The 57,351-nt window shown below is 61.7% G+C and carries 53 protein-coding genes and 1 tRNA gene (2 of these 54 running past the window's edge); 30 read left to right on the top strand and 24 right to left on the bottom strand.

Annotated elements, in window-relative coordinates:
* A protein-coding gene (locus VH599_16920) for a hypothetical protein (protein HEY7350003.1) crosses the window boundary here: on the bottom strand, positions 1–198 show its 5' portion. 237 nt of this gene lie to the left of the window's left edge; the window shows 198 of its 435 coding nt (coding positions 1–198); the start codon lies at positions 196–198; the stop codon falls past the left edge of the window.
* 53 nt (positions 199–251) lie between these two features.
* Here VH599_16920 and VH599_16915 point away from each other — a divergent pair, with 53 nt between their 5' ends.
* Positions 252–1,325 carry a methyltransferase domain-containing protein gene (locus VH599_16915; protein HEY7350002.1) on the top strand — a complete coding sequence of 358 codons (1,074 nt, stop codon included), beginning with the start codon at positions 252–254 and terminating at the stop codon, positions 1,323–1,325.
* A 73-nt stretch (positions 1,326–1,398) separates the two neighbouring features.
* Complete coding sequence (locus VH599_16910) at positions 1,399–2,268, top strand: cytochrome c oxidase assembly protein (GenBank protein HEY7350001.1); 870 nt, start codon at positions 1,399–1,401, stop codon at positions 2,266–2,268.
* A gap of 220 nt (positions 2,269–2,488) precedes the next feature.
* Here VH599_16910 and VH599_16905 read toward each other — a convergent pair whose 3' ends face one another.
* Positions 2,489–3,253: a LiaF domain-containing protein gene (locus VH599_16905; GenBank protein HEY7350000.1), complete on the bottom strand. Its 765-nt coding sequence runs from the start codon at positions 3,251–3,253 to the stop codon at positions 2,489–2,491.
* Positions 3,254–3,275: 22 nt separating this feature from the next.
* Complete coding sequence (locus VH599_16900) at positions 3,276–3,971, bottom strand: LiaF domain-containing protein (protein ID HEY7349999.1); 696 nt, start codon at positions 3,969–3,971, stop codon at positions 3,276–3,278.
* A 293-nt stretch (positions 3,972–4,264) separates the two neighbouring features.
* On the opposite strand from VH599_16900, the gene VH599_16895 reads away from it, so the two are divergent.
* The 6 genes from VH599_16895 to VH599_16870 all read left to right on the top strand — a co-directional run bounded on the left by VH599_16895 (position 4,265) and on the right by VH599_16870 (position 10,089).
* Positions 4,265–5,227, top strand: coding sequence for a DMT family transporter (locus tag VH599_16895; GenBank protein ID HEY7349998.1), 963 nt, complete (start codon positions 4,265–4,267; stop codon positions 5,225–5,227).
* 14 nt (positions 5,228–5,241) lie between these two features.
* On the top strand, positions 5,242–6,189 hold the full coding sequence (gene rbsK, locus VH599_16890) for a ribokinase (GenBank protein HEY7349997.1): 948 nt from the start codon (positions 5,242–5,244) through the stop codon (positions 6,187–6,189).
* A gap of 87 nt (positions 6,190–6,276) precedes the next feature.
* Positions 6,277–7,164: a transposase gene (locus VH599_16885; GenBank protein ID HEY7349996.1), complete on the top strand. Its 888-nt coding sequence runs from the start codon at positions 6,277–6,279 to the stop codon at positions 7,162–7,164.
* A gap of 61 nt (positions 7,165–7,225) precedes the next feature.
* Positions 7,226–7,432 carry a hypothetical protein gene (locus VH599_16880; protein HEY7349995.1) on the top strand — a complete coding sequence of 69 codons (207 nt, stop codon included), beginning with the start codon at positions 7,226–7,228 and terminating at the stop codon, positions 7,430–7,432.
* A 59-nt stretch (positions 7,433–7,491) separates the two neighbouring features.
* Positions 7,492–8,277 (top strand): hypothetical protein, encoded by a 786-nt coding sequence (locus VH599_16875; GenBank protein HEY7349994.1) that lies wholly within the window; start codon positions 7,492–7,494, stop codon positions 8,275–8,277.
* Positions 8,278–8,451: 174 nt separating this feature from the next.
* Positions 8,452–10,089 (top strand): serine/threonine-protein kinase, encoded by a 1,638-nt coding sequence (locus tag VH599_16870; protein ID HEY7349993.1) that lies wholly within the window; start codon positions 8,452–8,454, stop codon positions 10,087–10,089.
* Between the two features lie 170 nt (positions 10,090–10,259).
* Here VH599_16870 and VH599_16865 read toward each other — a convergent pair whose 3' ends face one another.
* Positions 10,260–12,308 carry an ABC transporter ATP-binding protein gene (locus tag VH599_16865; protein HEY7349992.1) on the bottom strand — a complete coding sequence of 683 codons (2,049 nt, stop codon included), beginning with the start codon at positions 12,306–12,308 and terminating at the stop codon, positions 10,260–10,262.
* 368 nt (positions 12,309–12,676) lie between these two features.
* On the opposite strand from VH599_16865, the gene VH599_16860 reads away from it, so the two are divergent.
* Positions 12,677–15,694 carry a transglycosylase domain-containing protein gene (locus VH599_16860; GenBank protein ID HEY7349991.1) on the top strand — a complete coding sequence of 1,006 codons (3,018 nt, stop codon included), beginning with the start codon at positions 12,677–12,679 and terminating at the stop codon, positions 15,692–15,694.
* 202 nt (positions 15,695–15,896) lie between these two features.
* Here VH599_16860 and greA read toward each other — a convergent pair whose 3' ends face one another.
* Positions 15,897–16,667: a transcription elongation factor GreA gene (gene greA, locus VH599_16855; GenBank protein HEY7349990.1), complete on the bottom strand. Its 771-nt coding sequence runs from the start codon at positions 16,665–16,667 to the stop codon at positions 15,897–15,899.
* A 50-nt stretch (positions 16,668–16,717) separates the two neighbouring features.
* Between greA and VH599_16850 the strand changes: the two genes are divergently transcribed.
* The 4 genes from VH599_16850 to VH599_16835 all read left to right on the top strand — a co-directional run bounded on the left by VH599_16850 (position 16,718) and on the right by VH599_16835 (position 19,740).
* Positions 16,718–17,008: a hypothetical protein gene (locus VH599_16850; protein HEY7349989.1), complete on the top strand. Its 291-nt coding sequence runs from the start codon at positions 16,718–16,720 to the stop codon at positions 17,006–17,008.
* A 108-nt stretch (positions 17,009–17,116) separates the two neighbouring features.
* The gene (locus tag VH599_16845) at positions 17,117–17,521 is read left to right on the top strand and encodes a hypothetical protein (GenBank protein ID HEY7349988.1); all 405 of its coding nucleotides are present in this window, start codon (positions 17,117–17,119) and stop codon (positions 17,519–17,521) included.
* A gap of 137 nt (positions 17,522–17,658) precedes the next feature.
* Positions 17,659–18,369, top strand: a complete 711-nt coding sequence (locus VH599_16840; protein ID HEY7349987.1) for a hypothetical protein — start codon at positions 17,659–17,661, stop codon at positions 18,367–18,369.
* A gap of 324 nt (positions 18,370–18,693) precedes the next feature.
* On the top strand, positions 18,694–19,740 hold the full coding sequence (locus VH599_16835) for a hypothetical protein (protein ID HEY7349986.1): 1,047 nt from the start codon (positions 18,694–18,696) through the stop codon (positions 19,738–19,740).
* Here the strand turns inward: VH599_16835 and VH599_16830 are convergent.
* The 5 genes from VH599_16830 to VH599_16810 all read right to left on the bottom strand — a co-directional run bounded on the left by VH599_16830 (position 19,737) and on the right by VH599_16810 (position 24,584).
* Positions 19,737–20,579, bottom strand: a complete 843-nt coding sequence (locus VH599_16830) for a DUF92 domain-containing protein (GenBank protein ID HEY7349985.1) — start codon at positions 20,577–20,579, stop codon at positions 19,737–19,739. The genes VH599_16835 and VH599_16830 overlap by 4 nt on opposite strands.
* Before the next feature lie 388 nt (positions 20,580–20,967).
* Positions 20,968–22,326 carry a glycine--tRNA ligase gene (locus VH599_16825; GenBank protein HEY7349984.1) on the bottom strand — a complete coding sequence of 453 codons (1,359 nt, stop codon included), beginning with the start codon at positions 22,324–22,326 and terminating at the stop codon, positions 20,968–20,970.
* A 425-nt stretch (positions 22,327–22,751) separates the two neighbouring features.
* The gene (locus VH599_16820) at positions 22,752–23,042 is read right to left on the bottom strand and encodes a GYD domain-containing protein (GenBank protein ID HEY7349983.1); all 291 of its coding nucleotides are present in this window, start codon (positions 23,040–23,042) and stop codon (positions 22,752–22,754) included.
* 217 nt (positions 23,043–23,259) lie between these two features.
* Positions 23,260–23,781 carry a hypothetical protein gene (locus VH599_16815; protein ID HEY7349982.1) on the bottom strand — a complete coding sequence of 174 codons (522 nt, stop codon included), beginning with the start codon at positions 23,779–23,781 and terminating at the stop codon, positions 23,260–23,262.
* A gap of 470 nt (positions 23,782–24,251) precedes the next feature.
* The gene (locus tag VH599_16810) at positions 24,252–24,584 is read right to left on the bottom strand and encodes a type II toxin-antitoxin system prevent-host-death family antitoxin (protein ID HEY7349981.1); all 333 of its coding nucleotides are present in this window, start codon (positions 24,582–24,584) and stop codon (positions 24,252–24,254) included.
* Positions 24,585–24,738: 154 nt separating this feature from the next.
* Here VH599_16810 and VH599_16805 point away from each other — a divergent pair, with 154 nt between their 5' ends.
* From VH599_16805 to VH599_16755, 11 genes are all read left to right on the top strand, one after another.
* A complete protein-coding gene (locus VH599_16805) occupies positions 24,739–26,010 on the top strand; it encodes a hypothetical protein (GenBank protein ID HEY7349980.1) in 1,272 nt (423 codons plus the stop codon).
* Between the two features lie 163 nt (positions 26,011–26,173).
* The gene (locus tag VH599_16800) at positions 26,174–26,587 is read left to right on the top strand and encodes a hypothetical protein (protein HEY7349979.1); all 414 of its coding nucleotides are present in this window, start codon (positions 26,174–26,176) and stop codon (positions 26,585–26,587) included.
* Positions 26,584–27,012 (top strand): HNH endonuclease, encoded by a 429-nt coding sequence (locus VH599_16795; GenBank protein HEY7349978.1) that lies wholly within the window; start codon positions 26,584–26,586, stop codon positions 27,010–27,012. Before VH599_16800 ends, VH599_16795 begins: the two co-directional genes overlap by 4 nt.
* A gap of 95 nt (positions 27,013–27,107) precedes the next feature.
* A complete protein-coding gene (locus VH599_16790; protein HEY7349977.1) occupies positions 27,108–30,110 on the top strand; it encodes a RecQ family ATP-dependent DNA helicase in 3,003 nt (1,000 codons plus the stop codon).
* Between the two features lie 109 nt (positions 30,111–30,219).
* Positions 30,220–31,314: a hypothetical protein gene (locus VH599_16785; protein ID HEY7349976.1), complete on the top strand. Its 1,095-nt coding sequence runs from the start codon at positions 30,220–30,222 to the stop codon at positions 31,312–31,314.
* 16 nt (positions 31,315–31,330) lie between these two features.
* Positions 31,331–31,930, top strand: a complete 600-nt coding sequence (locus VH599_16780; GenBank protein ID HEY7349975.1) for a DUF6585 family protein — start codon at positions 31,331–31,333, stop codon at positions 31,928–31,930.
* A 124-nt stretch (positions 31,931–32,054) separates the two neighbouring features.
* Entirely contained in the window at positions 32,055–32,387 is a 333-nt protein-coding gene (locus VH599_16775; GenBank protein HEY7349974.1) for a hypothetical protein, read from the top strand.
* Between the two features lie 184 nt (positions 32,388–32,571).
* Positions 32,572–33,303, top strand: a complete 732-nt coding sequence (locus VH599_16770; protein ID HEY7349973.1) for a fused MFS/spermidine synthase — start codon at positions 32,572–32,574, stop codon at positions 33,301–33,303.
* Between the two features lie 26 nt (positions 33,304–33,329).
* A complete protein-coding gene (locus VH599_16765) occupies positions 33,330–33,989 on the top strand; it encodes a CPBP family intramembrane glutamic endopeptidase (GenBank protein ID HEY7349972.1) in 660 nt (219 codons plus the stop codon).
* Positions 33,990–34,318: 329 nt separating this feature from the next.
* Entirely contained in the window at positions 34,319–34,747 is a 429-nt protein-coding gene (locus tag VH599_16760) for a nuclear transport factor 2 family protein (GenBank protein HEY7349971.1), read from the top strand.
* A gap of 395 nt (positions 34,748–35,142) precedes the next feature.
* On the top strand, positions 35,143–35,700 hold the full coding sequence (locus VH599_16755; protein ID HEY7349970.1) for a response regulator transcription factor: 558 nt from the start codon (positions 35,143–35,145) through the stop codon (positions 35,698–35,700).
* Positions 35,701–35,821: 121 nt separating this feature from the next.
* On the opposite strand, the gene VH599_16750 is transcribed toward VH599_16755, so the two are convergent.
* Both VH599_16750 and VH599_16745 read right to left on the bottom strand, forming a co-directional pair.
* Positions 35,822–36,805 (bottom strand): hypothetical protein, encoded by a 984-nt coding sequence (locus VH599_16750; GenBank protein HEY7349969.1) that lies wholly within the window; start codon positions 36,803–36,805, stop codon positions 35,822–35,824.
* 201 nt (positions 36,806–37,006) lie between these two features.
* A complete protein-coding gene (locus VH599_16745) occupies positions 37,007–37,486 on the bottom strand; it encodes an Lrp/AsnC family transcriptional regulator (protein ID HEY7349968.1) in 480 nt (159 codons plus the stop codon).
* Between the two features lie 95 nt (positions 37,487–37,581).
* Here VH599_16745 and yedA point away from each other — a divergent pair, with 95 nt between their 5' ends.
* Positions 37,582–38,586: a drug/metabolite exporter YedA gene (gene yedA, locus VH599_16740; GenBank protein ID HEY7349967.1), complete on the top strand. Its 1,005-nt coding sequence runs from the start codon at positions 37,582–37,584 to the stop codon at positions 38,584–38,586.
* A 3-nt stretch (positions 38,587–38,589) separates the two neighbouring features.
* Here the strand turns inward: yedA and VH599_16735 are convergent, their stop codons facing one another.
* The 3 genes from VH599_16735 to VH599_16725 form a co-directional block, all read right to left on the bottom strand.
* Entirely contained in the window at positions 38,590–39,261 is a 672-nt protein-coding gene (locus VH599_16735) for a response regulator transcription factor (protein ID HEY7349966.1), read from the bottom strand.
* On the bottom strand, positions 39,227–40,786 hold the full coding sequence (locus VH599_16730) for a sensor histidine kinase (protein ID HEY7349965.1): 1,560 nt from the start codon (positions 40,784–40,786) through the stop codon (positions 39,227–39,229). Before VH599_16730 ends, VH599_16735 begins: the two co-directional genes overlap by 35 nt.
* A 146-nt stretch (positions 40,787–40,932) precedes the next feature.
* Complete coding sequence (locus VH599_16725; protein ID HEY7349964.1) at positions 40,933–42,222, bottom strand: NAD(P)/FAD-dependent oxidoreductase; 1,290 nt, start codon at positions 42,220–42,222, stop codon at positions 40,933–40,935.
* Positions 42,223–42,448: 226 nt separating this feature from the next.
* On the opposite strand from VH599_16725, the gene VH599_16720 reads away from it, so the two are divergent.
* A complete protein-coding gene (locus tag VH599_16720; GenBank protein ID HEY7349963.1) occupies positions 42,449–43,411 on the top strand; it encodes a hypothetical protein in 963 nt (320 codons plus the stop codon).
* Between the two features lie 231 nt (positions 43,412–43,642).
* Complete coding sequence (locus VH599_16715) at positions 43,643–45,661, top strand: ATP-binding protein (GenBank protein ID HEY7349962.1); 2,019 nt, start codon at positions 43,643–43,645, stop codon at positions 45,659–45,661.
* Positions 45,662–45,706: 45 nt separating this feature from the next.
* Here VH599_16715 and VH599_16710 read toward each other — a convergent pair whose 3' ends face one another.
* Positions 45,707–46,075 (bottom strand): response regulator, encoded by a 369-nt coding sequence (locus VH599_16710; GenBank protein HEY7349961.1) that lies wholly within the window; start codon positions 46,073–46,075, stop codon positions 45,707–45,709.
* Between the two features lie 165 nt (positions 46,076–46,240).
* The gene (locus tag VH599_16705; protein ID HEY7349960.1) at positions 46,241–47,398 is read right to left on the bottom strand and encodes a glycosyltransferase; all 1,158 of its coding nucleotides are present in this window, start codon (positions 47,396–47,398) and stop codon (positions 46,241–46,243) included.
* Between the two features lie 284 nt (positions 47,399–47,682).
* On the opposite strand from VH599_16705, the gene VH599_16700 reads away from it, so the two are divergent.
* Positions 47,683–48,153: a hypothetical protein gene (locus tag VH599_16700; GenBank protein ID HEY7349959.1), complete on the top strand. Its 471-nt coding sequence runs from the start codon at positions 47,683–47,685 to the stop codon at positions 48,151–48,153.
* A 115-nt stretch (positions 48,154–48,268) separates the two neighbouring features.
* Here the strand turns inward: VH599_16700 and lepB are convergent, their stop codons facing one another.
* The 7 genes from lepB to VH599_16665 form a co-directional block, all read right to left on the bottom strand.
* Positions 48,269–48,988, bottom strand: coding sequence for a signal peptidase I (gene lepB / locus VH599_16695; protein ID HEY7349958.1), 720 nt, complete (start codon positions 48,986–48,988; stop codon positions 48,269–48,271).
* A 13-nt stretch (positions 48,989–49,001) separates the two neighbouring features.
* A complete protein-coding gene (locus VH599_16690) occupies positions 49,002–49,814 on the bottom strand; it encodes an alpha/beta hydrolase (protein HEY7349957.1) in 813 nt (270 codons plus the stop codon).
* A 31-nt stretch (positions 49,815–49,845) separates the two neighbouring features.
* Positions 49,846–50,538, bottom strand: coding sequence for a class F sortase (locus VH599_16685; GenBank protein HEY7349956.1), 693 nt, complete (start codon positions 50,536–50,538; stop codon positions 49,846–49,848).
* Between the two features lie 161 nt (positions 50,539–50,699).
* Positions 50,700–51,569 carry a DUF4352 domain-containing protein gene (locus VH599_16680; GenBank protein HEY7349955.1) on the bottom strand — a complete coding sequence of 290 codons (870 nt, stop codon included), beginning with the start codon at positions 51,567–51,569 and terminating at the stop codon, positions 50,700–50,702.
* A gap of 176 nt (positions 51,570–51,745) precedes the next feature.
* A tRNA-Gly gene (locus tag VH599_16675) sits at positions 51,746–51,820 on the bottom strand.
* A gap of 77 nt (positions 51,821–51,897) precedes the next feature.
* The gene (locus VH599_16670) at positions 51,898–52,812 is read right to left on the bottom strand and encodes an endonuclease/exonuclease/phosphatase family protein (GenBank protein HEY7349954.1); all 915 of its coding nucleotides are present in this window, start codon (positions 52,810–52,812) and stop codon (positions 51,898–51,900) included.
* A gap of 196 nt (positions 52,813–53,008) precedes the next feature.
* The gene (locus VH599_16665) at positions 53,009–53,281 is read right to left on the bottom strand and encodes a hypothetical protein (GenBank protein HEY7349953.1); all 273 of its coding nucleotides are present in this window, start codon (positions 53,279–53,281) and stop codon (positions 53,009–53,011) included.
* A gap of 220 nt (positions 53,282–53,501) precedes the next feature.
* Between VH599_16665 and VH599_16660 the strand changes: the two genes are divergently transcribed.
* Both VH599_16660 and VH599_16655 read left to right on the top strand, forming a co-directional pair.
* Positions 53,502–54,299 (top strand): hypothetical protein, encoded by a 798-nt coding sequence (locus VH599_16660; protein HEY7349952.1) that lies wholly within the window; start codon positions 53,502–53,504, stop codon positions 54,297–54,299.
* 318 nt (positions 54,300–54,617) lie between these two features.
* Positions 54,618–57,351 carry the 5' portion of a PAS domain S-box protein gene (locus VH599_16655; protein HEY7349951.1) on the top strand. Its footprint extends 632 nt past the window's final position, so the window shows 2,734 of its 3,366 coding nt (coding positions 1–2,734); its start codon is at positions 54,618–54,620; its stop codon lies beyond the right edge, outside the window.

Genomic DNA, 57,351 nt, shown 5'->3' with positions numbered 1-57,351 from the left:
ACCGGCAGGCCAACGTTGAGCCGCCTGGAAGGCGGCGCTACAGGTACAGACGCCGCGCCGACACGGGTGGGTGGGGGAACCCGCGCAGGCGGGTTTGGCGGCGTAGCCTCCAGGCGCGGGCGCGGTTTCAACCGCCTGTGGCGGCGGCTTGCGAGACACCTTCGCCTGGGCTATAGTAATGATCAGCCCTGTTCCCATAAGCGGCTCCATGCGCCAGTGAATACCCGAACCATCCACAGCAAGGGGGAGTGATGACAACCAGAAAGTGGCTTGACCGGGCGAAGCTCGACGCCTTCAGTGAAAAGGTGTTCAACGACCTGAGCGGCACGTATGTCGCTGCTATGTGCATCCTTGGCGACCGGTTGAGGTTGTTTCAGCATCTCGCCGAGGCCAGCCCGACCACCAGCACCGAACTGGCCGAGCGCGCCAACATCAACGAACGCTACGCGCGAGAATGGCTGAGCGCGCTGGCCTGCGCGGGCTATGTGGACTACGACCCGGCCAGCCGCCGCTTTAGCCTGTCGCCCGAACACGCGGCGGTTCTGGCTGACGAGGGCGGCGCGTTCTGCGTTGGCGGCGATTTCGAGCAGCTTCCCGCCTTGTGGAGCGCGCTGGACCCGCTGACGCTGGCCTTTCGTCAGGGCGGCGGCGTCCCGCAGGCAGCCTACCACGAAAGCCTCTATCATGGCATGGACCGCACCGCCGTTGTCACCTACCAGCACGCCTTGATTCAGAAATGGATACCTGCTCTGCCAGAGCTTCAGGCCGCGCTTGAACGTGGCATCGAGGTCGCCGATGTGGGCTGCGGCGGCGGGCGCGCCCTGATTCGCTTGGCGCAGGCGTTCCCCAACGCGCGTTACACCGGCTACGATGTCTATCCCCCCAGCATCGCGCTGGCCCGGCAGAACGCCGAGGCAGCCGGCGTGGCAGATCGAGCGCATTTTGAGACCCTGGATGTTTCCAGAGGCTTGCCTGGACAGTACGATCTCATCACCACCTTTCTGGTCATTCACGACGCGGCAGACCCACGCAGCCTCTTGCGCGCCATCCGCGCAGCCCTCAAACCGGACGGAACCTACCTCTGCGCAGAGATCAAAGCCCAGGACAGGCTGGAGGACAACGCCGGGCCGCTCGGCGCGTTTCTCTACAGCACCAGCGTGCTATATTGTATGACCGTCTCGCTGGCCGAAGGGGGAGAAGGGCTGGGCACCGCAGGCATGCCAGCATCCAAAGTCCGCGAACTCTGCACAGAAGCCGGTTTCAGCAGCGTTCGGCTGCTGCCCATCGAACACCCTTTCAGAAATCTGTTTGAGGCAAAGCCCTGAGCAGCGCAGCAGCGAAAAGCAATTTCTTGCTATAGTCTAGAAGAACATCCTGGAAGCGCGATCAAGGACAGCTATGGACACGTCACTCTTACTCCAATGGCATTGGGACGCTGGCGTCTTACTCTTTCTGGCTGCGCTCTGCGCAGGCTATTTCGCAGGCATTGGCCCGCTGCGCCAGAAGTATCGTTTGGGCGAGCCAGCCACGCGCGGCCAGATACTGCTCTTTCTCAGCGCCATCGCCTTGCTCTTCCTGACCCTGGTATCGCCGCTGGATACACTGGGCAATCAGTACCTCTTCAGCGCCCATATCACGCAAGTCCTGATCCTGACCACATTCTGCCCGCCGCTGCTGCTGCTGAGCCTGCCCGATTGGCTGCTGAATCCGCTCTTTCGCTCAGGGCCGCTGCGCCGGATGACGCGGGGAACCTTCTTTCTCTTCCTTGCCAGCTTTCTCTTTAACGTCAACTTCCTGATCTGGCTGATTCCGGCGCTGTATAACCCCGCCGTCCAGCACGCGCCGCTGCATAACCTGCAAAGCCTCATCTTCCTGTTCACCGGCATCATCAACTGGTGGCCCTTGATTACGCCCGCGCGCGATGCCCGCCACTGGTCCCACCCCGTTCAGTTGCTCTATCTCTTTCTGGACGGCATTCCGATGGGGTTCGTCTGCATCATCCTCTTCTTCATCAACCAGCCCGCCTACGCCGTGTACCAGAACGCGCCGCGCCTCTGGGGCATTTCCGCCCTGGCCGATTTTCAGCTAGGGGCCATCATTCTCTACGCGCCCGGCCTGCTGCTCGACATCGTGGTTCTCAGCCTCATCTTCTTCAGATGGCTGGCGCGGCAAGAAGAAGAGGCGCGCCAGCGCGAAGAGGCCGAAGATGCCGCCCAGGCCAGAGAAGAAGAACTGGCGTCAGGCCAGCACGTCACAAAGCCCGCCTAGCGGGCGCTTTGCGTGTACCGCCGCCGTCCCTGGCGGCCAAACGCTGCAATGCCCTGAACGCTGCGCTTCCGAGCAGCGCGCCTGCCTGTACCGCCGCCGGGACGGCGGCCCACCGCTGGGACAGGACGCGCGTTGCCCTGAAGAGGCGAACGCTCGCTCAGGCGCGGCGTTTGGCCGCCGAGACGGCGGCGCTACAAGCCGCATGCAGTCGGATTTGCTCCTACCAATCGCGCGCCCGCCGCTCCTGGCGGCGCGCTTCGAGTCGGGCGTGGCGCTCGGCCTGGCGAATGCTGCGCATGGCAGCACGATCATAAGCGGTTTGGCGGTTAGGCGCGCTCAGCAAGCCAGCGCCGGTAATCACCGGCCCATCAACCTGAACCACCTCGACACCGCCCATCATCGCAAAGACCTGAATATCGAGCTGCGGCGTGGACGTTCCTGGCATTTTGAGCGCCTGGCTCTCTTCATGGCTGAACGAGATGATGCCCCCGCTGCTTTCGCCCAGGGCATTGACCCCGCCCATGATCACAAACGAGCGCACCGACACATCCACCGAGCGCGGCACATAGAGCTTGGCCCCACCCATCAGGAAGTATAGCTTGATGGTCCCCTGACGCGGCAGCGCGGCCAGGCTCAGATCAACTTCCATGCCGCCCATCACTGCAACGCCCATCGTTTGCTCGTTCAGCCTCCAGGGGCGGCTGATGCGCTGAAAGCCGCCCATGAAGGCGACCCACCAGCCCGTCCGGCGCGGCGTCGCGGCAACTGGCGGCACAGCCGTCTGAGGCGACAGCGCATCCAGCGCAGTGATCGGCGAAGATGGCAATTCCTGGACAATGGCCTGGCATTCCTCTGGCGTCTGCGCCTGCAAGAGCGCGTTGAGGGCATACTCAAAGCGATCAAACGCGAGATCGCCCCGCTCGTAGCGCGCCCGCACCTGACGAATCGCCTCTTGCTGGGGTGTCAAAGCTGGTGGTTGTTGCATCGTTTCCGTCCTCTTCAAGAACCTACTGCGGCTGAGGCAGCGCCGGAGGGGCCGCCTGGCCGGGCGTCATTTCAAGCGTGATGACCGGGGCATCCACCTGTTTGACATTCAATTCGCCGATCAGCATAAAGGCGCGAATCTCCAGGTGGGGCGCGGAAGCCGCTCCTGCTCCCGGCGCGGGAAACTCTTCTTCATTCAGATAGGCGAAGATGCCCTCGCGCGATTCGCCCAGGGCTTTGACATCGCCGATCAGCGTAAACGCCCGCACCGAAACCCGCACCGAGCTTGGCACATACAGCGTGGCCTCGCCAACCAGCGCGTACACGTCCAGAACGCTGTGCGGTGGCATCGTGGCAAGGCTCATATCCAGGCCAAGTTCGCCGATCCCCATCACGGCTGTGGTACGCTGGCCCATGCGCCAGGGGCGTTTCATCCGCTTGAATTCGCCGATGATGCCGATCAGCCATCGCCTGCCGGGCAGCTTTGGCGCGGTCGGCGCGAGAGCCGCTGGCGACGCGGAGATCAGCGCGTCCAGCGGGTTCACCGGCTCAGTGGGCAACTCTTGAATAATGGTCCGACACTCCTCCGGGGTCCGGGCTGCTAAGAGCGCGTTCAGCGCGTACTCAAAGCGATCAAAGGGAATGTCTCCCCGCTCATAGCGGGTGCGCGCCTCGCGGATAGCCTCTTGTTGGGGTGTCAGTGCCGGGTGCTGCTGCATCTGCCGCCTCCTTGTGCTGCTCTTTTTGCTGCGCTAGTAGTGTATCATAGGATTGCTGGTGATTAAACTGCTGTGTTCTTGACACCAGATGCCCATCCCAGGTACGCTCTCCTATCATACGGTCCAGCCAGATTTTTGTTGGAAAGAAGAAAAAAGCCCCTAACCGCTAAACCGCTCTTGATCGGTTAGTGTGTTTTGTCTTATGTATCTAACCAGTAATATCGAGTAATCCGGTTAGAATAAAAAGATGATCTATCCCCTATTTTATTGAAGAGAGAGGAAACCCGCTCAGTATGGCTCAGACCCGAAGCGCCGTCTCTGGCGGCGTCCAACGCATCGCTACCACCCGCGCTGGCGCCTGGGCTATGCTGCTGGTAGGCAACGCCATCTTTGCTGGCTCCTATGTGGCTGGCAAAGTTGCCTTGCGCGACCTCTCGCCCATCATGCTCAACTCCCTGCGCTTCAGCATCGCCGCGCTCTTTCTGCTGCCCATCCTCATTGTCGGGCGGCGTCGGCTGCGCTTTCCGCTGCGCATGCTCCCGCGCTTTGCCATGCTGGTCCTGATGGGCTTTGTCATCAACAAGCTCTTTGAATATGTCGGCCTGGACCTCACGACGGCCAGCGACACGGCGCTGCTGATCTCCACCGAATCCATCTTCACCGCGCTGCTCTCCTGGCTCATTCTGCGCGAGCGATTCAGCCGCGCCACCGTCGTGGCGCTGGCGTGTGGCTCCTTTGGCGTCTATCTGATTATCGAGCAAGGCTTCGCGCCGCATCTAGATACCGCCAGCAGCGCGGGCCTGCGCATTCTAGGCGATCTGCTGATCATCTTCTCGCTGGTCTTTGAGTCCGGCTACACTGTCGCGGGCAAGGCGCTGCTGGACCGCTATCCGCCGCTGCTCATCACCGCCACATCGGTCATCGGCAGCCTGGTCTTCTGGCTGCCCGCCGGAGGCGAGGAGGTCATTCGCCTGGGCTGGCCCCGGCTTTCCCTGGAGGGTTGGCTGGGCGTGCTGTATCTGGCGCTGGCTGTCACGGTGTTAGGCTACTTTCTCTGGTTCCAGGCGCTCAGCCAGGTTGAGGCGTCCAGCGCCGCGCCGTTCCTGTTTATTCAGCCATTTCTTGGCGCGCTCAGCGCCATCCTGCTCCTGGGCGAGCAGCTTACCTGGGCGACCATCGCGGGCGGCGCGCTCATTCTCAGCAGCGTGTATATCGTCTCACGCCGCAAACCCATCGTCGAACCGTTTGAAACCTGAGCGGAGGTGTCCTCATGCCTAATATTTCCTCCGGGCGCGTCACCGTCATTGGCAGCTTCATGACCGATCTCGTTGTGCGCGCGCCCCGACGCCCCCTGGCGGGGGAATCGCTGGTGGGGACCGATTTTGGCATCTTTGTGGGCGGCAAAGGCAACAACCAGGCGATTGCCGCTGCCCGCTGCGGCGCAGAAGTCGCCATTATTGGCCGCGTGGGCGACGACCTTTTTGCCCAGCCGGTGATTGACACGCTGGCGGCGAATGGCATCGCCAACGCCTACGTCACCCGCGACTCCGAAGCAGGCACCGGCACAGCCATGATCGTCGTGGACCCCAGCGGCCAGAACAGCATCATCGTCACGCCGCGCGCCAACCTGCGCCTGACGCCCTGGGATCTCGAAGCCGCCAGCGAGTCGTTTCAGGGCGCGGCTATTGTGCTGGCCCAGCTTGAAGTACCGATCCCAACGGTCCTGGCGGGCGCGCGGCTGGCCCACGACGCGGGGGCGCGCTTCCTCTTCAATCCCGCGCCCGCGCCAACCGAGCCGCTGCCAGAAGAACTGCTGCGGCTGACCAGCATCATCGCGCCAAACGAAGTGGAGGCCGAGCAGTTGACCGGCATCCCTACCGGCGACCAGGAGGGCGCGCTGCGGGCAGCCCAGGCGCTGCTGGAACGCGGCCCCCAGGATGTCATCCTCACACTGGGCGAGCGCGGCGCGCTGTGGGTGAATCACAGCCACACTGAACTGATCCCCGCCATCCCTGTGCAGCAGGTGGACGCCACCGCCGCAGGCGACGCCTTTTGTGGCGCGCTCGCGGCGGCGCTGGCGCTGAGCCAGCCGATGTATATCGCGGTACGCTGGGCCAGCGCGGCAGGGGCACTGGCCGTCACCAAAATGGGCGCGTCCCCGTCGCTGCCGACCCGCGCGGAGGTGGAGGGGCTGCTGGCCGGAGAGGGTGGGGAATGAGATAGAATCTGCGTATACGGCTTATGGGGCGCGATGTCGAGCCACCTGTAGCCCCACTTGTAGCGCCGCCTTCCTGGCGGCTCAACGTTGGCCTGCTGGTCCGGTGGTCTGGAGGGCACACGCTCGCCCTGCCGCAGCGGTGGCCGCCAGGATGGCGGCGCTACAAGTGAGGGCGCGCTGGCGCCCTGGAGGGTGCACGCTCGCCCTGCCGCAGCGGTGGCCGCCAGGATGGCGGCGCTACAAGTGGGCGTGCGCGCTGGCGCAGCGGTGGCCGCCAGGATGGCGGCGCTACAAGTGGCAAGTGGGCGCTACAAGTTGGGAAGGAAGAAAGAGATGGGCAACGAGGCAGAGGTTGGGGAAGAATCCGCTCACCCGCGTGATCGCGGGTATCTCCCTCATTGGGAGCGGCTGGGCGCTCTGTACTTTGTCACCTTTCGGCTGGCAGATGCCCTCCCACAGCAGGTTCTGGCGTCCTATAAAGCTGAGCGCCAGGCGCTGCTGGCACAGGCGCAGGCAGGCGGACGAATACTGTCCATACAGGAACGGGAGCGGCTAGATCGGCTTTTTTCGGCGCGCATCCAACAGTACCTGGATAATGGTGTGGGAGCCTGCTATCTGGCAACCCCAGCTATTGCTGAGATGATGGCTCAGGCATTACGCCACTTCAATGGCACGCGGTATCATCTCTTTGCCTGGTGTGTTATGCCCAATCATGTGCATGCGGTGGTAGAGCCACTATCTTCTTATACATTGGCTTCCATTCTGCATTCGTGGAAGTCTTTTACTGCCAACCAGGCACATAGGCTCTTAGGCGTCGGAGGGGCATTCTGGCAGCGAGAATATTACGATCATCTGATCCGAGATGAGCAGGCGCTCTGGCGCTTTATTGATTATGTCGTTCAGAATCCGATAAAGGCCAATTTGCTAAATTGGCGCTGGGTAGAGGTTTCCCTTCCGCTGGAGCCAGCTCTTTAGTGACGCTTTCCTGCCGGAAGTCACTTGTAGCGCCGCCATCTTGGCGGCAGGGGGCTGCGGGGTGTGTACCTGTAGCGCCGCCATCCTGGCGGCTCAACGTTGGCCTGCCGGTCCGGTGGCCTGGTGGGCGAACGCTCGCCCTGCCGCAGCGGTGGCCGCCAAGATGGCGGCGCTACAAGTGGGCATGCGCGCTGGCGCAGCGGTGGCCGCCAGGATGGCGGCGCTACAAGTGGGCGTGCGCGCTGGCGCAGCGGTACACGCAAGTTAACCGCCGAGGCGGGGCTTGTGGATGGCTATCGGCTTGGCTATACTATAGCGGGAGGAAGCATGAGCCAACCGCAGCATCCAACTGAGAGCTATGCCAGTATCATGAGCGGGGTAGTTGAGTGGTTGGTTGATGTGTATCAGAACCGGCTGAATCAGGCGAAGAACGAACTGGCCTCCGCTGAAACCATCCTGGGCGGCATCGGCTATGAAGAGAAGGCCGAGGGTCTGCTGACGGATGGCCTGGAGCATCCTACGCCACAGCGCAGCCTGGCCCGCCTGGCAAGCTGGTTTGGCGAGATCGAGCGCGAACTGGAAGAGCGGCGCACTCGCATCCTGAATCAGCAGTGGGAGAGCATGGCGGGCGAATACGCCCTGGTGTCTGTGCAGAACCTCACTGAAGCGCGCCAGTACCTGGGGCTGGCGCAAGCTGCCCTCGCCAATCTGCTGGTGAGCCTTGCCACCAACAAGCTCAACGCCTGGGAGAAGCAGACCAGGCTCTACGCTGTGCGCCTCTATCTGGAGCGCGTCGAAACCGCCATGATCTGGGCCATCGAAAGCGCCACGAACGGCTTGCGTCAGAATCAGATTGACGGCGGCATCAGCCCGCAGCCGCCCGCGCCGCCCACCCCACCGCGCATCAGCACAGGCGCGCGGGCTTATCGCCCAGCGGAGCCAGCGCCACAACGTCAGGACCAGCCGCTCTCCTCATCCCCATCTGAACCTGCTCAGCCAGCGCCGCAAGGTCAGAGCCAATCGCCTGAATCCCCTGATTCTAATTCCCCTGAATCCGGGGGAAACGGCTTGCTGCGCCGTTTAGGCTGGCGCAAACATCCCCCTTCCCGCTAATGTCCCCCCACAAGACTCATCTCTGAAGGCACATTCTTTGCATACTCCACGTAGGCACGCAAAGAAGGGAGCGTCACTCTGCTATAGACGCCTGGTAGGGTGGTACGCTCCGCGCTTCCTGAGACGTATTCTCTTAGACCGACCCCCTCTTCTTTCCGAATGAGATAAGCTTCTATGCAGCCAGCCGATCTCTTCGCTGATCTTGACTTCAATCCAGGAAAACTCCTGGATCACCGCTACCAAATTGTTGCCAGCCTGGGGTACGGCGGCATGGGGCAGGTCTATAAAGCCTTTCATGTCCTGCTGGATGCCCCCGTTGCCCTCAAAAAATTGACGACAGCGGCGCACAGCACCCCCGCAGAACGCGAGCAGGCGATCAGGCGCTTCTGCCGCGAGGCGCGCTTGCTGACCGGCTTGCGCCATCCCAGCATTCCACGAGTGCTGGACTATTTCGCCGAGGAAACCGCTTTCTATCTGGTGATGGATTATATCGAGGGCGTCACCCTGGCCGAACGCCTGGAACTGGGGAGCGATCCAGGGAGGCGCGCGCCGCTGCCGCTGCCAGAAGCACTGGATTACGCCAGCCAGCTCTGTAATGTCCTGGTCTATCTTCACAGCCAGCAGCCAGCAGTAGTCTTTGGAGATCTCAAACCTTCCAATGTCATCTTGACGCCGGATGGCCGCGCCGTCATGGTTGATTTCGGGGTTGCCCGCGCCTCCACCAGTCGCAGCGATTCGCCGTTCTGGGAACGCGGGCTGGCCGGCAGTGGACCCGCCGATGCAGAAAGCGATACCCAACCGCTCGGCACAGCGGGCTATGCCGCGCCAGAACAATATGAGTATGGCTGGCGCGCCGACCCGCGCAGCGATATTTTTGCGCTGGGCGTGCTGCTGCACGAGATGGTGACGGGCCACGCGCCGCCGCCGTTTCCCTTCGGCTTTCAGCCGGTGCGCGCCTTGAATCCGGCGCTTCCTGGCGCGCTGGAGGAACTGATCGAGCGCGCCCTGCGGTTCCATCCCGAAGAACGCTTTCAATCCGCCAGGCAGATGTATCAGGCGCTGCGCCTGATCGCCCACGAGGCGATCTTCGAGCAATTCCAAACAGACGAAATGCTCATCCTGCCGGGATTCGAAACGGCCCAGCCTATCATTCCGGCTCCGGCCAGCCGCCCGCGCGCCCATCCGGGGCATCTGAGGCGCGCGCTGCTCGCTTCGGCTGGAGCCGCCGGGGCGATGATGGTTCTCACGCTTTGTTTACTGTACTTCGGGCTGGGCAGCGGAAACCAGAATCTGGCCCAGGGTCTGGTGAATCATCCGCTGGCCGCCGCGCCAGCGGCAACCGATACGCCAACACCCACGCCCTCGCCAACGGCGGTCCAGCATGGCGGCGGCGCGGCGCGCAGGCCGGGCAAGAAGCCGACCCCTCATCCATCGCCTACGCCCACGCCGTCACCACAGCCGACGGCGACGCCGACCCCAACGGGCACGCCAACCCCGTCGCCGACACCGACAGGCACGCCGTCGCCAACAGCGACGCCGACAGGCACGCCGACAGCGACACCTTCGCCAACACCGACCGGAACCCCAACGCCTGACCCGTCGCCAACCCCGTCGCCGGGGCCGTCGCCGTCGCCGACACCTACCCTGCGTCCCACCGCCAGCCCAACAGCGCCCACGCCCTCCCCTGCCCTCGCCAGCACGGAGGCTGGCGGTACAGGCAGGCCAGCGTTGAGCCGCCTGGAAGGCGGCGCTACAAGCGGCAGCCTCCTGCCTGTACCGCCGCCGTCCCTGGCGGCTCAACGCTGCGTCTGAGCGAACGCTCGCCTTCCAGGGCAGCATTCGCCCAGGCGCCACACCCTGCCCCGCCCGCGCCAGCACGGAGGCTGGCGGTACAGGCAAGAGGCCGCCGCCTGGAGGGCAGCGTTGAGCCGCCTGGAAGGCGGCGCTACAAGTGGTCGTCCGCGCCGGTTGTGTGAGGCGGTCTAAGCGCCGAGCAGGTCCGCCGGGGTTGTATCGAGGAGGATAGGCTCCAGGCCATCCACTGCTGTGCTGAACTGCTCACGATAGAGGCGGGCGTAGAGGCCGTTTTGCGCCAACAGTTCGGCGTGCGTACCGCGCTCCACAATACGCCCGCGATCCACCACCAGAATGATGTCTGCCGCCAGAATAGTCGAGAGCCGGTGCGCAATCGCCAACGTCGTGCGCCCCTGCATCAACGGCTCCAGCGCCGCCTGAATCAGCCGCTCCGAATGCGTATCCAGCGCGCTGGTGGCCTCATCCAGAATGAGGATGCGCGGATTCTTTAAGATGACGCGCGCCAGCGCCAGCCGCTGCTTCTCGCCGCCAGAGAGCTTATAGCCGCGCTCGCCCACCACGGTATCATAGCCCTCCGGCAGTTCCATGATGCGCTCGTGAATGGCCGCCGCCTGCGCGGCAGCGATCATCTCTGCGTCCGTGGCGTCCGGTTTGCCATAGCTCAGGTTCTCGCGGATGGTGGAGTGGAAGAGATAGGTTTCCTGGGTCACGACGCCAATCGTTTCCCCCAGCGAGGCCAGCGTCACATCGCGCACGTCATGCCCGTCAATCTGCACCGCGCCCATATCCACATCGTAGAGGCGCGGCACGAGATAGGTAATCGTCGTCTTGCCCGCGCCGCTGGGGCCAACCAGCGCCGCCAACTGCCCCGGCTGAATCTCGAAGTTCACCTCTTCCAGCGTGGGCCGTCCTGGCTCGCGCTCCTGGTCAAGCTCCGCTGGCGGCGCGGCATCCATCAGACGATCCTTCGCCCTCGCCCGCTGCTTGTTCGCTGGATTCTGCCCATTCTGCTGGTCGTTGGCGGCGTTGTTGGCCTGCTCGTCCTCGGTCTGCTTGCGATACTGAAAGGTCACGCTGCGGAAGGCCAGGCGTCCCTGCACCGCCTCCGGCTTGAGGGCCAGCGCGCCCGGTTTGTCGGTAATCTCCAGCGGCAAATCGAGGTACTCAAAGATGCGATCAAACAGCGCCAGCGCGCCCTGAATATCTACCTGCATACTCAAAAGCTGTCCAATGGGGAAGAAGAGACGGCTTTGCAGCGTGGTAAACGCGACAATATCGCCTATCGTGATGGTATGCAGGATACTGTTGCTGCCCGCGCCGCCAAAGGTGATATAGCCCGCCAGCCAGTAGACCAGCGCCGGGCTGATCGAGAAGAACGTGCCGATAAACATCATGAACCAGCGCCCGACCATCTGCTGGCGCACCACCAGATCGGTCAGCCGCTGGTTCTCTCTGGCAAAACGCTCGGATTCGTGCCGCTGCCGTCCAAAGGTCTTGGTCAGCAGCACCCCGCTGACAGAAAGCGTCTCCTCCATCATGGCCGTCAGATCGGCCAGGCTGCGCTGCGTCTCTTTCGACAGCCCTCGGCGCACGTTGCCCACGCGATAGGTCAGCCACAGGAACAGCGGCGTCAGCCCCAGCGAGAGCAGCGTCAGCGGCCAGGAGATAATTGCCATAGCGACAATGGTGGACAGCACGGTCGTGACGTTCGAGACAATCGAACTCGCGGTGCTGGTGACGACGTTCTGGACGCCGCCGACATCGTTAGAGAGCCGCGATTGAATCTCGCCGGTGCGCGTATCGGTGAAGAAGCGCAGCGCCATATGTTGCAGGTGGGTATAGAGCTGGTTGCGAAAATCGCGCATCACCCGCTGGCCGATACTATTGTTGAGATAGGTTTGCCCCACGCCGATCAGCCCGCTCACCAGCGGCGTGGCAATCATCAGCAGCACATAAAAGGTCAGGCGTCCAAAGTCGCGGTGGGCAAAGGCATCATCAATAATCAGCTTGAGCAGATAGGGGTTGACCAGCCCCAGGGTGCCCGTCAGCAAAATGGCGCACAGCACCACCGCTACCCGCCATTTATACGGCGTAAACGCCGCCGCCACGCGCCGCACGGTGCGCATATCGGTTTTGCGATTCTTGAGATCGTCCTCATCAAGCGCCGCCGACCAGCGCCCGCCCATGCGGCCAGCCGCGCCACGCGGATTCATCATGCAGTATCCTTCTATCCTCGCGCTCAGGCCAGGAGTCTTTGCTCAAATAGTTAAGAGTGTTAATTATTTACTTATTATAACCGATAGACTCTGGCATTTCCCCTGGACATTCGGCCAGGTTCAGTTGACTGTGGCCCTTCCGTCTGGTAGTACCTTGGTCCTATGGCGTCGCTTTGGTTGGGAAAGCTCATCCGGCCCTTCAGAGCGTCTCGCCGCGCTCACAGGCTGGCCTGGGAGCCGCGTTGTCGCTCCGGCAAGGGGCTGTGATACAAGCGTCGCTCGCTTGCGAAGCCAGGCTGTTCCAGGTAATATGAGTCTGATTCCCCTGATATCGCGTGTATTTGAGAAAGATGGAGGACCAACGTTTTATGGGCGACGATTGGCAGGACCGCAGACCAAGGGACAGGCGCCTGTCCAGCGATGCCCGTCAACCGCAGAACCCTCAGTCGTCTCAACAATGGGACAACCCACCCCGGCAGGACTGGCGGTCTCAGGCGGCGGGCGGCGCGCCATCCAGGGGGCCAGAAAACAGGCGGCCATCCGGCCCCCGCCAGACAGGCAACCTCGCGCCGCACAATGGCAGCGGGATGCTCAGCCGGGCGCGCAATGGCGGCGCGAGCGGCCCGTTGGGGCCGCAGCCAGGGCGCGCGAGCGACTCCCTGCGCCCGCCCAGCCGGGGCTTCACGCCGCCAGGGCAAAGCGCCGCGCCCAGGCGCAGCGGGACGCTGAGCGATTATGACGCGCCCGAAGCAGGCGCGCCCCAGCGTCCATCGGGGCGGCCCTCATCCGGCAGGTGGGGCGATCCGCTCAATGAGCCAACCACGCCCGGAGCCGGTGGCAGGCGCAGACCCAGCGGCCCCACGGAGCGCGGGCGCAACGGCGGGGGGCTGCTCAGCTTTGCGCGCGCTGCTTCCAGCACCATGCGCGCCATCATTACTGGCAAACATCGCGCCAGCCAGAGCATGCGATCAGCGCAGCCGGTGATGGACGGGGCGCCGCCGTTCTCGCCCGAAACCGACGAAGAACACCCAAAGCCCAGACCCTATCGGCGCTCCAGAACGCGCCTGGTCATTCATAAACGCTGGGAGCGGCGCACCCAGCACAGCCAGCGCATGCTCATCGCCAGCATCGCCAGCGGCTTTATGGTAGCGATCATGGTGGGCGTGGGAATCTTTGGCACGACCAGCGTCTCCGCCTTCTATCAGGATACGAAGAGCAATCTCGACAAATTGGCGAACCCCAATGGCTTCCCACAGACCACTCGCTTTTATGATCGCAACGGCGTCCTGCTCTGGGAGATGCTGGGCGCTAATGATAATAACGCCGCTTACAGCACCTATGTGCCTTACGCGCTTTTCCCCGATTACCTGATTAACGCCACTGTAGATACCGAAGATAAGACCTTCTGGACCAACAGCGGTATTGATGTGACCAGTATTATCCGCGCTGGTATCGCCAACGTCACCAACCAGGAGATCACCCAGGGCGGCAGTACCATTACCCAGCAGTTAATGAAACAGGCGTTCTTTGTCGATCAGAGAACAGGCGTAGCAGCCGAAAATCTCCAGCGTAAAGCGCAAGAGGCGCTCATGTCCTATGCCGTGACACAGCAATATAGCAAACAAAAGATTCTTGAGTTTTATCTCAATCTCATTCCCTATGGCTATCTCAGCCGGGGCATCGAGGCCGCCGCTGAAAACTACTTCGGCCTGCTGCCCAAGCAAGACCCCCAAACACACCAGTTGGTCATGGGCGTGCAGCAGCTCACTCTGCCGCAGGCCGCGCTGCTGGCGGGGCTGCCCCAGGGGCCAAGCCTCTACAGCCCCTGCGGGAGCGATGACGGGGTAAACGACCGCCGAGCCGCCGCGCTCCAGCGCATGCACGATGTTGTCCTCACCAGCATGCTTGCCATTGGCGACATCACCCAGCAGCAGTTCGATGACGCCGACGCGGCGGCGCACAAACCAGATTTCTTCGTCTGCCGCGATGAAGGCACGAAGCTCGCGCCCCATTTCGTTGATTACGTCAGGGACGAGATTGCCATGATGCTGACCACCGATGGTACCCTTGCAACGGGCATAAACCTTCTGGCGCACGCGGGCTGGAATATCTATACGACTATTGATGTCAAGCTGGAAAACCAGGTCGAGAGCATTGTCAAGAAGTACCTGTTCCAGCCGCATCTGAACCATTACACCTTTGAGCAACCGCCAGCAGGACAGACCGCCCCGCCGCTTAGCTATCCACAAAGCAAAGGCGGCCACAACATCAATGACTCGGCTGTGGTCGTGATGGACCCAAATACCGGCGATATTCTGGCGATGGACGGCAGCGGTGACTATCACAAGGCCAGCAACATCAGGCAAGGCGGCCAATATAACGCGGCCACCTCTCGCATCCAGTCAGGATCGTCCTTCAAGCCTATCGTCTTCGCGGCGGCCTTTGAGGAGGGCTGGTTCCCGTCGCTGGTGATACAAGATCAATTCACCTGCTTCCCGGTCCCGGTGGACCCCAATAAACAAGACCCCAAAGCGCGCGCGGCCTGTGGCAAATGGTACGCGCCGGTGAACTATGGTGGCGGATTCGCTACCGGCGCCAGCATCGGTGAAAAGAATGCCCCGCCCAAGCCTGGCATTCGCGTCCGCGAAGCCCTGGGCAACTCGCTGAACATCACGGCGGTTCAGGCGCTTTACTTCGCCGGTCTCCCTAATGTGATTAACCTGGCCGAGCGCATGGGCATCACCTCCCAGACCTTCAGCCCTGAGCAACAGGGACCATCAATTGCGCTGGGGTCGGCTGCGGTGCGGTTGTTGGATATGACAGACGCCTATTCGGTCTTTGCCAACGGCGGCTTTCATGTGGCGCCGCGCTCTGTGCTGCTCATCACCGATTCGCAGGGCAACGTCATCCCCAACGGCGACTTCCACACCGTCACCAGGACGCAGGTTCTCAGCCCACAGACGGCTTTCCTGATTACCAGCATCCTCGCGGATAACAACTCGCGCATCTTCGAGTTTGGCAATAACAACGCCCTGACCTTCCACAATGCGCCCTACGTGGCGGCCAAGACGGGTACGACGGAAAACTTCAAGGATAACCTGACGATGGGCTATTCGCCCTATCTGACGGTAGGCGTCTGGTCGGGCAACGCCAATGGCAACCCGATGTCGCCAAATACCATCGGTATCACCGGCGCAGCGCCCATCTGGCACGATGTCATGACGGCGGCCAACAAGCTCTTCAAGTATCCTAACTCGTACTGGCACAAGCCTGCCGGAGTGGGTCTGTTCTATGTCAACGCGGATACCGGGCTGGCCCCCTATCAGGGGACACAGGGCAATTACCTCGATTGGTTTAACGACGCCGCGCTTCCCGATCTGTCCTGAGACCACTTGCCGCGCCGCGCCACACCCCACCGTTAGCCGCCAGGGACGGCGGCGGTACGAGCGCGGCGCGGCCCGCGCCACACCCCACCGTAGCCGCCGGGACGGCGGCGGTACGAGCGGCTTACCGCCAGGGACGGCGGCGGTACATGCAGGGGGGCGCGGCCATTGATTGGCCGCGCCCCCTGGCGTGTTGTGCGCAGTGTTAGCGAATGGAACGAATGGTATAGGTGACAATCGAGCCGCCCGGCGTCGTCACGTCCACGCTCTCGCCCTCGCCCTTGCCCAGCAGCGCCTTTCCCACCGGCGACTGGTCGGAAATCTTGCCGTTGGCAATGTCCGATTCATAGGTACCCACCATCAAAAAGGTGCGTTTCGTACCCCGTTCCGTCTCGACCTCGATGGTGCTGCCAATACGCACAGTGCGCGGGCCGCCGTCTGCGTGAACCTCGCTGGGGTCCAGGATCTCAGCGTGTGTCAGCAGGTAATCCAGCTCCCTGATCTCGCGTTCAACCAGCGCCTGCTCATGCTTCGCTTCTTCATAGGCGCTGCTCTCGCTCACATCACCGGCTTCTTTGGCTTCGTGGATATAATCTGCGACCTGGGGTCGCTTCACGGTGCGCAGGTAGTGGAGCCGGGCTTCCTTTTCGGCCTTCCCCTCTGGTGTCAGGATGATCTTCTCTTCGCGCATGCGGCCCTGTCCACCAATGCCCATATATAACAATCCCCCTTCCTTACAGAACAGACCAGAAAACGTGTAGAAAACGCGACGCGAACGGCGCTCGCACCACGCGGGCAGAGGCTTGATCTTCGCTCGCGCACAGACCACAACGCCTGGCCCTGGCAGAATAGCATGCCCGCCCCGGTTGCTATGGTTTACCAGCCGGGCCGGGCCTTCGGGTTGCCATCTATCAACAGCAGCGTGCGCTGCCTGGAGTTCGCTTGTCCTGCTGACATTATATGGTACCCTGTCCATGCCGTCAAGAGGCAACCATTGTGCGGTTCTGCTAAAAAGCGGGGGCCACCTTGCAGCGCCGCCGTCCCGGCGGCAGGGGGCTGCGGGGCGGTGTACCTGTAGCGCCGCCGTTCCGGCAGCCAGCGTTGGCCTGCTGGCGCCGTGGCCCGGAGGGCGAACGCTCGCCCTGGCGCAGCGTTGAGCCGCCGGGACGGCGGCGCTACCAGTGGCTAGCCGCCAGGAAGGCGGCGCTACAGGTGGCAACCCCCGATAATTGGTGGAACCCCATTGTGCCTGGCCGACTGGCTTCGCCGTCGCCAGGCAGACTCTTTTGGCATAAGAATTGCTCTCCTGGTTGGTAGAGGAAGCAGCGGGCCTTGCGGTATCGAAAGCAGCGCCAGCGCGGTATGGGCTGGTTGCCAGCACGCATGCAGCCCATCCATGCCAACACACAAAGGAGGTTATCCTCGATGGCTCTCGCAGCTTATTTTCCCCTGGCAACCATTTTTGCCTTTTCGATGGATATTGGCACGCACTCCGGGCCACGATTCGTCACCCTGAGCATTACCCTGTTCGACCAGACGCTGTCCTATGATGGGCTTCAGCTTTTGCTCATCCTGGGCATCTCCATTATCGCCGCCGTTGTGGTGGAAAAGCTGGCGGGCAGAGTCACGCCGGGCGGCATCTTTGGCGCGTTTATCATTGGGCTGATTGGCATCTGGATATTTCTCAGCTTCATTCCCCTGGTTTGGGAAGGTGACTACAAGATTGATGGGATTCCGCTCATCACTGCGGTGATTGGGGCGATCCTGTCTATCCTGGTGGTCCATTTGCTGACAGGCAGCTTCAGAAGGAGGTCTCCTGCCAGGGCATAGGAACACCGCCAGATCGCGCGCGCCAGCGTCTCCTCACCTTGCTCTTGCGTGCTGCGCGTTGTACTATACTGCAATGTGATCGCCGTGTTCTGCCTGGGGCCAGGCAAATTGTCGAGAGAGGAAATTGCAAGAGCGCCATGTCTGATCTACCACCGGATGACCAGCCTCAATCCCCACGCGCGCGGCGGGCGCGCCCAAAATCCAGGTCCGCTGCCGCCCGCCGGGCGAATAGACTCTCCAGCTCGCTGCCCACCGCCGAAAGCGCGGGCAAAGAGCCGCTCTCGCAGGCCAGCGAGCTGACTACCGATCTGAGCGAACCGGAGGTGATCGAAGCAGAGGAAGGCGCGCCGATCCTGCGGGTACGCGGCCTGACCATTCTCTCTCGCCAGATTCTGATCTGGGCGACTATTATCGGTGTTGCCCTCCTGGCCGTCTCTATTGGTCCCAGCCTGATCCTGACAGCATTTGGGGTCAAGCAGCAAGACCTGGATAGTAATCCAGGTCTGGAACAGGGGTTAGGCTGTCTCTTCCTCCTCCTCCCGCTCGTGCTGCCCTTCGTGGGTGGCTGGCGCGCCACTCAGCGTCAGGGCAACTGGAAGGCAGGCGGCATGACTGGTTTTTGGAGCGGCATCATTGCGTATGTGCTATTACTTATCATTAACTTCATCTATGGCGCTGTTACCGGCCAGTTAGCCCAATTTGCCAGCATTGACCTGGGGAGCTTCTTAGGGGAAGTCGGGTATCAGTTGATCCTGAGCTTCTCGTTGGGGGCTGTGGGCGGCTGGTTCAGCAGTTGGCAGCGCCGCCGCGAGCAGTTGAAGCGAGAGGCGCTTACCACCTCTTCGTAACAGCGCGTCACTCTTGCGCGCGCCGCGCCCCGTTGACACAAGCCGGGGCGCGGCGCGCCCGACGCCAGCAGAACAACCATCGCCCGATCCTGGCTGCCCTCGCTGGCCGCGAGGGCAGCAGCCCTGGAAAATCAACGCGCAAAACATATCCCAGGATGGCCTCGCGTTCGTTATTACTGCTGAGAAAGCGAGCCTATCAAACCCGCTTGAAGGGGGGCGTTGTATCTGGAGCGCCGCCTGGAAGACGGCCAGCCGTTGAGCCGCCTGGAAGGCGGCGCTACAAGTGGTAGTTGCAGAAACCCTGGAGGATGATGGCGCAAAACGATGTATCGAAACAATGATGGGACGCGCGCGAGCCGGTTATTGAGCGCGCCGCAGCGCGCATCTGGACGAATGGCCCGGCTGTCAGGGCAGAGGCGCGCTGCTTTGTTGGCAGCCCTGGCGAGCCTGACACTGGGTGTTCTGCTGGCCGCGCCAGGAGGGCAGCCCGCCCAGGCCGCGCCTGCCAGAGCCAGTCTGCTCAGTTGCAACGGCCCCTGTATCGGCATTACCAATCCCCTGTATACATCACAGGGCCAGGTAATAGCTGAAGGCCCTGTCGGCGCGCATCTGGCGGTTGAAGGCGTCAACTGGCCCCCCAGCAGCAAGATCACCATCTGGCCCGCCCCCGATGCCAATACCTGCGCCCAACAGCAAGCGCAGCCGCCCAGCTATGCCGGAACGTTGAGTGTGAACGGGAACGGGAACGCCGCCGATACCTATGATTGGCCGAAGGCGGCGAATAAGGTCAACCAGACCTATATCCTCTGCGCGGTGGACGGGACCACCACTGTCAGCCCCGATGTGCAATCCAATGGCATCAACACGTACACGGTGCTGGCCGCCAATCCGCCCTCGCTGACCGTCGTACCCGGCGAAATCACCCAGGGTCAGCCCAGCGCCCTGACCATCAGCGGCCAGAACTGGTTTGCGCCACAGCAGCCCATCATTGTGAATATCTGCTCCGACGCCCCCTGCACAGAAGGCGCGGTTGCCAGCCAGACAACCACTTCCACGCCAGATGGCACATTCCGCATGAGCCTGACGCTGAAGGCCGACACAGCGCCCGGCTCCTATTTTGTCGAGGCCCGCACAGCGAATGGCGCGTTGAGCGCGCCGCCAGCGGGGTCTGACGCGCAGTTGACCATCAGCGAACCCACACCAACACCCACGCCCACACCCAGCCCGACACCGACGCCCACACCGACGCCGCCCTCAAGCAATGGCAATGGCAGCGCGCCCCTGTTGATCGTCCTGCTGGGGACGCTCTCGCTGCTCTTTCTGATCGGGGGGATCATTTCGATTGCGATTTATACGCGCAGCAGCGGCTAAGCGCGCCGGGTGATGGCTCTGGCGACCAGCACAGCCACCGCAGCGCCAGCCGCCGTACTGACACCGTTGACAGCATCGTTATCCAGCCAGCGAACGCCGCGCAGATAGATTGTCGCCTGGCCGCAGCTATGCGCGCGCCGTTCCGTCTCTTGCTGGCAGCGCGGACACCAGTACATCACCTGCACCGTTGCGCCAAGCAGGCTATCGGTGAGCGTCCCAGCCATCCCGCCGAGCAGACCCAGCAGGGTCAGCCGCCCGCGCAGCGCCGCGCCCTTGCCAGCGCCCAATGCCTCGGCGACCAGGCCCACGCTGGCGGCTCCGGCCAGCGCCGCGCCTGTCCCCAGCAAGGTCACACCACCGGAGGTTCCCGGCGCAACCGGCTGGCCGGTGGTAATCAGCCGGGGCGGCTCTTTGCTGAGCGTCCCTACCTCAGTCGCCCAGGTATCGGAGTTTGCCGTCGCCAGCGCGCCAACAAAAACCGCGAGCCATGACGCGGGCGCCGGGCCAGGGGAACGCTGCCGAAGACCATAGGCCAGCGCGGCGGCGCTCGCCACGCCCGCATTTGCCAGCGCCTGGCTTAGATCGCGCCGAGCGCCCTTGCTAAACTTATCCGCCGCCACCGCGCTCTTTTCGCGCTCTCTGAAATGGGAGAGGAAGGTCGAGGAGAGAAAGAAATAGATCAGGGTCAGACCCCAGGACAGGCCGCCAAAGCCAAAGATCGTCGTGCCGGTCAGCATCGCGCCCACCGCGCCGCTGCGCGTCAGCGCAGCCCGCCGCTCGGCCACCAGCCCAATCGCGCTGCTGAAGAGCAGCCCGAACACCAGACGCTTGCGTTTCATACTCAATCCTGTTGCATGCGAGAGGCAGCCACTTGTAGCGCCGCCCCCCTTCGGGAAGGGCCGCTTGACCGCCCCTTTGGGGAGCGGCCCTTGCGGGAACTGGGCCTGCGGCCTGGGCTGCTTGCCTCGGCTGTTGCCCCGTCCTCTCGCTCCCGTTGGTCGCTCGCGCAGCCCAGTTCCCGCATTCTCCCTCGCTGCGCTCGGTCGCGGGCCGCTGCTGGGCGCGGCCATGCTCGCTCGGCTGCGCCTCGCTCGCGCGTCCCTTCCTGGCGGCCAACGATTCGCCAGGGCGAGCGTTCGCCCCCCAGGCCAACGTACCGGCAGGCCAACGTTGAGCCGCCTGGAAGGCGGCGCTACAAGTCAACCGCTCACATCACGCTAGCATCCTTTAATAGTCTATCGCCAGCCCGTCGTTGATGAGATGGACCAGATCAGCGATAGCCACGCGCTGCTGCTGCATGCTGTCGCGGTCGCGCAGCGTCACCGTCTGGTCATCCAGGGTCTGGAAATCAACGGTCACGCAGAACGGTGTGCCGATCTCATCCTGACGGCGATAGCGGCGGCCAATCGCGCCCACCTCATCGTACTGCGCCACGAAATGGGGCTTGAGCGTCCGATGAATCTGGCGCGCCACTTCCACCAGCGGCGGCTTGTTCTTCAGCAGCGGGAAGACGGCCACCTTGACCGGCGCGATCACCGGATGCAGGTGCAGCACCGTGCGAATCTCGTCGCCGTCCGGCTCCTCCTCGTAAGCGTCCAGCAGCAGGTAAAGGAAGGTGCGGTCCAATCCGCCGGAAGTTTCCACAATCCAGGGGATATACTTCTCGTTCGTCTCTGGGTCAGTATACGAAAGGTCTTGACCGCTGTATTCGCTGTGGCGGCCCAAATCCCAATCCTGCCGCCAGTGGATGCCTTCCCATTCCTGCCAGCCCAGCACCGTCTGATACTCGATGTCAAACGCTTTTTTGGCGTAGTGCGCCAGTTCGTCCGGGCGATGTTCGCGGAAGCGGATGCGGTCCTTATGGTGAATCAGCGCGTTGTAGAAGCGCCAGCGTTCGCCCTTCCAGTAATCAAACCATTTGTCCATCTCGCTTGGGTGGACAAAGTATTGCAAGTCCCACTGGATAAACTCGCGCTGACGGAAAAGGAAGTTGCCCGGCGTGACCTCGTTGCGGAACGCCTCACCGATCTGGCAGATGCCAAAGGGAATCTTGGCCCGGCTGGACTTCAGCACGTTTTCGTAATCCAGGTAGATGTTCTGGCACGCCTCGCCGCGCAGGTAGGTCTTGGTGCGCTCGCCCTCGATCACGCCCAGGTATGTTTCCATCAGCAGATTAAAGGGCCGCGCCGCCATCAATTCGCCGCCGCAGTTGGGGCAGGTGCGCTTGATGCGGTTCTCATCGGGCAGATGGTCTTCGCGCCAGCGCATCTTGCAGTTTTTGCAATCGGCCAGCGGATCAGAAAAATGCTCGACATGGCCGCTGGCCTCCCAGACACGCGGGTGGGTAATAATCGCGCCTTCGATGCCCAGCACATCATCGCGCATCTGCACCATGAACTTCCACCAGTGGCGGCGCAGGTTGGTGCGCATCTCCACGCCCAGCGGGCCAAAGTCATAGATGCCCGCCACGCCGCCGTAAATCTCGGAGTTGGGGTAGACGAAGCCGCGCCGCTTACAGAGAGAAACAATCTTGTCCATAGGGACAAACTCTTCCGTCACTGCGCGCTTCACTTCGGTTTGAGCCATCGCTATACCTCCAGGTGTGGTCGCAGCGCCACAAAAAATACCCCGGGCGCTGCACAGTCGTGTATCAACGCCCAGGGACGAATGCGCGCGCATTCGCGGTTCCACCCTGGTTCCGAACAGCAGGCTGGCGGTTAAAACGGCGCCTGAAGACGACCCGCCACGAAGCCCGCCTGCGCGGGCCAGGAGCGGGAACGTATCTGGCACACACAAGCCAGCCGCCACGTTCGGCCCTCGATTTTTCTGCTCATCTGCGGCTCCCAGGCGCCATTCGTCCGTGTTCCCGCGCCGGTCTCCCACCGACCACCGGCTCGCTGAAGCGCCCACACGGACTACTTCTCCTGTTCAACACCGCCTCAATTGTACCCGAATAGTATACGATAAAATCGGCCAGCTTGCAAGAACCTGGCGGTCATAGCGGCCAGCCTCTACAACTTGCGCAGGATGCCCTCCATTTCAACGTCGGTGAACGCCCGCAGCGTCTCGGTGCGCGCATTGCCCAGGCTCCCCAGGGCAAGCGTCTCTGCCATCAGCGCCTGTTCATCGGGCGCCTCAAGGATCACAGCGACATCATAGCGCCCCTGAGTCCAAAAGAGGTCATGCACTCTGATGCCGCGACGTTCACAATCAGCGCGGAATTGGTGAGCGCGTCGAACGGTTTCTTTGACTCCCTTGATTCCCTGGTCCGTCCACCTGGCGAGAACCACGTAGCTTGACATCTTATCCCCCTTCTGCTGTGGGAACAGTCACATACAGCATGGGTTGCCGCAGAATCCATGCCCGTACTTTTCCCTCTTCAGCCAACTGCCAGGGACCACCAGCAGGCAACCGGATTTAGAATGCCTCACAAAACCGATGGTTGGCCCCACCCCTGCCGCCTGGAAGGACGGCGCTACAACCCCGCCCCTGCTCGTGCGGAGGTTGTGTGAGGCGCCCTTAGTATAACTCCTGCTGGAAGACCAGCAGCGCCTCCTCTGGCCTCAGCCAGCGCGCCAGCGCCTCGCTCACCTGTCCCAGCCGCCGCCCCTGCATGGCAAGCAGCGCGTTGCGCATCGGCCTGGGCAGCACAGGTTCCGGCGCGTAGAGCGCCGCCACGCCCAGGCTCAGGTCATCGTGCAGCCGCGCACGCAGCCCTTCCAGCGTCTTCATCTTCAGCACAGCGGCGCTATAGGGTGGCCGCCAGACGCCCGGCATGTCGGGCCAGGTGTAGTCGTCCACCGGCAGCGCCCCGCTATATGGGCGCGCGCGTTTGAGCGCCAGCAGAGCGGGCCGCAGCCCCATCTGCACGCTGGGCGGCAGGCAGCGCAGCAGCCACTCGATCTCTAACGCCTCCCTCGAAACGATGCGCGCGGCCTGGGGAGCGGGACGCTTTGGCAGCGGGGGAACAGAGCGGGCCGGTTGAGCCGGGGTGAAACCAAAGAAGCGGGACCACACGGACGAAAAGCGCCAGGACGACATACGAGAGCCTCTCTCTTTCTGGCACGCGCGCCGCCAGCGTCGCGCAGGTGGCCCCGCGCAACGCCAGAACGGCCATCCCCCGTCAGAGCCAGGCCCGCATGTGTTTCGCTGGGGCTGGCTTTCCAAGAGATGGCCGCCGAGAGGTCTACCAATTGGGCAATTTTTCCGGTGATAGAATGCTCGCAGCCTTGGCTCCTGGTAGTTTCAGGGTTGGGGTGAATGGCGCGGCTGGTGTTGTTGACACTGGCCGCGTCGTGCCGTTCGGTTACTATAGGATGAGCATACTATACCTGATCTTTCTGAAGCTGTCAAGCCTGGTAGGAGAAAAGCTCAATTATTGATGTCTGCCAAGACCTCCAGAAAGGTGCGAGGACTGAGGAGCGTCACCCCTTGATAGGAGCCAAGCTCTTCCAGCTTCTTATCGCCCGTCACCAGATAATCCGCGCGGCCACTGAGCGCAGCAGCGACAATCAGATCAAAGGATGCTGATCGCGCTCATCTGCGCGACCTTCCTCTCGCACCTCATGGATCGCCTTTGCCACCTCGCGCTCAAGCTCAGCCGTTGGCACATCCTTAAACGCTTCTTGTATCTCATCGAGAATAGCAAATCGCTCTGCCCGCTCAGCTTCCAACTGCTTCAGCCGCTTGAGGTCTTCAGCAGAGATAATGGCGGCAACTGGGATGCCACTTTTCTCAACGAGTACCCGCATTTCCCCGCGAAACACCTTGTTAAGAAGCTGGCTCCACTGCTGCCGGGCCTCGGATGCCTGGATAACCTCAGTGATAGGTTGGCTTTCGCTCATCGTTTCCCCTTTCTTTTGTACTATTTCGTACAGAATAGCATCATTTGGTACAATAATCAATCCGATAATTTTAGCTGCAACCGGGCTATACAACTTGCCCTTCATCTGCTATTCTTGGCGCAAAGAGCCAACACGTATCCACCAGGAGCGCCGCATGACGCAGCAGCCGGATGATCCGACAAATCTGTCCGCAGAAGACAGCGCCGGGGAGCCTTTACCCCTCATCGAGCTTGAGACGCTGCTCGCTCGTCCGCCGTCCCGACGCAAACGGCTGGCGCAGCTTGGTCTGGTCGTCGCCATGCTGGTGGTGGCTGCCTTCACCCTGCGCTCGGTGATCGTGCCAGCGCCGTCCGTCGCCTCCACGCCCACCCCAACCCTGTTCGTCTCCTCGCCCTCGCTGGTCATCGAGAGCAACCTCGCCTTTGGAACTGTCACCATCAACGGCAAGCGCCAGGATTCCGCCGCTCCACTGCTGGTCGCCGCGCATGGGGATGACTACACGATTACCCTGGCGGCTCCGCCGTTCCGGCCCGTCTCGTGCCACTTCACCCTTTCCCGCTTGCCGACGATGGGCTACTTCCCCCCTGGCGCGTGCAGCGGCCTCAAGGCTGGCTCTGCGCCGGGCAAGAGCCTGGGCGTCATGACTGTGCATGGCGTGACCGGCTTCCCCTCTTACGCGCTGTTCCTGGGGGTGTCCTGGGATGACCTGCTGCCGGACCAGCAGGGTCAGGTCGCCGCCCTTCTCCGGCAGGTCTTGAGTACGCAGAGCAAGCTCACGATTCCTGCTCACGCCGCCATTGCCACCCGCGCCTCAGCGAACGGGACCATTACCAGTCAGCGCACAGCAGCGCCCCTTCAGGCCACGACCAGCCTGTTCCCGCGCGCCTCGCTCACCGATCCATATCATCAATTCTGTCAGGCCCAGGTGTGTCCTGTGAGCAGCGGTCCGCAGTTCATGGCCGAACTACATGGCCCGGTCTGGGGTATCTACGTGGCCCTGGCGCTGCGCTGGCAATTTAGAAGCGCCTCCGGGGGCGTCGTCAGCGATGTCACCTATCCCACGGCTGGCTATGCGAACCTGTTCCTGTCCTATTCGAGCGCGAACGGCTGGCAGATGGCCGAAGGACCGCCGATGCTAGCCCCTTCCCTTCCAGATCAACTAGCCCTGCTCCCCTGTGAGATCGGAATGGCGCTCATGCAGGCGCGGTTTGGAGACGCCTGGCAAATCAGCGATCTAGGCGCCTACGGGGTTCAGGGATGCAGCCTGGGGTTCCAGCGCCAGCAAGCGATGGGGCAGCAAGAGCCTGCCAGGGCGCATATCCTCTGGCGCTTTGGGGTGCTGCTGGCCGCTGATGCGCTGACCCACGCGCTCTTTCCAGACCTGCCCGTAGCTTCCCCCGCCGAGATCGCCGCCCCTGGAAAGTGAGGCACGAGATTATCTTGCCCATAGAGTGCTGATCTTCCCGCTGCTGGCATGATCCGCTCGGTGGGGTATCCAGCGGCTGCTTAAAGAATGGGGTATGGGTTGCTCGTTGAGGGAGAGAGTGCGATACTTGAGGAGGCCAGAGAAAGGAAAGTGAGGTGAAGCAATGGCGCAGCAAACACTGACACTCAATATCCCCGATGATCTCTATCAGCGCCTCCAGCAGCGCGCGGCAAAGGCGCGCCACACCATTGAGGATGAAGTGGTAGACATGCTGGCAGCAGGAGCGCCTGGAGATGATCGCATCCCTGCTGATCTTAAAGAGATGCTGAACTCTATGGTGGTCCTGGACGATGCGGCATTGTGGCAAGCAGCGCGAAGCCATCTTTCACGAAAGAGGTCCGATGAAATCGAAGCATTACACTTTAAGCGTCAGCGCGAAGGGCTGACAGATGCTGAAAAGGAGCGATTAGCCTGGCTAATGCGTCAGTATGAGCGAACGATGCTTATCCGCGCAGAGGCAGCAGCGATTCTGAAACGGCGCGGACATGATGTGAATGTCTTGCTCAAAAAGCTATGAGCAAAGCCTACATCTCTAAGGCGCTGCGTCTTCGAGTATCTGAGCAGGCGCGCTTTCGCTGCGGCTACTGTTTGACGCAAGAAGAGCTTACTGGTACGCCTATGGAAATAGATCACATCATCCCAGAATCCCTGGCTGGGCGAACCGAGGATGAGAATCTTTGGCTTGCCTGTAAACTGTGCAATGATTATAAGGGTGATCGAGTTGCCGCACTTGATCAGGCCACTGACGAGATCGTACCCCTCTTCAATCCCCGGCAGCAACGCTGGAGTGAACATTTTGCCTGGACACCAACGGGAGAAACCATCGTTGGTCTTACCGCAGTAGGCCGGGTAACAATTGAATTATTGAATCTGAATCGAGAAAGCCTGGTCAGGGCGCGCCGAAGGTGGGTAGAGGCAGGCTGGCATCCCCCCAAAGACTGAAGCCAGACTTTCAGACCGTCTTGCCAGGCGTGCTACACTATCTTTGCAACCCCTTGCAAAGATGTTCTTAACGAGCGTGAGCGTGGAGCGCCATTATGGGAGATGGAACACGGACTGACGCGCCCGCAGCCGGAGGCGAACCCGCAGCCGGTGTGGAGGCCGCCGATACGGATGCGGCTGAAGGCGCTGCCGAGCAAGAAGAACTCACTGACGTTCCCCTTGATCTGACTGACCTCGCGCTGGACGAACTCCCCGTTGACCTGTGCCTCGCGCTGGCTCGCGCGCGCTTTCGCCGGGGAGAGATTGAGGAAGCGCAGCGCGCGCTGGAAAGCGCCTGCATCGTCGCCTATGATAACGTTTCGCTTGCCGATCAGTGCGCCGAGGCGTGCCTGGAACTGGGCCAGCTAGAACGGGCGCGCGCCATTCTGGAGGCACGGCTGGCAAAGAGTGACGCCGTGATGGGCTATCGCCTGTACGCGCAGCTTTTGCTGATCCTGGGTCAGCAAGATACGGCCACCACGCTTTGCCAGCAGCTACGCGAAACGCACAGCGGGCAGATCACCGCCTGGAATATCATTGGCGACGTGGCGCTGGCCTGCACCGATCTGGAAACCGCCCAGGACGCCTATGCTGAGATTCTGCGCCGCTCGCCAACCAGCACCAGCGGTCTGCTGGGCATGGCGCGCTACCACGCCGCCATCGGCGATGAAGAGGCCGCGCGCCGCGAACTGGCGGGCATCTTTGCCGCTTATGGCGATCATCCCTCGCGCTGGGCGCTGCACAATGCCCGCGAGATTGCTGAACGGCTGGGCGATGAGGATTGGCTGGCGGAACTGGATGCCCGGCTGGCAGATCTCGCCAGGCGCGAAGATCAGCGGCTGGCAGAGCGGCTGCGTCTGGCGCGTCAGGGCCAATTGCAGCGCGCCGCGCCGCCGCCCCCGAAAGCCGCGCTCAAAAAGCGCGAATCTACACTCGTCATCCGGCCCGAAGAATCAGACGACATCCCTGAGCCACCAGAGCCAGCAGAGCTTGCCACCGAAGCGCCGCCGGAACTGCTGGAGGCGCTGCGCGATCACTTCGGCTATGAAAGCTTCCGGCCAGGGCAGATTGACGTTATTCAAGCGGCGCTGGCTGGCGAAGACTCGCTGGCGCTGATGCCCACTGGCGCAGGCAAATCGCTCTGCTATCAACTGCCCGCTATGCTCTTGCCCGGCGCGACGGTCTTGATTTCGCCGCTGATCGCCTTGATGCGCGATCAGGTGCAAAATCTGCCGGAAACGATGCGCGCACACACGGCCTTTATCAACAGCGAACTGGACACGTCAGAGCAGGAGCGCCGCTTGCGCGAACTGGCCGAAGGCAGGCTGAAGCTGGTCTATGTCGCGCCCGAACGGCTGCGCCAGCCAGCCTTTATTCACGCCCTGCGCCGGGCGCGCGTCTCGCTCTTTGTGATTGATGAGGCGCACTGCATCTCGCAATGGGGCCACGACTTTCGCCCCGACTATCTCTTCATCCCCAAGGCGCTGCGCGCGATGGCCGAGCAGGCGCAGGATGGCGCGGGCGCGCTACCTATCCTGGCGCTGACAGCCACCGCCACGCCGGATATGCGCCAGGAGATTGGCGGCGCGCTGGGTCGGCGGCTGCGCGTGATCACCACCGGAGTCTTCCGGCCCAATCTGCGCTACGAAGTCGAGCATCTGGAGAGCCAGGAAGATAAGCTGCGCGCCCTGGCCGCGCTCTGCGCCGAGACGGGCGGCCCCGGCATCGTCTACGCACGCTCCCGCGAAAGCTGCGAGAAGCTGGCCTATTTTCTGCGCCAGCAGGGCATCAAAGCCGCGCATTATCACGCGGGCATGAACACCGACGAACGCACCCAGGCGCAAAACGCATTTATGAGCGGGCAGACGCGAGTCATCGTGGCAACCGTCGCGTTTGGCATGGGCATTGACAAAGCCGACGTGCGCTTTATCATCCATTACAATCTGCCCAACTCGCTGGAAGCCTACTGCCAGGAGTCGGGGCGCGCCGGGCGCGATGGTCGTCCGGCGCGCTGCGTGCTGTTTTATTCCGGCGGCGATAAGAGCCAGTTGAGCCGCTGGCTGCGCCAGGATACGCTTGACCTGCCCTTCCTGCGCGCCGTCTATGGCGAGATCAGGCGGCAGATGGGCGCGGGCGGCAAGTTGGGTCTTGTCGCCTCGGCTGAACTGGAACGCGCCATCAATACGCTGATGCAGACGAGCGAGCGCGAGGCCAGCGATACGATGGTGCGCGTGAGCATCAGCCTGCTCGAACGCGGCGGCCTGCTGACACGCCACTTTGACGCTCCCCGCGCGGCTTCCGTCACCTGGCATGGCGTAAACGACCAGCAGCCGCCCGAACTCGCCGCCTTCATCAAAGCCGCCGACCTGATCTCGCAGAAGCCGCCGAGCGTCGATCTGCTCGCGCTGGCTGCGCAGCTTGATCTGCGCCCCGGCGAACTCGAAGAGCGGCTGCTCGCCTGGCGCGACGTGGGCCTGCTGGATTACCGCGCCAATCAGCGGCAGATGCTCATAGAACTGCTGCCCGCGCCGCCCGACGCGACCCAGCGCCTGCAAGATTTGCTCGATACCCTTCAGGAGCAGCGCGAGGCCCAGATCGCGCGTCTCGCCAGCTACGCGCGCAGTACGATGTGCCGCCATAAGACTATCGCGCGCCACTTCGCCGAAGCGATGACCCGCTCCTGCGGCGTCTGTGATCGCTGCGCCCCGGCGCACCCGTCCAATCGCCCAGGCAAAACCAGCAGAGCAGCCCGCCGCCAGCGCAGCGGCAGCGACGCCGACCTGGGGGCCGGCGAACAGACCATCTTGCTCTGCCTGCTCAGCCTGCCTGTTGGCGTGGGCAAAACCGGCCTGGCGCGCATCCTCACCGGCTCCATTGCCGCGCCGCTTTCTGGCAAGCGTTCGGCCTACTATGGCCGACTCGCCACGCTCAGTACCTCGCGCATCGAAAAAATGGCGCAAGGGATGCTAGACGCGGGCTATCTTCAGCGCGACGAGCGCAGCGAGTATAACGTCCTGACCGTCACCGCGCAGGGCCGCGCGCTGCTCGACGACGCATAAAAAATAATGGCCTATCTCGGCTAAAAAGCTAGCCTTTCAACCGCCAGCATGGTACAATCGTCATGCCTGCACACACAGGCGGAAGACTTCTGGAAGCGAGGATGGGCGGATGACACCAGAACCCCGCACACGCGCGCGCCGACGCAAACCATCAATACCAGTCAGCGACGCGGCGGAACCAGTCGCGCCGGTTGAAGAGTCATTTATTGCCGGGCAGCAGCCGGAATCTGATCCGACCATCATTGATACCACGGCTATCGTCATCTCCGAAGAGGTGCAGCCGCTCATCATAGAGCCGGAGCCGGAGCCTGAACCGGAGAGCGCGCGCACCGATTTCTTCTTTCCCCCGCCGCCTCGATCACGCCAGCAGGCGGAAAGCAAAGCTGCTGGCCCCAACCGGCGCGCCCGACGCGCCGCCAGCCCGCGCAAATCCAGGCAAAGCGGGTTCCGCCTGTTAAAAGGGCTGGCGCGAGGCTTGCGGCTCCTGGTGGTGTTTGCTGCCAGGGGATTCAAGCGCGCCATCTTTCCACTCTTTCGCGCCATCTGGCATTTGATCGTAGATGACCCGTATGCCCCGCCCCGCGAGCGGCCAGAGCGAGCCATTCTGCAAGGGCGCGTGCTGGGCGTCTACCGCTATCGCCCCTATCAACGGTTCATTCTGCGCCTCCTTGGTGGCATCCCGCTTATCATCGCTGTTCTGTATCTCATCTATCTGCTTGTCAATGGGCTGCTCTATGGCGTTGATGACCGTCTCTTCCTGGCACAGGGGATTGCCGGGGCGTTCGCCGGGCTGTTTAGCAGCCTGATGATGCTGAGTCTGGCGAGTACCCGTGTCACTTTGCGCAGCGATGGGATAGAATATAAGACTATGTTCCGCGTGGTACGCAGCCGCTGGGAGGAGATCAGTATGCTCAAAGTGGATTATTTCCGCCGGAGCGAACGCTGGGTCGTCGGCACCGGGCGTGGAGCCTGGGCATTCCTCTTTCGCTCGTTGTTCGGCTTGCCCAAAGGCCGCCAGCTTGCCAAGCTGATTACGATCTATGCCCGGCTGAGTTCCACCGGTACACCTTACTGGCTGCCCTCCCTTGGACGGCGCGAGGAGAGCCGCTCCCCCTCACGCAGCGCATCCAGATCGGAGAAGCGCCCGGCCTCTCGCAGCACATCCAGAAAAGCCAAAGCAAAAGCGCAGCAGCAGACGCCCTAGAACCGAGCCAGCCACCATGACGCTCTCTTCCTCTCGACAACAGGCCGCCAATGACGCCGACACCCTGGGCGCGCGGCGCTATGAGTATCGCTACCCCCTCTCAGCCAAACTGATCGCCTTCGCCATTTTGGTGTTCATCCCCCTTGCAACCACCGGCTTTCTCACCCAGTCCTTCGCTTCAGCCGGTCTGGCTGATCGCGTTGTGCCGGGGTTGATGGCCTTGATTGTGATCGGGGCTGGCGTGTTTCTGGTGTATCGCCAGGCGTACTTTGCCTGGTCGGTCATTACAGTGTACGAGCAGGGGCTGCGCTTCGACTTCTGGCGCAAACATCTGGTCATCCCCTGGAGCCGCCTGGGCAAGTTCTACCTGGGGCCGGGGCGCGCGCCAAAGTGGCATATCACCGATAAAGACGAAAATATCCTCTGTGAACTCAAAACAAACGCCGTCGGGCGCGCTTTCACCGAGGGCAGCGCCGAGCCAGCGCAAACCGCAGCGCCAGCGCCGATCATTACCGATGCTATCATCGAGCAGGGCAACATGACCCTGTATGAAACGCCGTTCCAGTTTTATGCCCCCGCGCCAAGATGTTCGCGCAGAAACAAGAAGAGCAGGTGATCGCTCCCTCTGAAAGCCTGCCATGCCGACTGGTCACAACGGCTTTTCGGGCGATGAACACGCAGATTGAGATGCAGCTTGCCATCTGCCGATCTCAAAGACTATGTGACAGAGGAGGTATCCTATGTCCGCCAATAAAACTCCCATTGTACGTAAAACGTTTGCATTGCATGAACCGACGGCCAGGGCGCTCGATGCCCTGGTAGAAGCTGGCCGCGCCCGCAGCGCAACCTCTTTAATAGAGCAGCTCATCTTGCGCGAGGCAAAGCTGCTGGAATACGAGCGCAGCCAGGCCGAGCTTGAGCGGATGTATGCTGAAATCTATGCTGATCCCGCCTATCGTGATGAGCAGCTTGCGCTTGAAGCCATTTTCGCACCCGCGCTGATGGACGGGCTGGAGTTCGAGAAGCAGCCAGTGGATACGGTTCCACCAACTATCGGAGGTTGCCACTTGTAGCGCCGCCATCTTGGCGGCCAGTGGCTAGCCGCCCGGAAGGCGGCGCTACAAGTAACACGCCTCGCCTGCCAGCACCTCCTGTGTGGTGGAACTAATGGATACGAGGTATTTGCCTTGCCCGGCCCGACGGTGCTACTATACTCTCTGATACCCTGAATGTTTCGCACCGGAGCAACCCAACCGCATGCCAGCAGCCAGACCCACGCCAGGAAACCGCTCTCGCTCGAAGAAGATAACCACGAAGGGAAACGGCACATCCCAGGCACAGACCGCCGACACAGCCCATCTGGCGCATGATGACGCAGCGCCAGACCGGGGATTGCTGCTGATCGCGCTGGTCTTCCTGGGGGGCATGTCCTCGCTGGGCGTGGAGATGACTGCGGCGCGGCTGGTCGCGCCGTTCTTTGGGGATTCGCAATTTGTCTGGGCCAATCTGATTGGCCTGACGCTGATCTATCTGACCCTGGGGTATTATCTCGGCGGCAAGCTGGCCGACCGCGCGCCCTATTCGCTGGCGCTCTATCGCCTGACCGCCTTCGCCGCCGCCACCATCGGCCTGATTCCCCTGCTCGCCAAGGATGTCCTGGGTTGGACCGCGCAGACCTTCGCCCAATCGGCCAGCGACATTTCCGTTGGCCCCTTGATAGCGATGCTGCTGCTCTTCTCGCTGCCAGTGATCTTGCTCGGCTGTGTTTCGCCCTTCGCCATTCGGCTGCGCATCAAGACGGTGGGCAGCGCGGGCAGCACCGCCGGGCGGCTGTACGCGCTTTCGACAGTGGGCAGCATCCTGGGTACGTTCTTGCCGGTCTTCTGGCTGATGCCCTCTTACGGTGTGCAGGCCACTATCTTTCTGTTCGCCGTTTTGCTCATGGCGATCTCCGCTGTGGGCCTGATCGCCCAGGCGCGCCGTTCTTGACGCCGGGCGGCACGAAGAGGCGTCACGTGACAACGCAAGAAAGAGCAGCCATCATTCAACCACCGAAACGCTCAACGCCTGCCGATAGCTGGCGCTGGCTGCGGCTTGACCTGCCCACGCGCGCGCTGCCGCTGCTTCTCGCGCCGCTGGTGGTGGCCTGGCTCTTCCATCTACCCCTGGCAGAGATTGGTCTGCCAGCCCTTTCCTGGTCGCAAGCCGCGCAGCAGATCGGGCTGGGGCTGGCGATTGGCATCCCCTTTGGCGCGCTGACCGCCGCTTATCGCGCCGTCATCTTGCCGCGCTATCGCCTGCCCACACTCGCCGATCACCTATTCCAGAGCGGCTATTACCTTTTTCTCAACGCCCCGGCGGAAGAACTCTTCTATCGTGGCCTCGTTCTCACCTTTGTGGCGCGTTGGAGCGGTTCGTTGGCGCTGGGCTGGCTGGTCAGCACAGCGGCCTACGCGCTCTATCATCGGCTGGGCGGCTGGGGCTGGCTGAGCATCGCGGGCGTGGGCCTGGCGGGCGCGCTCTTTGGCGTCCTTTACATCATTCAGCCCGCGCCGCGCTCGATCTTGCTGCCGGTGGTTGTGCATGGCCTGACAACCTGCGCCTTCCTGAACCTTGGCGAAGTGGCAGCTTATGCCCGCCAGCGCCTGCTGACGCGCCGCAACGCGCGCGCCTGACCAGACAGGCTCGACCCCATCGGCGATTAGCCGCCTGGAAGGGACGCTACAGGGTTCCACCAATTATCGGAGGTCACTTGTAGCGCCGCCTTCCAGGCGGCCAACGCTGCGCCCTGGCGAGCGTGCGCCCTCCAGGCCAGCGGACCAGCAGGCCACCGCTGGCCGCCAAGATGGCGGCGCTACCAGTCACACGCCTCGCTTGCCAACACCTCAGATTTGGTAGAACCGCGCTACAGGTGCGCTTGACAGGCGCGGGTACATTGCTTACTCTGTTCACAGCGTATCGTTCATTCCCCTGTTCTTAACCTGTGTAGAAAGAGGCCATCGCTATGACGCCAGAAGAAGAACTGCGTCAGACCGTCGCGCATATCCGGGTCGTATCACAGCAGTATCTCAACGGCGATCCCGCCCCGTTTCAAGCGTGCTGGTCACACGCTGACGACGTGACCATTTTCGGCGCCTGGGGAGCCTATGAGCGCGGCTGGGCGCAGGTTGGCCCGCGCCTGGAGTGGGGGGCAGAACGCTATCGCGGCGGCCATACGGACTTCGAGCTTCTGGCGCTCTCTGCGAGCGATCACCTGGGCTATACCGTCTGGATTGAACGCGGAGAGGCGCGAGTGATAGGGCAGGACGAGCTTCGCCCAACCGCGCTGCGCGTGACGCAGCTCTATCGGCGGGAAGCGGGAGCCTGGAAGATCACCCACCGTCACGGTGACGCCATCACCGATAAGATCGAGGCAAAAGCCGTCTTGCAGTAGCCCAATGTTCTCATCATCTTCACCGCAGCGGGGCAACCCACCCAGGCCAGTAGGCTGGCGGCTGAAGGCCGCGCCTGGGGGCTGCGCCACCAAGCCTGCCGGCGCAGGCTCCCCACCCCGTCGGCGCGGCGTCTGCACCTGTAGCGCCGCCATCTTGGCGGCCACCGCTGCGCCAAGGCGAATGGTCGCCCTCCAGGACAAGCGTGCGCGCTGGCGCAGCGGTGGCCGCCAAGATGGCGGCGCTACAGGTGGCAAGCCCCGGTGAGTGGTGAAACCCGCTCCAGGCGCTTGCTTGACAAAGGCAGACAGACTCAACTATCATGCGAGAACTATAGTTCGAGGACTGAAATTAAAGAACATTCTGCTGATGCCGCCGCAAAAAGAGGAACAATTTGATGGGCGAAAAAGCTCCCTGTGGCTGTCTGAGATGCCTTGATGCCCTCTGGCGTCGGCATACGCAGCCAGCCCCAGGAGAATCAGCGCCGCCCTCCTTGCCAACGTCTGCCGAAGAAGCGCCCCCTACAAATACACCTGACGCCGCTCCCATCGCGCTCTGGCGCATCCTGATTGTCGAAGATGATACCAAAGTTGCCGAGATCATCCAGGCGGCGCTGCGCCTCGAAGGCAATGGGGCCTGGGAGGTACGCATCGCCCCCAATGGCGAGGAAGCCCTGAAGCTGGTGGACGAGCAGCCGGTTGATCTGATCCTGCTGGATATGCGCCTGCCGGGCATCAGCGGCGCGGAGGTCTACCGACGTCTGCGATCTGCGCCAGCCACGCAGCGCCTGCCCATCATCTTCCTCAGCGGCGGCACAACGTTTGATCTTTCCATCGAAGGCGTTCAGGAAGGCATCCTGCTGCGCAAACCATTCGATGTCTCTGAACTGGTGGCGGTAGTACGAGCAAACCTTCCCGACGCACACAGCGAACAGGGTCAGACAGCGGGGAAATGACCTTGCCGGGGCAGCGGCCTGTATGCTTCATCATCTGCCAGCCAGACCCGACAACAAAGCACATCAGGGGCAACGTTCATGTTGCCCCTGATGTGCTGCTTCGTCCTTTGCCGCGCCTGACCTATTCGTTGGGTAGGAACGACCACGCGGGCGGCGGCACAAGCGGCGTGCCATATTCAAGCACAATCAACTCGTGCGCTTTGAGAGGAATCTTCGCGGGATCGTCCGTATAAGGCTTCAGATCGTTCGGCGGCGTCACTGTAAAGGGCTGGCTGGGGTCCGACGGCTGCTGATCGGTCGCATACACATACACGGTCAGTTTATGCGCCGCATCTACCTTATGCCCCAGCAAGTTCGTCGCGCTGAGCGTCTGGCCCCAGATGTCGAAGAATTGACGCAGGTCAAAGGTATTCTTATTTGGCGACTCAATATGAATGACGCCCTCGTCGCCCGTATCGGAATGTACGTGCAGCCAGTAGAAGCAGGGGGTAATAGACTGGCGGCCAACATCCCCAGGAATCGGAACCTGCTGCCCGTTGACATAGATTTGCAGGTGCGCGTGATAGTGAGTGACCTGCCCCTCAAGGGAGTCGCATGAAATGCCATCTATGGGCGCGCCCCTCAGATATGGGGCGACCTGCGGGCCAAAGAACGTATTATAGAGGAGAATACCAACGATGACCACCGCCGCCACCGATGGGAGGCCAAAGAGCGCCCATCGCTTCAGCGTTCGGTTGCGGCGCTCGCGCTCGCGCTGCTGGCGGCGCTCCTCGATCTTGCGGCTGAACTCCTCGCGGCGCGCCTCGCGCTTCTGGTCGCGCTTGTTGGTCTGAAGCCTTCCAGACGGCGGCCTGGCAGGCGTCTGCGCTGCCTTGGAAACAACCGTCGCGCTCGCCGGGCCGGTTGACGCCTTCGCGCCGGTTGTCACCGGCTTCGTTTTAGCGCCTGACGCCGCGTTGGTCGTCGTTTTGGAGGTTGATACGGCAGCGTCCGGCGTGGTCTTCGCAGCGCCAGAAGCCTGCTGGTTGGCTCCAGGCTTGCCGCTCGTCTGCTTGCCAGCCGATTGGCCGGATTTTGATTTTGGTCGTTTTGTAGAGGTACCCATTTCCGCCTCTCTGCTGCTTCCCTGACCATGCCACCCCGGTGGCAAGCGGCTCGCAGCTTCGCTCAATGTTATCGGCCCCAGTATACGGCCTTCAACATCCATCCGTCAATTCGCCCGGGACCAAAGACAATCCTCTTTTCTCTAAAAGACGATTCGCAAGCGCGATACGTATTATCAAGGCGCGAGAGGGTGCAGGCGTTTTCAGTTGGGGGAGGCTGGTTCCTGTGGTTCAATCACGCGATTTTTGACTGGAGACGACAACACCACCGACGTGGTGAGTTGCCCATAGGGCATCAGGCGGTCGAGCAGCGCCTCCAGATGCGCGACGGATACGACGATCACTTTCAGAATAAACGAATCGCTGCCGGTAACGCGATGGCATTCCAATACCTCCGGCAGATCAGCGATAAACGCGCTCACAATCGGGCATTTCTCGCTGGGCGACTCCACACGGATAAAGGCCATCAGCGCGTAGCCGATCTTTTCCGGGCAGACCCGCGCGTGATACCCGGCGATGATACCCGCTTCTTCGAGCTTGCGCACCCGTTCGGCGACAGCGGGCGCGGACAGTCCCACCCGACGGCCCAGTTCGCTGAACGAAAGCCGCGCATCTTCTTGCAGCGCGCACAAGATTTCCCAACTGGTTGTGTCCAGCGCCTTTTCATAATCGAAAGCGAACATCGGATTCCACCTTACTTTTATAAGCGATAGAGGGAAAACGCTTTTCATTTCCCCTTCATTATAGGCGATTCTGCGCTTAAAATAAAAGCATGCACATGCTGTTTTCGCGCCCGATTCGTTTCCAGGCGACGGAACCCGTCGGCGGCATAGACCACCCCACACCTGTTGCCCCGGCTGATGCCGCTCAGGAGCAGCCCCCAAATAGTGAAGCAGCGACCCCCGCCGCGCCCGGCAGGCACAACTGGCTCTTTATTGGTCTGGCGCTGCTGGCTGTGTATGTCATCTGGGGTTCGACCTATCTGGCAATTCGAGAAACCCTCGTCGGCTTCCCACCGTTTCTGGGGGCCGGACTCCGCTTCTTGATCGCTGGAAGCATCCTCTATGGCTTCTTGCGCGTGCGCGGCGCGCCAAACCCCAACCGCCGCCAATGGACCGGGGCAGCCGTCGTGGGTGGGCTTTTGCTGGTCTGCGGCAATGGCGGGGTCGTCTTCGCCGAACAGTCGGTAGCCTCTGGCGTGGCGGCGCTGATCGTCGCTTCTGTGCCGTTGTGGGCGGTCCTGTTTGCCCGCATCTGGGGACGCTGGCCCAATGGCAAAGAGTGGATCGGCCTGATCGTCGGTTTTGTCGGCATCATCTTCTTAAATCTAGGCGGCGGCCTGAGCGCCACCCCGATTGGGGCCGTGACCATCCTGCTGGCGGCCATCTGCTGGGCGCTGGGTTCTGTCTGGAGCCAGCATCTTACTCTGCCAGCGGGGGCCATGTCCAGCGCGGCAGAGATGCTGGTCGGCGGCGCGGCGCTGTTGGGGCTGGGACTGGTCTTGAACGAGCGATTTTCCGGCCCGCCGCCCCCGGTGGCCTTCTGGGCGCTGGCCTATCTGGTCGTCTTTGGTTCGCTGGTGGGCTTCAGCGCCTATGGCTATCTGCTCAAGCGCGTGCGCCCGGCTCTGGCGACCAGCAATGCCTATGCAAACCCGCTGGTGGCGCTGCTGCTGGGGGCGGCATTTGCCGGAGAGCAGATCACCGCCATTGAATTGCTGGCCCTGGTCTTCATCCTTACCGGCGTGGTGCTGGTCGCCCTGGGGCGCGAGAAGCGCAGATAGTGGCTAGCTCTGGCGGGGCAGCAGCCCACGCTCCAGCGCCACCGCCACAGCAGAGGCCCGCGAATCAACCCCCAGCTTGCTAAAGATAGTATTGATATAGGCTCCTACGGTGCGCTCGCTAATGCCCAGCCGCAGCGCAATCTCTTTGCTGCGCTCGCCCCGCGCCACCCCCGAAAGCACTTCTCGCTCGCGCTCGGTCAGGTCCAGGCTATGGCGCGCCCGCGTTGTGCGTGATGGCGGCGACAGCGCCTGCGCGGCGCGCGCGAGGATGCGCGCCATCACCTCTGGCTGCACCAGCATCTCTCCACGCGCCGCCGCGCGCAGCGCCTGCACCAGCGTCTCCAGCGCGCAATCTTTGAGCAGGTAGCCACAGGCGCCCGCCTGGAGTCCCTGAACCATTAAATCATCTTCGTTATAGGTCGTCAGGATCACCACCGCTATATTCGGCCAGCGGGCGCGCATCTGCCTGATCGCTTCGACGCCACCCATGCCGGGCATACGCAGGTCCATCAACACCACCTGCGGCTCCTGCGCTTCCGCCAGACGCAGCGCCTCTTCGCCCGTAGCCGCTTCCCCCAGGACCAGAAAGTCGGGCTGCGTTGCCAGAAAGGTACGTATGCCCCAGCGCACCAGTTGATGGTCATCCACGATGAGGAGCGTGATTGCTTGCTCCATCGCGCAGTTCCTCCCTCTCGCCTTCAGAGCGCCGCGCGCTCAGCAAACGCTGCGCTATTTCAAGGTCGGCATCGCCCGGCGCTGACGCGGCCAGCGGAATGCTGGCCTCCACACACGCGCCAGTGGCATCGCTGCCTATATGCAGCGTCCCGCCGACCGCCTCGGCGCGCTCGCCCATGCTGCTCAGGCCCAGCCCGCGCCCTTCGGCTTGCGCCAGGTTGAAGCCGCTACCATTGTCCTGAATGCGCAGCGTCAGCGTCTCTGTTTCTGGTTCAAGCGACACCACTACCCGCGTGGCGCGACTATGCCGGGCAATATTTGTAAGCGCCTCCTGCGCGATGCGAAAGAGCGCCTGCTCAATCGGCAGGGGCGCGACAAGCTCGTCTGGCAGCCGGGCCTCAACAGCGATACCCGTAGATTTTGCCCACTCGTCTGTCAAATCGGTCAGCGCCCCACCTAGACCCTTCCCGGCCAGCGCCATCGGGCGCAGTTCGTGGATCAGGGCGGTCAATTCCTGCTGCGCCTGACCAGCCAGGCGCGCCGCTTCGTCGAGGGTCTGCGCGGCCTGGGGATGATCGGCCACCTGCACCCGCGCCGCGCCGACGAGCAGCGTCACGACAAACATCTGCTGCTTGATAGAATCGTGCAGATCGCGCGCCAGACGATGGCGCTCCTCCACCACGGCCAGTTCCTGGCGCGTGGTGATGAGGTTTTGCAACTGATCGGCCATGCTGTTGAGTTGCTGGGCAAGCTGCCCCAGTTCGTCGCGCGAGCGGTCGCGCACCTCCACCTGAAACTCGCCCTGGCTCCAGGCGTCGGCTGCCCGTGTAATCCGGCGCAGGCGGCGGCGGATGCCCCGCGAACCCAGCATGCCTGCCAGCGTGCCGATCACGACGGTGAGCAAGATGAAGAAATACTCTTTTTGCACATTGACTATCAGGGCATCGGTGAAGCTCTCCTTTGAGGCGCTGCTTACGAGGCTCAAGCGCCCCTTCACCACCAGAAAGAAGACTCCAGCACCCTTGAGAGGCACCGCGACGGCTGTCTGCCCGGTGGGCAGGGGATATATCAGGTCAGCCTGGTTTTGATCGCCTTGCAGCGCCGCGTGAATAATCGCTTTGGATTGGGGCAGCGTGGTGTACTGTTCCGGGTCCGTGCCATCATCGGTCTGGGCCGCCAGCGTGTGTCCACCGCGATCCAGAATCACCACCGCCGCGTATTTCGCGTGAGAGGGGTCAGAGGTGTTCTCCTTGCCGTTCACCGGCGGCGCAATAAAAGATTTGATCCAGGCGCTGAGGGCTGATCGGTCTGGCGGGTCTGTGGTCACATACGGGAGAACCTGCGGCGCAACCAGATCGGACAGAGCCTGCACATACAAATAATCGGTTTTGTCCTGCTGCGCGGCGGTAATGTCACCGACGGTATTCACCATTTCAACGGTGAAGACGACCACCAGCGTCACCAACAGATAGGATAAGGTGAGTCGCCACTGGAGTCGCCGAAAAAGGCGCAGGAACCTGTTCATAGTCGTTCTCCATAGGGGATACCAACCCCGGTTGAACACTACTCTTAGAATGCCTCACACAACCGGCGGTTGGCCCCACCCCTGCCGCCTGGAAGGACGGCGCTCCAACCCCGCCCCTGCTCGTGCGGCGGTTGTGTGAGGCGTTCTTAGCGCACGATCCGCCTGACCAGCCGCTCGGCCAGCGCCACGCTGTAATTCTGGCCGCGATCCTGTGGATAGACCTGGAACATGTTGGCGATCCAGAGGTCAGGGAGCGGCGTTTCGTGCGGCGGGATATGCGCCGGAAAGTCGCGGGTGACGATAGGCTGGGCAAAGGGCGCGGCAAACATCCAGGAGTCAGTCACCCAGTCCGGGCTGAACAGTGGGTTGATGCGCTTGAGGTGCGGCAGATGACTCGCCAGCACGTCCTCTTTGCTCTGCTTGAACAGCGGATGCGTCATGGGCAGATAATTGCCCAAGTAGAGCAGATGCCGCCCGCCGTAGTCCTCTTTGGGCATCAGGTTGGTATGCTCCACCGCTGCCAGGAAGGGATAGCCGCGATCCGTGAATTGCAGCCAGTAGACATCGCTCAGCGAGTGCTTCAGCGCCAGAATCAGGCAGTGTGCGCCATAAGCCAGCCCCCAATCGTATCGCTCGCGGAAGTCCTGGGGCAGTTCGGGGATCAGCCGGAAGGTGAGGCGCGTGGGCAGCGTGGAGATGACGCGATCAAACGTCTCTTCTTGCGCCGGAGCATCTGGCCCTGGTGTGCTGGAGACGAGCCAGCCGCCCGATACCTGCGCCCTCCGGGCGTTCAGCACTTCGCAGCCCAGGCGCACTTCTCCGCCGCGCGCGCGAACCTCGCGCGCCAGCGCGTCATACACCTGCTGGAAGCCGCCGCGCAGATAGCCCAGGCTAAAAGAGCGGCAATGCAGGCGCGACCACATCCAGGCCATGCTAATCTGAGGATAATACTCGCCAAACTTCGACTCCAGAATAGGCTGCCAGACCAGTTCATAGGGGCGTTTGCCCATCCAACGAGCCATCCACTCGGCGGCGGTGACACGCTCAAAAGGCACATGGCTGCGGCGCAGCTTTAGATACGCCCCCACCGCGCCCAGGCGCACGCGGTCAACGAACGAGAGCGGAGTGAAATGCAAGAGAATATCCAGCGGGCTAAAGGCATACGGCTTGCCATCAACCATCGAACTGGTCCTGGGCGCGTGCCACTCCAGACGCTCGTCCAGCCCCAGTTCGTGAATCAGCGCGATCATCGTGGTATCTGAACGAAAGAGATGATGGTAGAACTTTTCGAGATAGACATTGCCTATCGGAAAGCCTGCCGCCAGGCCCCCAGGCGCCGCTTCTTTCTCCAGCACCACCACATGCTCGCCGCGCTGGGCCAGTCGCAGCGCCAGCGTCAATCCCAGCGCGCCCCCCCCTAAAACAGCCGTTCGCATAGGTTCCCTCTTCAGCCAGATAATGATCGTCTCTGCGCGCGCAGTATATCAGGGTTGCAGGCCAAACGTCGAGCAAACGCCATCAATTAACTTTCATCACACCTTAACTTTTCTGTTGTATACTTCGTACTATAATAACTGAAGTGAGTAGGTGAAGCAAAAGGGCGCGCCTCTTCATGACAGAGGTCGCTTCCCTCCCTGATGATGGTCAAGGCAGAACGCGCGCATGGCAATTTCATCCGAGCAGCCGTTGACAGCTCATCCAGCCACGTCGCTCCCCTTTGATGTGGCCGGGCATATGCCCCCCTGGCGTCCGACGCCCGCTTTCTGGCTGCGTCGGCTCTCCATTGCGCTCGCGCTGGCGCTGATCGCCCTGGCCTATTTCATTACCCCCACGCTGATGCGCGATGGCGCGCCGATGCAGGCCAGCGCCCTCGCAGCAGTAGATAATCGCTGCGCCGACCACAACCCCGGCGAGAGCGATCCGGCCATTGCGGGGGCTTGCATCCTGACGGTTCACTTTACCCAGGACGGCGCGAATCATGTCGCACGGCTGCAACACGCCACGCCGTTCCCCGACACACTCAGCACCCTGCTGGTAATCTATCACCAGCGTTCGCTGCTGGGGCTGCCTGACCTGGGCCATCTGGTCATAACCAGCATCTCAGCGCCCAACGGGCAGGTCTTCACCGACCAGGGTACACAGATCAGCGCCGATACACAGACGCAGATACCGGCTGGCGTGCCACAAGCGGTGGCGCTGGCGATCCTGCTGGCGGGGGTCTTCACCTTCTTCTATCCCTGGCCGGTCTGGAAAGTGCGCGTCAATGCCGAAGTCGTCGCCATGCGCCAGATCGAGTTTCGCAATCGAGAGCGTCTGCCGATGAAGCGCCATCTGGCAACCTTCGTTTGGCACACCAATATCCCGATGCAGCGCGAGGTGAGCATCCCCGGCAAACTCTATCGCCGCCTGCGCCCCGGCGACTCTGCCATCCTCACCTACGAGCATCTACGCTCCGGGGCGTTCAAGGCGCTGCGCGTCCACCTGCCCCGCAGCCGCAAGGGCTGGCTGGCCCCTGGCGTCATTCAGGTCGGCGCTCTGACCCCCTGGCGCTGGCGCTGGCTCTTGATTGGCCTGCTCTGGCTGGAAATTCCCCTCTCTCTCCTTCTGCTTGCTACTGTGAGTTAAAGCAAGCGAAACAGCCAGGGCAGGAGATCGGCCTGATTCTTGCTACAGGGCACGCATGAGGTCTATACCACTTGCGCGATACCCAATAATCCTATGTTTCTGGCCTGATGCGCGTGGTTATGCTACACTGGTTCAGATCAATCCACCTCATGAGGATGGAATCCTCAGACATCTTGCCTTCTTAGCTTTTCAGCACAGGAAAAGGAGCCTCCGCGAGGAGGATGCTAACGCATGAGCATTTCGGCCAGAGAGCTTGCCGTACTTGTGCAAGGGCTATCCTACCTGATCTTAACAGCCATCACCGCCCGCCAGTTTTTGCGCGAGCCGGGTTCGCTGCGCTTTCACACGCTGCTGGTTTTTGCCAGCGCCAGCGGCGCGCTGCTTTTCTTAGAGACTCATGATCAACTGCTTGCCGCTGGCGCGCCGGGGGTGGCCTCCTTTCTGCTGTCACTCAGTACTATCAGCGCCCTGCTGAACATCTATGCTCTGCTGCTGCTGACCGCAGACCTGACGAATATCCGCCGCTGGCTGGGATGGATCGCCCTTGGCGTCCTGATCCTCAGCGCCGCATTCACGCTGGTAGCCCCCGACTTTTTCGCCGGTTCTCCCTTCTTTTTTCTTGGGACACTGATTCCTCTCTGGCCTTTCGCCATCCGGCTGATCTTACTGGCGAGCTATCTCTTCATCACAGCCTGTTTCTGGTACAGCAGCGCCTTTGCACGTGGGGCCATCCGCTACCGCCTGCAAGGGTTTGCAGCCAGCGGCGTCCTGGCCTGCTGCGGCATGACGTTTGGGCTGGTGAGCCTCTTTGTGCCGGAGATCAGCCTCATGCTGGAAGGGATCGAGGCGCTGCTGGTGGTGCTTACGGGCATGCTCCTGTACCTGGGTTGCGCGCCTCCAGGCTGGCTGCGCCGGTTCTGGCTGCTGCCCTCGCTGGAAGAGTCCAACCAGTTCTGCAACACCTTGCTCTTGAGGGCCTCTCAGGCAAGCGAGCCTCTGACAGCCACAGAAGCAAGCGCGCAAAGCCAGAGCGCAGCCATCAGCCAGATACTGTGTTATGCCATGAACGGCCTGGGCGCGGTTGGGGGGACTGTCGAACTCTGGAATGAGCAGACGGGCGCATTGGAGATTGCCGCTTCCATCCTGCCATCCGAAGAAGTGAGCGCCCTTGACACGAAATCGGGCAATAATACGCTCTTGCTGGAAGTCTTCCAGACCCGGCAGGCGCTCTTGAAGCGCCTCCCCGGGCGCAGGTACCCTTTCTTGAGCAGAACCCTCGATGCGGGGGCAGCCCTGGCAGCGCCGCTGCTTCGTGAAGAGCAGGCGCTGGGCGTCATTGGCCTGTGCTGCGAGCACGTGCCCGACTTAAACGAGAGGGATCTGGCGCGGCTGCAACTCTTCGCCGACCAGATTACCTCCCTGCTGGCCCACCGCGCTGCTCAGCAGGAGGCAACCGCGCTGAAGACCTTACGCAGCGAACAGGCGCTGAAAGACGAGTTTATCGCCTTGATCGCGCACGACTTGCGCACACCGCTGACCGTCCTCAAAGGGCGTTTGCAACTGCTGCGCCGCCAGATGCGCAAAGAAGGGCAGGAGGCCGCCGCCGAAGAGGTTGCCAGGCTTGACGCGCCCTATAACCGCCTGAGCCAGCTTATCACCACGCTGCTGGATGTCAGTTATATTGACACCGGGCGTCTGCAACTCCTGCGCCATGCGGTTGACCTGATCGGCCTGGTGCGCAAGGTCGTGGACGCGCATCCTGGCTATGGCATTGATCTGGAAGTGGCGGGAGCCTCCGGCCAGAGGGAGGGCAGCGAGCCAGGCAGCGCGGAACCGATGATTGCGCTGGGGGATGCCGCGCGGCTGGAGCAGGCGCTGGAAAATCTGCTTGACAATGCCCGCAAATATTCGCCGGTGGGCAGCAGCATTACCGTTCGGCTGGAGCGCCGCGCAGACCAGGCTGGCGACGAAGAGGCGCTGCTGAGCGTGCGCGACCTGGGGATTGGCATTCCGCTGGAAGATCAGCCGCGACTATTCGGGCGCTGGTTTCGCGCCACCAGCAGCGCCTCTCAGAGCACTGTTGGGCTGGGACTGGGACTGTATATCAGCCACGAGATCATCACGCGGCATGGCGGGCGACTCTGGGTGGAGAGCAGCGGCGTCCCAGGGGAAGGGTCAACTTTCTTCTTCACCCTGGCGCTGATTCAGCCACAGCAGGTGATAGAGACGGGCGGCAGCGCCACACACTAGCCTGCCTGGAGGGTAGGGAAAGGCTGCGACGGGCGGGAGGCGAGATCACTTTGCCAGGCGGCTGACTACCGCCAGCACATCCTCCAGGTCAAATGGTTTGGGGAGCAGGGCTTCTACCAGATCGGCTGACAGGTGCAGGCGCTCCTGGGCCAGCCGCCCTCCAGCAGACATCAGCGCGACCTTGTTTTGGTCACGCAGCGTCTGATTTGCCTGCAATTGTCGAATCACCTCGCGGCCATCAACGTTAGGCATCATAATATCTAATAAGATGATCCATCCGCTTTCCCGATTCAGAAGATCAAGAGCTTCCTGCCCATCACGCGCGGTGCCTACCTCGAATCCTTCTTCTACCAGCATATCTTTGAGCAGCGCGCGGATCTCTTCATCATCATCAACGATGAGTACTTTGGTCATGGGCAAACAGTCTTTCCCGTTCCCTGAGTCCATGATGGGCAGCCCCAAGGCGCTATACAATCCCGATAAGCTTACGATACCTGAAAGGCTATAGTTGTGTCAAGCAATAAGGCAGCCAGGCCAGATAGGCTCCACAGGTAGGCTCCTCTGCTGAAGAGACTGGTTTCAGCCGAGCGGTGATGCCAATTCGGGCGGCGCTTCCTCTCTTCTGGTCTTTTCCGGCGGCAGCGGCGCGGCTGGCCCCAATACGACATCCAGAAAATGCTCGACGCTGCGCTCCGTTCCCCAGGGGGATTGAAAGCCGCGAAAGCCCGCGTGGACACGCTGTATATCGGTTTCCAACTGGAGCGCCGCCTGCGTTACCATTGGCGCGGCGCCGCGCTGCTGATGATAGGCGGCCAGATACTCCTGCTCCGTCTGCCCAGGCGTTGGAATCAACAGCGCGCGTTTACCTAACTCGGCCAGTTCCATCAGGGTCGTATATCCTGACCGGCTGACGATCAGACGCGCCCGATTCATCATCTCTTCTTGCATGCAGCGATCAAGATAGGCGTAGACTCTGCAATTTCCGTACCAGCCAAGGAATCCTTCGCCTGGCCGACCAAGCGTCATGACCCCATGCCCGGCCAGACGCGGCGCCTGCTCCAGCAGCCGCTGCTCCAGCATGCCGCGCTGCGGCTCTGGCCCGGAGATGGTGATAAAGTAATCCAGGTCTTCACCCAGCGGGCGACGGCGCACACTCGACAGCGGGCCAATGTAAGCCACCCTGGCGGGTGTGACAAAGCGGAGATCGTGGCTGAGCGCACCACTGAGCGAGTCTGCGGCAAAATCGGGGACAATCAAGCGAGCGAATGGCGTAAAGGCGCGATAATTGAAGTATTCGAGCGAAGGCCCCAGCCACCACCCACCAAATGGGGGGATGAAACGAATGCCATGCGCGATCAGATACGATGGCGCCTGTCGGCTATAACAACCATAGCGGTTATCCGAGACGACCAGATCAATATGTCGGCGCTGCGTCAGGCGCTCGACTTCGGCGTGCTGCGTGGCTTTTGAGCGCCACATCGGCAGCAGCAGCAGGGTGTAGCGCGTATAAAAACGCAGCGGAGTGCTTGCCAGCGGAATGGGAGAGCCAGGCAGGCGCAGCACTTCGCACACTCCCTGGAGTTCCCGGCGCAGCACCTCCAGTGGTGGGCCATCGCAGCCCACGATGACTTCGCAGCCTTCCACCAATAAGCCGCGAATCAAAGGGAGGTCGCGGGTCGCGTGGCCCAGCCCCCAATGGCCCACGACGAATAAGATACGCTTGCCAGTTCCCCGCACCTTTCGGTCCTTTCTACGCGTCGGCGCGTGGCCCTCCGCAAGAAGGTCTGCTTCCGGGCAGCATCACATACTCCTTCGCAACTTACGGGCCAGAAAGCTGCGAATGTATTCGAGCCTCAGCAGCCCAGGCAAGCCAAACCCGCCTGTGGCGCTGCGATGTCAACGTCAGCTACCAGTTGCAACTTCTGCCGCGCCCCCACGTAAAAAGAGTAGCGTTGCAACGAAGAACGTTTTCAACGAAAAGCTGCTGTCACTGTTCACCCATCCAATGGAGGGGAAGAGATATGAGTACCGTTGACCCGACGAACCCAGGGCAGGGCAGCGCCCGCGAGCGCCCAGAGCCAGGAGACCCTGAAGCCCAGTTCTACCCGCCCCATGACCCCGCGAACGACCAGGAGCAGGCGCGCCAGCACTATTCTGGCTATGGTTCTGGCTATGGCTATCAGCCCGATATGGACCCTGACGGCTTCGCGCACCACCAGGGCGGCTGGCAGGGCAGGCCAGGCTGGCAGCCCTGGGCAGGCGGAGGCTTCTATTACCGCCGTCGCCGCTTTCCTTTCTGGGGCATTTTGCTGCTGATCGTGCTGGTGGCGCTGCTGATCAAGCCGCTGCTGACGTTCACCTTCGCCCTGGCAGGGCTGGCGTTCGTCATCCTGCTCTTCTTGCTGCCGTTCGCCATTTTGGGAATGATCTTGCATCATCACTATGGCTGGCGGGGCTGGGGCGGCGGCTGGGGCCGCTGGGGTCGCTGGTAAGCCCTGAGAGTGCATCCGGCTGAATGCCGTGTATACCGCCGTCCCTCTCCATTGGGGCGGCGCTGCAATCGAAAGCGGGGAGCAGGCAGATACACTGCCTGCTCCCCTCGTCTATTCAGGGTTTGATGGCCGAAAAAACGTCGTTGGCGTCGGGGACAAAATGAATATCGTGGAGCGGCCAATAGACCAACCAGGCTTTGCCGATGATATTCTGGCGCGGCACCGGCCCCCAGACCCGTGAGTCTGAGCTGTCGCCACGATTATCCCCCAGCACAAAATACTGATCGGGTCCGAGCCTGGTATCGGTTGGCTGATAGGGGTTGGTCTGGTCATTGACGTAGGGTTCGCTCAGTTGAATATCATTGATAAAGACCAGGCCATCTTGATTCACCTGGACATGATCCCCTGGGATACCGACAATGCGCTTGACGAAATCCTGGCTGGGGTCTACGGGATAGGCGAAGATAATGATGTCGCCGCGCTCAGGCGGATGGAAGAGATACGCCGCCCGATTCACCAGAATAAACTGCTGGTCTTGCAGCGTGGGCAGCATGCTGTGTCCATCCACACGATAGTTTTGGAAAGCCAGACGGAAGACCAGAAACATCAGAACAGTCAGCGCAACCGTCTCCAGAATCTCGCGCAGCATGCGCAGGCGCTTCACTTCTTGCAGATCGCGGCGCGGTTCATAGTGTTTGAGGAGCTGCTGGGGAGGCGAGGGCTGCTTTTCGAGCAACGGCGCCCTGGCCGCTGATGGCTCTGAAGGAGGGGTCGGCTTCCCGGGTCCGGGCGGCTCATCCGCAAACTCCAGGCGATCTCTGTGCTGTTGACTCATCGTGGCGCCTGCCTCACCTCAGAAAATCAAGCGCCGCCTGATTCACCTTTTCCGGCTGTTCCATCGTGACCATATGGGCCGCGCCCGGAATCACCAGGGTTTCGGCATGCGCAATGTGCTTTTGCAGCAGATCAGCAATCGTCAGAATATCGGGAACATCTTGATCGCCCACGATGATAAGCGTCGGCGCTTGAATCTCGCGCAGCCGGGAGATGGCCGGAGGGTCTGGCTCCACTTCTTCTGGCTCTGGCTGCGGCCCAGGGCGCGAGAAGACTTCCAGCGTCATCGCCTTCGCACGCTCGCGCACGCTGGGGTCAACCTGATCTGGCGCGCGATTGGGGCCATCAACCCAAATCCTGGTGACAAGCTCAGCGGCCTGGGCAAAATCCCCCCGCTTATAGGCCGCTTCAGATTCGGCATCAACAGGATTATCCGCAAACGTATAGCCGCTCACTCCAGGGGCGACGGGGATAAGCGCAGCAACCATCTCCGGGTGCGTCAGCGCGAAATCAATGGCAACGCGCCCACCCAGCGATAGGCCCATCAGCGCAGCTTTCTGGATACCCAGAAATTGGAGCAACCCATACAGGTCTTCACTATTGGAGTAAGACCCGGCAGGCCAATCCGACTTGCCATAGCCGCGCGCATCGTAACGAATCACCCGGTAATGCTGCGCAAAAACACCAAATTGGTCATCCCACATGCGCGAATCCACCTGCCCGGCATGCAGCAAGACGAGCGGACGACCCGCGCCCGCGCTTTCGTAATAGAGCTTTGCGCCGTTTACGGTGGCAAAGCCGGTTTCTGGTTGCTGCGCGTCTGCCATGCGGCTCTCCTGTTTCTCACGCTGCCCGCGCCTATGGGACCAGGGTGGTATACACAACCAGCTTCTTCGTGTATTCTTTGCCGGTCCAATCACCAGCGCAGGTGATCAGGTTCAGGTTGGCGGTGGTGGCAGGCCCAAAGATGTGCTGTAACACCGGGTCGTTGGGACCGGTATCGGGATTCAGATAGGTTTCAACATCGGTGACAACATAATGCCATGTAACGCCCTGAGCCGTGCGCACATAGACCGAATCGCCTTTACGGAGCAGGTGCAGGCGCCAGAAAACCGCAGGCGACCCATCTTTGCGATCAAGATGCCCGGCGATCACGGCGTTCCCAATCTGCCCTGGCTTTGCGCCATATTTCCACCAGAACGTGGTGAACCAGATCGGGTCATCATTTGGCCCCTTTGGCGCGGCCATTGCGCCCTGCGCATCCTCGCCCACGCCGATCACTTTGGCGTCGATCTGCGCTCTGGAGGAGGAGAGCCAGACCGGCGGAGAGAAAGTTGGCGTCGGGGTTGGCGTCAGCGCAGGAGGAGGCGTCGCCACAGCGGTCTCTTTGAGAGTCTGCTGAGCCTGCGCAGGCGGGGCCACGTCGGGCGCGAGCGCCAGCGGCAGGCCAATTGACAACACAGCGGCAAGGCCGATGACAGCCCAGACGCTCATCCACATGCCACGAGAGATGACGCGCCTGGGCGGCTGGATGGGTTCACGCGGTTCCATGATTCCCGGCTTCGTCTCCTTTCAGCATCCTGCGCGGGTTTAGCCGCGCCCTTCCAGTATAGCACAGGCGCCTCAAGGAAGAAGCCTTATAGCCAAAAAGGGCCGGAAATCAGACCGACCCGACGAACACGGGGCTATCGCAGGGTTATCCTGGGCTACGGCTATAAGGAAATGTCCCAGATAATCGTCGTTGTGCCAAAGTCGGCGCTGAAGATGAGCGTGAAGGTGTGGGCGCTCGTTGGCACCTCATAGCCCCACGTGCCATGCGCCAGGCCATTGGGAGGAATCGTACCGTCTGGCAACTGAAGACTGGGCAAAAAGCCCTCATCATACGCATTGCCCTGTGTATCACGAAGTTCAAACTCAAGGAGCGTCGAAAGCGGCTGGGCCTTGTTTTGCAGGTTCTTGAGCGTCGCATCAATAACCAGGAAGGTATTGCCTGCCGCTGGCGTCGGGTCAAACTGGCTGGGGTCGCCGGAATAGGAAGAAACGGTATTGATCGTCACCTGCCACTGATCGCCGTAGCTCACCGTTTCGCCTACCTTGTGGTTTCCAACGCCTGGCTGAACGGTAGGCGTCAGGCCAGCAGTTGGCACGGTGGATGCGCCAGGGGTCGAGCCAGATGTGGTAGGGCTGTTCTTCGAGCCGTTCCCTGCTATGGCTGCTATCCCCGCGATGCCGCCAATCACGACAACGGCAACCACTGCCAGAATAATCCAAAGCGCACTACGAGAACGCTTTGGGGGCATCTGTGGCGGCAGCGGCTGGTAAGGCATCTGCCACTGGTTGGGTGGCCCTGGGGGATAGGAGTAAGGCTGGGACGGAGGGGGATAAGGCAGCGGTTGAGATGATTGGGGATAGGGGTAGGGCTGAGATGATTGGGGATAAGGCAGTGGTTGAGATGATTGGGGATACACCTGAGTGGGGGGCTGAAATGGCTGGGATACAGGCTGGGTCGGTTGCTCCCCGGATGGTTGCCCGGATGGCGGTTGTTCAGATGGCGGTTGTTCAGATGGCGGTTGGGAGTTCATAACGGTCCTCCTTGCACGAATTGAGATCCAAAGGGGCCACACTTAGCTTACGATAATTGTCAAGGAAACGTCTTTCGTATGCGAGAAAGCGGGCATCGCAGCGAAAACGGGAAAGGTTCGCTTCAGGGAAGGGATAGCAAACCGGCTCCCCAAAAGGAGCCGGTAGTGAAGAGGAGTGGAGCGGGAGACGGGATTCGAACCCGCGACAGCCTGCTTGGAAGGCAGGAACTCTACCCCTGAGTTACTCCCGCGCGCCTGGAGTCAGTGTTCCAAGGGGAAACGCCACTCCCTGGCCTCAGAAGAAAGTATACCACATCAGCGCAAGGGTCTAACAAAACGCGGCGGAGACTGGCAGGTGATCGCTTGCCGCTGCGCCGTCTATGTCATCGCCGCGCGTCTCCACCGCGCAGGCCGAAAGCCGCCCGGCCAGGGTTGGGCTGGCAAAGATATAATCAATGCGGCCCGCGGGCAGCGCCGAAGGCCAGGTGAACCCGGGTTCGCGGGGATGCAGCGCGCGAAAACAATCCACATATCCGGCCTGGCTGAGCAGGTCAAAGCCGCCGCGCGGCGCATAAAGCGGATCGATAGTATCAAAGAGCGCACACAGCGCCCGGCTTTTGGGAGCAGCGATCAAGAGCGGCTTCGCAAAGCGCAGCGGGCGCGGCAGCACATAGTTGAGGTTGGGCAGGCCATGCGCCGCGCCCGACGCCAGACGATAATACAGGTCGGGGTCAGTCATATAGCGTAAAAACAAGCTCCCCTTGACGCGCTCGCCTGGGGTAATGGCATTGAAGTCACCCATCAAGAGATGGTTGGTTCCTCGATGAGCCGCCATGATACGCAGGATTTCCGCCATCTCGCGGCGGCGCTTCAGGCTGGCAGCCCACGCCTTGCTAAAGGCTGCCGTCATATGGGCTACGAAAACGGTGAGGGGCCGCCCATCAGCCGTTTCAATGCCGACTTCTAAAAGGGGCTGTTTGGTTAGCAGCGGGGTGATAGAGGTCTTCGTCGAAAGAATGGGAAAGTGGCTGAGCAGCGCGCCTTGCTGGCCCTCCGGGTCTTTCGCCCGGCCACTCAGGCGATATTCCATGCCCAGCGAATCCGCCAGTTCTTCCACCAGGCGGTCGTCGGTAGCCTCCACCAGACCTATAATATCGGCATTGCTCGCTTTCAGCATCTTTTTCAGTGAGTCGCTGCGGCAGGTTCCACCGGCCAGAATATTATAAGAGAGAACGCGGATCATTATGAGAGAGCCTCTATTCTATTTCTGAGTATTGTCCTGGACATGTCCCTGGGCATGCACGCAGCATGCCCACAAAAAAAACAAGGGGCAGCCCTTGCGCCTACATACACAAGTAACGATCCAACAGCTTATTTTAGCACGGGCGCGCGTTTTTTTGGCCCATCATCCAACCGAAGCGCCAGCCAGGTTCCACCAATTATCGGGGGTCACTTGTAGCGCCGCCTTCCAGGCGGCCACCGCTGCGCCAGGGCGAGCGGTTGCCCTCCAGGCCAACGTACCCGCAGGCCAGCGTTGAGCCGCCAGGAGGGACGCGCGAGCGACCAACGGGAGCGAGCATGCCGAGGCTGGACCGCGCGACCGAGCGCAGCGAGGGAGAGTGCGGGAACCCAGTTCCCGCAAGCGGTCCAGGCCGCAGGCCCAGCCGAGGCAAGCGGCCCTTCCCGAAGGGGGGCGGCGCTACAAGTACCATGCCTCGCTTGCCAACACCTCAGATTTGGTAGAAGCGCCAGCCACACCTGCTTCCATTTCATCACTTCCCTGGTATAATGGACGGGCCACAGCTTCTTTCCGGCTGCTCAACAAGAGCAGCTTCCTGGCACAATTGGCCCCGGAAATGCTTCCTGGCTTGCTAGAGCGATCTCGCAGAGAACATCTGCATGTAATAGTGCATTTGATAGAAGGAGGGGTTCATGGGTATTCATTCGCCGCTTGCCGATGTGACGATCCCATTTGATTTTGGTCTTCCGCAAGTGTTCGTCCTGTTGATTGGCCTGTGCGGCGTGGGGCTGCTGGCCTGGGTGGCAACGGAGATAGCACGCGGCAAACGCGACAAAGACGGCATACGGCGCAGGAGGCGCTTCGGTTATGGGCGAGCAATCAGCGGCTCCCTGCTGCTGCTGGTGGCGATCTCGCTCCTGTATCTGGCTATTATCCTCCAGAGCTATCTAGGGCTGACCAGCGAGATTCTGGTAGCCCGTGTTCGCGCTACCGCGCTGGCGAACGTCCCCAATTACATGAGCGTGGAACTGACCCTCTACGACCAGCATGGCAACGTCACCACTCACGAAACCGACGGTGTCTGCGGCGACCGCTGGCTCTTGCAGGGCGACATCGTGCGCTTCCCCGGCTGGCTGAATATCCTGGGCCTGCATACCGGCTATAAGCTCACCCGTCTGGAGGGCCAGTACAGCGACACGACCCAGGAAAGCACCTGGTATAAGACGGTCGTTCCGTTGAACGGCGGCGACGACAACTTCTTCCAGACCATCCAGAACCAGGGGGGCTGGCTCCATCCTTTTGTCGAGGCGTCCTATGGCAACGCCATTATCCTCCCCGCCGATGGGAACACCTACAATGTCTATGTCTCGCAGACCGGGCTGACAACCAGAGGCCCGACATCGCTGGCAGGACACGCGCCGCTGCACACCAGCACTGCGCTCGGACTACACAACGGGAGCGGGCCAACCGACTGTCGCCAACTGCGCTGAGCAGGGCTGGAAGCATCTCCGCCAGGTTGGTAATCTTCGCCAGATTGTAGAGCCTCTTGCGAGAATGGAGGAGATGACGTACAATGCAAGGCATATTTTTGTGCTGAACCTGCGCAGCCTGGTACATAAGTGGGGCAGGCGTATCTGAAACGTCCTTTTGCGCGTTTCAGATACACTCTGCCCTGGAAACGGCCCCTATTTTACCGATGGAGAGGCTGAAAAAGCAGATGCGCTGCTGCTATAGCTCCATCTGACCCTCCCTCACACCGTCGGTAGGTAGGTGTTTGCCAGGCTGGCAGAGATAGATGAGAGAAGACTATGCTGAGCGATCCAGACGCAGCCCTCCCGATGCTTCCACCTTACGGCAGGCACGCTTTTGCGCCAGGTTCCTCTGTCGCCGATGGCGCCCCGCTCACGCAGAGCGAAGCGCGCTTCCGCGCGCTGGCCCAGGCAACGGGGCAAGTCTATTGGATAGCTGACGCGCAAGGGGAAGGGATCGACCTCGCCTCCTGGCGCGCCTTCACCGGGCAGACTGTTGAGGAGGCCACCGGCAATGGCTGGCTAGCCGCCCTCCATCCAGAGGACCGCGAGAGCGCCCTGGCAGACTGGGCAGCAGCGGTTGCCAGCGGGCGCCCATACCGCCGTGAGCATCGCGTGCGCCGCGCTGATGGGCAGTACCGGAAGATGCTGGCGCAGGCATATCCGGCCCTGGACGCTGACGGGACGGTACGCGAGTGGGTTGGGGTGGATATAGACATTACCCGGCTTGAGGAGCTGCGGGCCGATGTGCAGGCCAGCCAGGAAGACTTTCGCGCCACCTTCGATCAGGCGGCGGTGGGCATGGCCCACGTCCGGCCTGATGGGCGTCTGCTGCGCGTCAATCAGAAATGCTGTGAGATTCTCGGTCATTCTCGTGAGGAACTTCTGAATCTCTCCTTTCAGGAACTGACCTATCCCGCAGACCTGGACGCCAATCTGGTCTCGCTTCAGCAGGTGCTGGCCGGAGAAATCTCGACCTATACCCTTGAAAAACGCTATATACGCAAGGATGGAAGCCTGGTCTGGGCTTCGCTGACATGCTCGCTCAAGCGGGATCTGGCGGGCGCGCCCGAATACCTCATCGCGGTTATCAAGGACATCAGCCAGCGCAAAGCTGCCGAAGCGGCGCTTCAGCAATCTGAGCAGCAATATCGCCAGCTTTTTGAGACGATGGCGCAAGGGGTGATCTATTACTCACCCGACGGCGAGGTTCTTTCGGCGAACCCGGCGGCGCTGCGTATGCTGGAGATGACGGAGGAAGAGGCTCAGGGGCACACGACGCAAAACGCACGTCGAAAGGTGATCCGCGAAGATGGCTCGCTGTTTCCAGGCGCGGCGATCCCGACGATGCGCGCCCTGCATTCCGGCCAGACCGTGAGTGATGTGGTCGGGGTCTTCAGTTCCAAGGAGCAAGCGTATCGCTGGTTCAAGGTGACAGCCATCCCCGAATTTCGGCCAAACGAGCAGAAGCCGTATCGCGTCTTTGCTACCTTCGACGACATCAGCGAACGGCGGCGGCTGGAAGAGGAACTGCGGACGCGGGTGCTGGAACTGGAGGCTATCTTCGCCTCGATGAACGATGGACTGATCGTCCATCGGGCCGATGGCTCCATTCTGCGCAGCAATCCGGCCTATGCGGCCCTGGTAGGCTGGCCCACTGATTCGCCCCTTCACGCCTTGCCTCGAGCGGAGCGGTATCAGATCTTACAGATTCGGGATGGGCAGGGCCAGCCCATCCCGCAGGAGCAGTTGCCGCTGTCACAAAACCTGCGGGGGGAGTCAGTGACTCAGGAGCAAATCTTCCGGCGTCGGGATGGGCAAGATAGAGACGTGATCGTGCGCGGCGCGCCGCTGACTGATGCGGCTGGTCGCGTGATGGGAACCGTCGAAGTCATCCATGATGTCACCGATCAGCGACGACTGGAGCGCGAAGCAGCCGCGCACGCCAGAGAGTTAGAAGCCATTTTCACTTCGATGAACGAGGGGTTGGCTGTCTTCAGGAGTGATGGGACGATTTTGCGTGCCAATCCGGCCTATGTTGCCCTGTCGGGTTGGCCTGCCGGATCGGCTTTGTATACGATGTCCCCGCAGGAGCGACTCCAGGCTCTGTATCTCCGAGATGAGCACGGCCAGCCCATTCCCCTGGACCAGTTTTCTACGCTCCGATTGCTGCGGGGGGAGACGCTGGGGGAGGAGCAGATCTTTCGCAGGCGAGATGGCCGCGATGTGTATGTGAACTTGAGAGGCGCGCCGATGACCGATGCGGCAGGCCGCGTGATAGGGGCTGTTGTCGTCCTCCATGATGACACCGAGCGGCGGCAGTTAGAGCAGCAGACGCAGGACGCGCTCAAGGCCCTGCTGCGCATGGCTGAACTGCTGGTGCAGCATCCTCAGCAAAATGAGGAACAGTCGCTGCTGGTGGGGCGACACCTGGCCGAGCTGGCCTGTTCGCTTTTGGGCTGCCCGGTAGCGAGCATCATCACCCTGGACCCCCAGACGCTGGGAATGCAGGTACTGGGGACAGTAGGCTATATGTCGGATCAGGAAGAACAGCTGCGCACCATTATCGCTGGTTGGGTACATAGGCCCCCCGATCTGACCCATCTCGCGCGCCTGGCAGCCGGAGAAACGCTGGTGCTGGATGTGACCCAGCCACCCTATGAGGACTTCGCCGCGTTCTTTGAGGCGCGCCAGGCTGTCGTAGCGCCCATGCAGCTAGGTGGGGCCATGATTGGGATGGTCATCTTTAACCCCAGCAGGTTCGCGCAGACCTTCACGGAGCAGCAGATTGCGCTCGCTGGCGCAACCGCGCAGTTGGTGGGGCTGGTGGTGGAGCGCGAGCGCCTGCTGCACGAGCGCGAAGACGCACGCGCTCATGCCCTGGCGCTGGACGAGTCCAACCGCCAGATGGATACGTTCCTGAGTATGGTGAGCCACGAACTGCGAAACCCGATGGCAAGCATGAAACTGGGGGTGCAGTTGATCCAGCGCCGCTTACGAGAACGCGCATTCT

It is taken from the genome of Ktedonobacterales bacterium (genome assembly GCA_036557285.1).
Classification (GTDB): domain Bacteria; phylum Chloroflexota; class Ktedonobacteria; order Ktedonobacterales; family DATBGS01; genus DATBHW01.
The sequence above is the reverse complement of the archived record's forward strand: the minus strand, read 5'-3'. Positions and strand labels throughout refer to the sequence as shown.

Bases quoted from the DNA above. Each gene is read 5' to 3' on its own strand.
- VH599_16825 (HEY7349984.1), bottom strand. From the start codon at position 22,326: ATGGCTCAAACCGAAGTGAAGCGCGCAGTGACGGAAGAGTTTGTCCCT.
- VH599_16815 (HEY7349982.1), bottom strand. From the start codon at position 23,781: ATGTCGTCCTGGCGCTTTTCGTCCGTGTGGTCCCGCTTCTTTGGTTTC.
- VH599_16800 (HEY7349979.1), top strand. From the start codon at position 26,174: ATGGCGCAGCAAACACTGACACTCAATATCCCCGATGATCTCTATCAG.
- VH599_16780 (HEY7349975.1), top strand. From the start codon at position 31,331: ATGACGCTCTCTTCCTCTCGACAACAGGCCGCCAATGACGCCGACACC.
- VH599_16820 (HEY7349983.1), bottom strand. From the start codon at position 23,042: ATGTCAAGCTACGTGGTTCTCGCCAGGTGGACGGACCAGGGAATCAAG.
- VH599_16840 (HEY7349987.1), top strand. From the start codon at position 17,659: ATGTCTGATCTACCACCGGATGACCAGCCTCAATCCCCACGCGCGCGG.
- lepB (HEY7349958.1), bottom strand. From the start codon at position 48,988: ATGAGTCAACAGCACAGAGATCGCCTGGAGTTTGCGGATGAGCCGCCC.
- greA (HEY7349990.1), bottom strand. From the start codon at position 16,667: ATGGACAGGGTACCATATAATGTCAGCAGGACAAGCGAACTCCAGGCA.
- VH599_16870 (HEY7349993.1), top strand. From the start codon at position 8,452: ATGCAGCCAGCCGATCTCTTCGCTGATCTTGACTTCAATCCAGGAAAA.
- VH599_16810 (HEY7349981.1), bottom strand. From the start codon at position 24,584: ATGAGCGAAAGCCAACCTATCACTGAGGTTATCCAGGCATCCGAGGCC.
- VH599_16915 (HEY7350002.1), top strand. From the start codon at position 252: ATGACAACCAGAAAGTGGCTTGACCGGGCGAAGCTCGACGCCTTCAGT.
- VH599_16805 (HEY7349980.1), top strand. From the start codon at position 24,739: ATGACGCAGCAGCCGGATGATCCGACAAATCTGTCCGCAGAAGACAGC.
- VH599_16895 (HEY7349998.1), top strand. From the start codon at position 4,265: ATGGCTCAGACCCGAAGCGCCGTCTCTGGCGGCGTCCAACGCATCGCT.
- yedA (HEY7349967.1), top strand. From the start codon at position 37,582: ATGCTGTTTTCGCGCCCGATTCGTTTCCAGGCGACGGAACCCGTCGGC.
- VH599_16860 (HEY7349991.1), top strand. From the start codon at position 12,677: ATGGGCGACGATTGGCAGGACCGCAGACCAAGGGACAGGCGCCTGTCC.
- VH599_16715 (HEY7349962.1), top strand. From the start codon at position 43,643: ATGAGCATTTCGGCCAGAGAGCTTGCCGTACTTGTGCAAGGGCTATCC.
- VH599_16830 (HEY7349985.1), bottom strand. From the start codon at position 20,579: ATGAAACGCAAGCGTCTGGTGTTCGGGCTGCTCTTCAGCAGCGCGATT.
- VH599_16750 (HEY7349969.1), bottom strand. From the start codon at position 36,805: ATGGGTACCTCTACAAAACGACCAAAATCAAAATCCGGCCAATCGGCT.
- VH599_16755 (HEY7349970.1), top strand. From the start codon at position 35,143: ATGGGCGAAAAAGCTCCCTGTGGCTGTCTGAGATGCCTTGATGCCCTC.
- VH599_16690 (HEY7349957.1), bottom strand. From the start codon at position 49,814: ATGGCAGACGCGCAGCAACCAGAAACCGGCTTTGCCACCGTAAACGGC.
- VH599_16900 (HEY7349999.1), bottom strand. From the start codon at position 3,971: ATGCAGCAGCACCCGGCACTGACACCCCAACAAGAGGCTATCCGCGAG.
- VH599_16865 (HEY7349992.1), bottom strand. From the start codon at position 12,308: ATGATGAATCCGCGTGGCGCGGCTGGCCGCATGGGCGGGCGCTGGTCG.
- VH599_16710 (HEY7349961.1), bottom strand. From the start codon at position 46,075: ATGACCAAAGTACTCATCGTTGATGATGATGAAGAGATCCGCGCGCTG.
- VH599_16875 (HEY7349994.1), top strand. From the start codon at position 7,492: ATGAGCCAACCGCAGCATCCAACTGAGAGCTATGCCAGTATCATGAGC.
- VH599_16660 (HEY7349952.1), top strand. From the start codon at position 53,502: ATGGGTATTCATTCGCCGCTTGCCGATGTGACGATCCCATTTGATTTT.
- VH599_16685 (HEY7349956.1), bottom strand. From the start codon at position 50,538: ATGGAACCGCGTGAACCCATCCAGCCGCCCAGGCGCGTCATCTCTCGT.
- VH599_16775 (HEY7349974.1), top strand. From the start codon at position 32,055: ATGTCCGCCAATAAAACTCCCATTGTACGTAAAACGTTTGCATTGCAT.
- VH599_16680 (HEY7349955.1), bottom strand. From the start codon at position 51,569: ATGAACTCCCAACCGCCATCTGAACAACCGCCATCTGAACAACCGCCA.
- VH599_16785 (HEY7349976.1), top strand. From the start codon at position 30,220: ATGACACCAGAACCCCGCACACGCGCGCGCCGACGCAAACCATCAATA.
- VH599_16910 (HEY7350001.1), top strand. From the start codon at position 1,399: ATGGACACGTCACTCTTACTCCAATGGCATTGGGACGCTGGCGTCTTA.
- VH599_16735 (HEY7349966.1), bottom strand. From the start codon at position 39,261: ATGGAGCAAGCAATCACGCTCCTCATCGTGGATGACCATCAACTGGTG.
- VH599_16665 (HEY7349953.1), bottom strand. From the start codon at position 53,281: ATGGTACTTGTAGCGCCGCCCCCCTTCGGGAAGGGCCGCTTGCCTCGG.
- VH599_16725 (HEY7349964.1), bottom strand. From the start codon at position 42,222: ATGCGAACGGCTGTTTTAGGGGGGGGCGCGCTGGGATTGACGCTGGCG.
- VH599_16905 (HEY7350000.1), bottom strand. From the start codon at position 3,253: ATGCAACAACCACCAGCTTTGACACCCCAGCAAGAGGCGATTCGTCAG.
- VH599_16720 (HEY7349963.1), top strand. From the start codon at position 42,449: ATGGCAATTTCATCCGAGCAGCCGTTGACAGCTCATCCAGCCACGTCG.
- VH599_16835 (HEY7349986.1), top strand. From the start codon at position 18,694: ATGTATCGAAACAATGATGGGACGCGCGCGAGCCGGTTATTGAGCGCG.
- VH599_16760 (HEY7349971.1), top strand. From the start codon at position 34,319: ATGACGCCAGAAGAAGAACTGCGTCAGACCGTCGCGCATATCCGGGTC.
- VH599_16795 (HEY7349978.1), top strand. From the start codon at position 26,584: ATGAGCAAAGCCTACATCTCTAAGGCGCTGCGTCTTCGAGTATCTGAG.
- VH599_16790 (HEY7349977.1), top strand. From the start codon at position 27,108: ATGGGAGATGGAACACGGACTGACGCGCCCGCAGCCGGAGGCGAACCC.
- VH599_16670 (HEY7349954.1), bottom strand. From the start codon at position 52,812: ATGATCCGCGTTCTCTCTTATAATATTCTGGCCGGTGGAACCTGCCGC.
- VH599_16845 (HEY7349988.1), top strand. From the start codon at position 17,117: ATGGCTCTCGCAGCTTATTTTCCCCTGGCAACCATTTTTGCCTTTTCG.
- VH599_16745 (HEY7349968.1), bottom strand. From the start codon at position 37,486: ATGTTCGCTTTCGATTATGAAAAGGCGCTGGACACAACCAGTTGGGAA.
- VH599_16700 (HEY7349959.1), top strand. From the start codon at position 47,683: ATGAGTACCGTTGACCCGACGAACCCAGGGCAGGGCAGCGCCCGCGAG.
- VH599_16770 (HEY7349973.1), top strand. From the start codon at position 32,572: ATGCCAGCAGCCAGACCCACGCCAGGAAACCGCTCTCGCTCGAAGAAG.
- VH599_16730 (HEY7349965.1), bottom strand. From the start codon at position 40,786: ATGAACAGGTTCCTGCGCCTTTTTCGGCGACTCCAGTGGCGACTCACC.
- rbsK (HEY7349997.1), top strand. From the start codon at position 5,242: ATGCCTAATATTTCCTCCGGGCGCGTCACCGTCATTGGCAGCTTCATG.